At 51.9% G+C, this 51,285-nt stretch carries 38 protein-coding genes; 35 read left to right on the plus strand and 3 right to left on the minus strand.

Annotation, left to right across the window (positions count from 1 at the left end; all coding sequences use genetic code 11):
- Positions 1-43 precede the first annotated feature (43 nt).
- A complete protein-coding gene (locus PT964_RS21360; RefSeq protein ID WP_274365387.1) occupies positions 44-544 on the minus strand; it encodes a CBO0543 family protein in 501 nt (166 codons plus the stop codon).
- 389 nt (positions 545-933) lie between these two features.
- On the opposite strand from PT964_RS21360, the gene PT964_RS21365 reads away from it, so the two are divergent.
- The 17 genes from PT964_RS21365 (at position 934) to PT964_RS21445 (ending at position 20,873) form a co-directional block, all read left to right on the plus strand.
- On the plus strand, positions 934-1,902 hold the full coding sequence (locus tag PT964_RS21365; protein ID WP_274365388.1) for an ABC transporter permease: 969 nt from the start codon (positions 934-936) through the stop codon (positions 1,900-1,902).
- Between the two features lie 12 nt (positions 1,903-1,914).
- Entirely contained in the window at positions 1,915-2,832 is a 918-nt protein-coding gene (locus PT964_RS21370) for a carbohydrate ABC transporter permease (RefSeq protein WP_274365389.1), read from the plus strand.
- A 90-nt stretch (positions 2,833-2,922) separates the two neighbouring features.
- Positions 2,923-4,545 (plus strand): ABC transporter substrate-binding protein, encoded by a 1,623-nt coding sequence (locus PT964_RS21375; RefSeq protein ID WP_274365390.1) that lies wholly within the window; start codon positions 2,923-2,925, stop codon positions 4,543-4,545.
- Between the two features lie 223 nt (positions 4,546-4,768).
- Positions 4,769-5,755, plus strand: coding sequence for a glycoside hydrolase family 43 protein (locus PT964_RS21380; protein WP_274365391.1), 987 nt, complete (start codon positions 4,769-4,771; stop codon positions 5,753-5,755).
- A gap of 28 nt (positions 5,756-5,783) precedes the next feature.
- Positions 5,784-6,878, plus strand: coding sequence for a mannonate dehydratase (gene uxuA, locus PT964_RS21385; RefSeq protein ID WP_274365392.1), 1,095 nt, complete (start codon positions 5,784-5,786; stop codon positions 6,876-6,878).
- Positions 6,862-7,710, plus strand: coding sequence for an SDR family oxidoreductase (locus PT964_RS21390; RefSeq protein ID WP_274365393.1), 849 nt, complete (start codon positions 6,862-6,864; stop codon positions 7,708-7,710). The genes uxuA and PT964_RS21390 overlap by 17 nt, the downstream gene beginning before the upstream one ends.
- 4 nt (positions 7,711-7,714) lie before the next feature.
- Entirely contained in the window at positions 7,715-8,518 is an 804-nt protein-coding gene (locus PT964_RS21395) for a Nif3-like dinuclear metal center hexameric protein (protein ID WP_274365394.1), read from the plus strand.
- A gap of 129 nt (positions 8,519-8,647) precedes the next feature.
- Positions 8,648-10,429: a sensor histidine kinase gene (locus PT964_RS21400; protein ID WP_274365395.1), complete on the plus strand. Its 1,782-nt coding sequence runs from the start codon at positions 8,648-8,650 to the stop codon at positions 10,427-10,429.
- Positions 10,430-10,542: 113 nt separating this feature from the next.
- Entirely contained in the window at positions 10,543-12,264 is a 1,722-nt protein-coding gene (locus tag PT964_RS21405) for a type 2 periplasmic-binding domain-containing protein (RefSeq protein WP_274365396.1), read from the plus strand.
- A gap of 134 nt (positions 12,265-12,398) precedes the next feature.
- Positions 12,399-13,352, plus strand: a complete 954-nt coding sequence (locus tag PT964_RS21410) for an ABC transporter permease (protein ID WP_274365423.1) — start codon at positions 12,399-12,401, stop codon at positions 13,350-13,352.
- Between the two features lie 108 nt (positions 13,353-13,460).
- Positions 13,461-14,309 (plus strand): carbohydrate ABC transporter permease, encoded by an 849-nt coding sequence (locus tag PT964_RS21415; RefSeq protein WP_425262781.1) that lies wholly within the window; start codon positions 13,461-13,463, stop codon positions 14,307-14,309.
- 515 nt (positions 14,310-14,824) lie between these two features.
- Positions 14,825-15,868 carry a BMP family lipoprotein gene (locus PT964_RS21420; protein ID WP_274365398.1) on the plus strand — a complete coding sequence of 348 codons (1,044 nt, stop codon included), beginning with the start codon at positions 14,825-14,827 and terminating at the stop codon, positions 15,866-15,868.
- 107 nt (positions 15,869-15,975) lie between these two features.
- Positions 15,976-17,475 carry an ABC transporter ATP-binding protein gene (locus PT964_RS21425; RefSeq protein WP_274365399.1) on the plus strand — a complete coding sequence of 500 codons (1,500 nt, stop codon included), beginning with the start codon at positions 15,976-15,978 and terminating at the stop codon, positions 17,473-17,475.
- The gene (locus tag PT964_RS21430) at positions 17,472-18,542 is read left to right on the plus strand and encodes an ABC transporter permease (protein ID WP_274365400.1); all 1,071 of its coding nucleotides are present in this window, start codon (positions 17,472-17,474) and stop codon (positions 18,540-18,542) included. Before PT964_RS21425 ends, PT964_RS21430 begins: the two co-directional genes overlap by 4 nt.
- Positions 18,526-19,443, plus strand: coding sequence for an ABC transporter permease (locus PT964_RS21435; RefSeq protein WP_274365401.1), 918 nt, complete (start codon positions 18,526-18,528; stop codon positions 19,441-19,443). Before PT964_RS21430 ends, PT964_RS21435 begins: the two co-directional genes overlap by 17 nt.
- A gap of 18 nt (positions 19,444-19,461) precedes the next feature.
- Positions 19,462-20,139 carry a sulfite oxidase-like oxidoreductase gene (locus tag PT964_RS21440; RefSeq protein ID WP_274365402.1) on the plus strand — a complete coding sequence of 226 codons (678 nt, stop codon included), beginning with the start codon at positions 19,462-19,464 and terminating at the stop codon, positions 20,137-20,139.
- A 2-nt stretch (positions 20,140-20,141) separates the two neighbouring features.
- Positions 20,142-20,873 carry a nucleoside phosphorylase gene (locus PT964_RS21445; protein WP_274365403.1) on the plus strand — a complete coding sequence of 244 codons (732 nt, stop codon included), beginning with the start codon at positions 20,142-20,144 and terminating at the stop codon, positions 20,871-20,873.
- A gap of 75 nt (positions 20,874-20,948) precedes the next feature.
- Here the strand turns inward: PT964_RS21445 and PT964_RS21450 are convergent, their stop codons facing one another.
- On the minus strand, positions 20,949-22,229 hold the full coding sequence (locus PT964_RS21450) for a glycoside hydrolase family 27 protein (RefSeq protein ID WP_274365404.1): 1,281 nt from the start codon (positions 22,227-22,229) through the stop codon (positions 20,949-20,951).
- A 154-nt stretch (positions 22,230-22,383) separates the two neighbouring features.
- Positions 22,384-23,268 carry an AraC family transcriptional regulator gene (locus PT964_RS21455; protein ID WP_274365405.1) on the minus strand — a complete coding sequence of 295 codons (885 nt, stop codon included), beginning with the start codon at positions 23,266-23,268 and terminating at the stop codon, positions 22,384-22,386.
- 467 nt (positions 23,269-23,735) lie between these two features.
- Here PT964_RS21455 and PT964_RS21460 point away from each other — a divergent pair, with 467 nt between their 5' ends.
- The 18 genes from PT964_RS21460 (at position 23,736) to PT964_RS21545 (ending at position 51,202) form a co-directional block, all read left to right on the plus strand.
- Positions 23,736-26,279: a beta-galactosidase gene (locus PT964_RS21460; protein ID WP_274365406.1), complete on the plus strand. Its 2,544-nt coding sequence runs from the start codon at positions 23,736-23,738 to the stop codon at positions 26,277-26,279.
- Entirely contained in the window at positions 26,245-26,550 is a 306-nt protein-coding gene (locus PT964_RS21465) for a hypothetical protein (RefSeq protein WP_274365407.1), read from the plus strand. Before PT964_RS21460 ends, PT964_RS21465 begins: the two co-directional genes overlap by 35 nt.
- 57 nt (positions 26,551-26,607) lie before the next feature.
- Complete coding sequence (locus PT964_RS21470) at positions 26,608-28,068, plus strand: glycoside hydrolase family 30 protein (protein ID WP_274365408.1); 1,461 nt, start codon at positions 26,608-26,610, stop codon at positions 28,066-28,068.
- A gap of 36 nt (positions 28,069-28,104) precedes the next feature.
- Complete coding sequence (locus tag PT964_RS21475; protein WP_274365409.1) at positions 28,105-30,195, plus strand: hypothetical protein; 2,091 nt, start codon at positions 28,105-28,107, stop codon at positions 30,193-30,195.
- A 95-nt stretch (positions 30,196-30,290) separates the two neighbouring features.
- Positions 30,291-33,179, plus strand: coding sequence for an extracellular solute-binding protein (locus PT964_RS21480; RefSeq protein WP_274365410.1), 2,889 nt, complete (start codon positions 30,291-30,293; stop codon positions 33,177-33,179).
- 32 nt (positions 33,180-33,211) lie between these two features.
- The gene (locus PT964_RS21485) at positions 33,212-34,144 is read left to right on the plus strand and encodes a carbohydrate ABC transporter permease (protein ID WP_425262780.1); all 933 of its coding nucleotides are present in this window, start codon (positions 33,212-33,214) and stop codon (positions 34,142-34,144) included.
- Position 34,145: 1 nt separating this feature from the next.
- Positions 34,146-35,036: a carbohydrate ABC transporter permease gene (locus PT964_RS21490; protein WP_274365411.1), complete on the plus strand. Its 891-nt coding sequence runs from the start codon at positions 34,146-34,148 to the stop codon at positions 35,034-35,036.
- A gap of 29 nt (positions 35,037-35,065) precedes the next feature.
- Positions 35,066-36,529: an NHL repeat-containing protein gene (locus PT964_RS21495; RefSeq protein ID WP_274365412.1), complete on the plus strand. Its 1,464-nt coding sequence runs from the start codon at positions 35,066-35,068 to the stop codon at positions 36,527-36,529.
- 32 nt (positions 36,530-36,561) lie between these two features.
- Positions 36,562-37,218 (plus strand): YIP1 family protein, encoded by a 657-nt coding sequence (locus PT964_RS21500; protein ID WP_274365413.1) that lies wholly within the window; start codon positions 36,562-36,564, stop codon positions 37,216-37,218.
- Positions 37,219-37,222: 4 nt separating this feature from the next.
- Positions 37,223-39,847: a DUF5696 domain-containing protein gene (locus PT964_RS21505; protein WP_274365414.1), complete on the plus strand. Its 2,625-nt coding sequence runs from the start codon at positions 37,223-37,225 to the stop codon at positions 39,845-39,847.
- 13 nt (positions 39,848-39,860) lie between these two features.
- Positions 39,861-40,763, plus strand: a complete 903-nt coding sequence (locus PT964_RS21510) for a carbohydrate ABC transporter permease (RefSeq protein ID WP_274365415.1) — start codon at positions 39,861-39,863, stop codon at positions 40,761-40,763.
- Positions 40,750-41,745: a carbohydrate ABC transporter permease gene (locus PT964_RS21515; protein ID WP_274365416.1), complete on the plus strand. Its 996-nt coding sequence runs from the start codon at positions 40,750-40,752 to the stop codon at positions 41,743-41,745. Before PT964_RS21510 ends, PT964_RS21515 begins: the two co-directional genes overlap by 14 nt.
- A gap of 44 nt (positions 41,746-41,789) precedes the next feature.
- Complete coding sequence (locus tag PT964_RS21520; RefSeq protein WP_274365417.1) at positions 41,790-43,337, plus strand: glycoside hydrolase; 1,548 nt, start codon at positions 41,790-41,792, stop codon at positions 43,335-43,337.
- A gap of 69 nt (positions 43,338-43,406) precedes the next feature.
- Positions 43,407-44,441, plus strand: coding sequence for a LacI family DNA-binding transcriptional regulator (locus PT964_RS21525; protein WP_274365418.1), 1,035 nt, complete (start codon positions 43,407-43,409; stop codon positions 44,439-44,441).
- 113 nt (positions 44,442-44,554) lie between these two features.
- A complete protein-coding gene (locus PT964_RS21530; protein WP_274365419.1) occupies positions 44,555-47,323 on the plus strand; it encodes a beta-galactosidase in 2,769 nt (922 codons plus the stop codon).
- An 81-nt stretch (positions 47,324-47,404) separates the two neighbouring features.
- Positions 47,405-48,901 carry an alpha-N-arabinofuranosidase gene (locus PT964_RS21535; protein ID WP_274365420.1) on the plus strand — a complete coding sequence of 499 codons (1,497 nt, stop codon included), beginning with the start codon at positions 47,405-47,407 and terminating at the stop codon, positions 48,899-48,901.
- Between the two features lie 5 nt (positions 48,902-48,906).
- On the plus strand, positions 48,907-49,191 hold the full coding sequence (locus PT964_RS21540; protein ID WP_274365421.1) for a DUF6171 family protein: 285 nt from the start codon (positions 48,907-48,909) through the stop codon (positions 49,189-49,191).
- A 43-nt stretch (positions 49,192-49,234) separates the two neighbouring features.
- Entirely contained in the window at positions 49,235-51,202 is a 1,968-nt protein-coding gene (locus PT964_RS21545) for a glycoside hydrolase family 127 protein (RefSeq protein ID WP_274365422.1), read from the plus strand.
- Positions 51,203-51,285: the final 83 nt, after the last annotated feature.

Here is a 51,285-nt window from a genome sequence, read left to right on the forward strand (position 1 = left end):
TATGGAAATCCTTGTTAGTTAATTGGTCAGTCGTAGTTTTTTTTCACTCCCGAATCGGAACATCAAAGCGGATGATTAAAAAAACGATAACGGCAAGCGATAGAAACAAAGCCTTGCCGAGGTGCGTATAGTGCAGTCTGAGCGCAAGGAACATAACAAAGTAAAATCCGATGGACCAGATGAAACTCCAGCCATGCTGGTAAGTAATCCGTTTAAAAAGAAACCATAAGTACTCCAAGGCGGAAAAGCCGGCAACCCATGCCAGGTAATATGCGATTTTCTTCCCCTTCGTCATGGGAAAGAAATGCAAATAGAGCATGGCGGCCGACGGCAGCAGCACGAATGTATTCAAAAGATCCGATACTTTGTGACTCAATAGCCAGTCGGGGTGGAACTGCCAAGTCAGATGCTTTTTGGCTAAAAAGTTATACAAAAGATTGCATAAAGACAAGTATACGACGGTCGGATAGTAGTTCCTCCAATGCTTGATCGCCCCCGTAACAATAGCTGCCGTTAGGAAGGCCGCATTCGTCAACAAGATCATCCTGCCTATCCTCCCAATGCAAATTCGTAAGCTGCGGCGAATATATGCCAACAATGATTCCGCCATATTATTTGTATCGCCATCAAATTTCGCAGATATTCGGATATGGAAACGATCGTAAAAATTATTGAACCGGCTGTAAAAAAATTGAATGACAAGAAAGCTATTCCTTGCTATTCTATATGTAAGCGCTTCCTCTAATAGCAAATCTACACGGTGATTCTCTTCATAAGCTTTTAAAAACCCTTCCGAATCGTTTTCATCATGTCGAAATTCTACTGGTCTAAGTTGTGCGGCTCTGCAATATAAATATCCCGAATTATGAAGTGGATTTCATGAAACCCATTTCATTCATATTTTCGGGAATATAAAGAACAGGAGGGATGCTAATGAATTCGGCAGCCGAACCGACAGTGCTGCGAAGAGGACACTCGAAACGAACGAGCTCGGGTTTCAGAAAATTTTGGAATAATAGGACGCTGCTGTTGATGTGCTTGCCCGCCATCGCCTTTTTCATTGTATTCGCTTACTTGCCGATGCCCGGCTTGTACCTTGCTTTCATTAATTACAATTACTCGGACGGCATCTTCCGCAGCCCGTTCGTCGGCTTTAACAATTTTCGGTTTTTGGTCATCAACGGCGATTTGTGGCGTCTCACCTTCAACACCGTCGCTTATAATCTCGCATTCATTTTGCTGGGTAACGTGCTGCAAATCTTTGTCGCAGTGCTGCTCAACGAGCTAAGAAGGAAGTGGTTCAAAAAAATTTCGCAAACGCTCATGTTTCTCCCTCACTTTATTTCCGCCGTACTGATCGGCTTGATCGCCTACAACGTGCTTAGCTACGATTACGGTTATTTGAATGTCATGCTGCGGTCGTTCGGCATGGAGCCGATCAAGACGTATTCCAATCCGGATATTTGGCCGTTCATCATTATCCTTACATATCTTTGGCAGTCCACGGGGTACGGATCGATCGTTTATTTTGCGGCGATCATGGGGCTCGATAACGAAATCGTAGAAGCTTCGGAAATCGACGGAGCCAACGCGTTTCAGCGGATTTGGTATATCGTGCTGCCGTGGCTGAAGTCGACGTTCATCATCTTGCTGTTGTTCTCGTTAGGCGGGGTTCTCAAAGGGAACTTCGGACTGTTTTACAACTTGGTCGGGGCGAACAATACAAGCTTATATGCGACGACGGACATTATTGAAACCTATGTATTCCGTACCTTGATGAACAACTTCAATTTCTCGATCGGCAGCGCCGTCAGCTTGTATCAGTCGGTATTCGGATTTGTTGTAGTCATAACCGCGAACTGGCTTGTACGGAAGCTTTCGCCGGAAAATTCGCTGTTTTAAGGGGGGCGGCACATGGAACGCGAATCGGAGCATTCGACTAGCAGCATTCGCACGGATGTAAGCGGCACCGTCATTACAATTTTCGGCTACGCCTTTATTTCGTTCTTTGCGCTGTGCTGTCTTTTGCCTTTTTTGCTCGTGCTGGGAACGTCCTTCACGGCGGAAATGTCGATTAAGAAGTACGGGTTCAATTTTTGGCCGCGGGAGTTCAGCACGTTCGCTTACAAGATCGTTTTTGAGAATCCGGGTATGATCTTAGGTTCGTACCTGGTGACCATAGGAATCACGCTCGTCGGCACCGCGGTCGGGCTGTTTCTCGTCGCCATGACCGGCTACGCGCTGCAGCGTCCCGATTTTCAACTGCGCAACGGGATATCGTTCTTTATTTACTTCACGACGTTGTTCTCCGGCGGACTCGTTCCGTTCTACTTGCTGATGACGCAATATTTGAGCTTGAAGGATAACTACCTTGCGGTGCTGCTGCCGGGGCTCATGAGTCCGTTCCTCATTATCATGATGAGGGCGTTCGTCAAATCGATTCCGCATGCGATTACCGAATCGGCGAAGATGGACGGCGCAGGCGATTTCACGATTTTCACAAGGCTGATTTTGCCGATGACGACACCCGCGCTCGCTACGATCGGTTTGTTTATCGCTTTAGGCTATTGGAACGAATGGTACCATTCGATGCTGTTTCTTTCGTCGGATCTGAAATATCGGCCCATTCAATTGTTTCTTTACAACACAATCACCACCGCCGATTTTATCCGGAACTCTGCTGCGGCATCCAACGTAGAACTCCGGGACGTGCCGCTCGAATCGATGAAGATGGCGACGGCCGTTGTGGCGACGGGACCGGTCATTTTGTTTTATCCGTTCGTGCAGCGATATTTCATCAAGGGCATTACGGTCGGAGCGGTCAAAGGCTAACGGTGGGACGGGGTCTGCGCAATCGTTACGGACCTCTACACATACAACCATTCATGTTGTCGAAGATCCAAAATCGGGGAGGTAGAACAAATGTCGAAGGCAAGGAAATGGTTCACTCTGCTTATGGCGCTTGTACTCGCGGCAGGTATCGCGGCTTGCGGCAGCGGCGGCGGAAACGGCGGCGGTGATGGAAACGGCGGCAAGTCGGCCGGGGAAAGCACGGAAACCGGAAAATCGGTGGACACGCCTTCAAGCGGAGACACCGGCGATATCGACACCTCGAAATTCGTCAAAATCAGCCATGTCGTACTAGGAAATAAACCGACGAACGGGCAATTCGAAAAGGTGATGGAACAAGTCAATGCCAAGATGAAACAAAAAATTAACGCCGAGCTCGAATGGAAATGGGTCGAATGGGCGGATTGGCAGACGAAATACAATTTGCTGCTCGCTTCCGGAGAGCCGCTCGATCTGATTACGATCGGGACGGACTGGCTCGATACGTGGGGCAACGCACAGCGGGGCGCGTTCATGAATCTCGACGATTTGCTCCCGAAATACGCGCCGATAACGTGGAATGAAATTCCGGAGGAGCACTGGGCGGAGAGCAAATTCAACGGGAAAATCGTCTTAATTCCCGAGGACAGCTACACTCAATGGGTGAATCACGGATTTTTCTACCGCGGGGATTGGGCGAAGGAAGCGGGCATTACCGAGCCGATCAAAGATTTTGAAGGCATCGGGAAATATCTCCAATGGGTCAAGAATAACAAATCGGACGTCATTCCTTGGGACGCGACCGGGGCGGCCGGCGTTTGGGACGGCTGGGTCACATCGTACACCGACGCTCTCGGTTTGCCGATGTCGACGGGCTATATGCCGATTTTCTACACTAAATCTTACGACGAAAAATATACGGTTGTGAGCCCGGTATTCGACGAAACGTTCGTCAACTTTGCGAATACGATGAAGGAGTGGGGAGACAAGGGCTTTTGGCGCGAGGACGTGCTGAACAATAAAAACGACAACCGCGCGGCGCTGAAGGCGGGATTATCGGGTCTCGACCAGCATCATACGCAAACGTTCAGCGGTTTGCGCGTAGACATGGACAAACAGCAGCCGGGCTCCGAATTGCAGATGTTCCCGTTCGGCCGAACGAGAGGGAACCTGCTCGAGCTGTCGATTACGCACGGGGGCACATCGGTCGGCGCGCACAGCAAAAACCCGGAGCGGGCTTTAATGGCTTACGATTTGATCCGGAACGACGAGGAAATTTACCGCTTGATCAACTACGGCATCGAAGGCGTGCAATATGAAATCAAAGACGGCAAACGCGTTCGTCCGGAAGGGTACGACGATGCTAGGGACGGCTTCTACTCCGACTTCTGGGGAGGGCGCGTCGACAAGCTTGAAATTCCGAGCGTGACGACGTGGGATCAAATCGAGGAAACGCTGTACGCGGAATATGATCAGTATAAGAAGCCGTTCCCTTACGGTCAATTTGTGTTCGACAAGACGCCGGTCGAGGCTGAAATTACGGCGATCTCTCAAGTTACGGGGGAGATGGGGGCCGCCATTTCGTACGGAAAAGCGGGCGACCCGGTGCAGGCGGTGGAGCAATTCCGCCAAAAGCTGAAAACGGCCGGTTATGAGAAAGTGCTTGCGGAGCTTCAGCGTCAAATGGACGAATACAAAAAAATGATGGAGAAATAAGCGGTTGTATGCAGTTCAGTTCCTGCGGATATCCCCTATGCAGACGATGCATAGGGGGTATTTTCTTTTCCCGGCGGACATTTATTTTTATAGGGGAAATGCTTTAATTTTTCCGTTATGTAAACGCAATCATTGGATTATAATGGAGCTGACGGCAAGCTGGGTTATTGACATTATTTAATAGAAGTTAGGAAGTACATTACTAGAGCGAAGGAGATCCGATATGAAGAATGCACCGATCCCCAAACAGCCGCTGGTTACGCATATTTACACTGCCGATCCTTCCGCGCACGTATTCGAAGGGAAAATTTATATTTATCCTTCGCACGATCTGGATCACGACGGACCCGATAACGACAACGGCGATCAATATGCGATGCAGGATTATCATGTCTTGTCCTTGGACAATTTCGAATCGCCGATCGTCGATCACGGCGAGGTTCTTCACTTGAACGACATTCCTTGGGCTTCCAAACAGCTGTGGGCGCCGGACGCCGCTTATAAGAACGATACTTACTATTTGTTTTTCCCTGCGAAGGATCACGACGGAATTTTCCGGATCGGCGTCGCGACCGCTTCGTCGCCGGCAGGCCCTTTTACGCCTCAGCAGAGCTGCATCGAGGGCAGCTTCAGCATCGATCCGGCCGTGCTGGTCGATGACGACAACCGTGCGTATATGTATTTCGGCGGTTTATGGGGGGGCCAGTTGGAGAAATGGCAGACCGGATCGTACGAGCCGAACGCTTCCGGCCCGGCCGGTGATGAGCCTGCTCTAGGGCCGCGCGTTTCGCTGCTGAGCGAAGACATGCTGTCGTTTCAAGGCGAGCCGCAGGAAATTTCGATCGTCGACGAGTCCGGCACCCCGATAACGGCCGGCGACGAGGACCGGCGCTTTTTTGAAGGGCCGTGGGTGCACAAGTATAACGGCTGGTACTATTTGTCCTATTCGACGGGGACGACGCATAAGCTCGTCTATGCCGTCAGCCGCAATCCGATGGGCCCGTATACATTCAAAGGAACGATCCTCACTCCGGTCATCGGCTGGACGACCCACCATTCCATTGTGCAGTTTGAGGACAAATGGTATTTGTTCTATCACGACAGCTCCTTGTCGGGAGGCGTGAATCACAAGCGCTGCGTGAAGTATACGGAGCTGAGCTATAACGAGGACGGGACGATCCGGACGATCGATCCTTATAAAGAGTCTTAAGCCGGACAGCCTTGGGGGCGATGCTTCGATGAGAATGGTGTTTCGTTGGTTCGGCGAAGGCAACGACCGGGTGTCGCTTCGGCAGATCAAGCAAATTCCCGGCGTGGAAGGAATCGTGTGGGCGCTGCACGACGTTCCGGCGGGAGAGGAATGGCCGACGGAACGAATCGCAGCCGTCAAGCGCCAAGCGGAGGAGCACGGCTTTCATATCGATGTCGTGGAAAGCGTGAACGTCCATGAGGATATTAAGCTCGGTTTGCCCTCGCGGGATAAGTACATAGAAAACTATAAGCGAACGATCGAGAAGCTCGGCCAGGCCGGGGTGAAGGTAATTTGCTATAATTTCATGCCCGTATTCGATTGGATCCGCACCGATCTGTACCGGGAGCTGGAGGACGGTTCAACGGCGCTCTTTTACGAGAAGAGCATGCTGGAGCATATGGATCCGATGGAGCTTGTACGCAGCATCGCGGACAATCCCGATTTCACGATCCCGGGATGGGAGCCTCAGCGTCTTCAAGCGTTGTCCGAGTTATTCGCCGCTTACCGCCATGTAACCGAAGAACGCTTGTGGAGCAATCTGCAATATTTTTTGGAGGAAATCGTTCCGGTCGCCGAGCGGAGCGGGATCAAGATGGCGATTCATCCGGACGATCCGCCTTGGTCCGTCTTCGGTCTGCCGCGCATTATTGGCGGTCATGAGAGCATCCGGCGGCTGCTGAAGCTGGTGGACCGCCCGTCGAACGGAATCACGCTGTGCAGCGGCTCGCTCGGCGCCAATCCGTCCAACGACATTCCGGGGATGATCCGGGCGTTCGCAGACCGAATTCCGTTCGCCCATATTCGTAACGTGCGCGTATACGAGAACGGAGATTTTATCGAGACGTCCCACCGGACGACTGACGGAACGGTCGATATTGTCGGCATTGTACAGGCGTATCATGACATCGGCTTTACGGGGTACGCCCGGCCGGACCACGGCAGGCATCTGTGGGGCGAGCAGTGCCGCCCCGGCTACGGGCTGTACGATCGGGCCATGGGAATCATGTATTTGTGGGGCATCTGGGACACGCTGGAGCGACGGAAGGGAGGCGGGGTGACAGCGCATGCAGGGAATTCATAAGAGCTTAGCGGGCAAGGTAGCCGTCGTCACCGGCGGAAGCGGCGTCCTGTGCGGCGCGATGGCCGTTGAATTGGGCCGCCAAGGCGTAAAGGTAGCCATACTGAACCGCAGGGCGGAGAATGGGAAGGCAGTCGCGGACGCGATCCGAGCGGCGGGCGGAGAGGCCATCTCGATCGCATGCGACGTGCTGGATGCCGAGAGCGTGGCCGGAGCGGATGAGGAAGTGCACGAACGCTTAGGCCCGTGCGATATATTGATCAACGGCGCCGGGGGCAACCATCCGGATGGAACGACCGCGAAGGAAACGTTGAAGCTTGAGGATTTGGGCAAGCCCGGGCTGCGAAGCTTCTTTGATTTAACTCCCGAAGGCTTCAGCTTCGTCTTCAATCTGAATATTCTCGGCACGCTCATCCCTACGCAAATTTATACGAAACGGATGCTCGGCCGCGAAGGCTGCACGGTCATCAACATGTCCTCGATGAGCGCGCCGAGTCCGATGACGAAAGTGCCCGCCTATAGTGCAGCCAAGGCCGGAGTGGAAAACCTCACCAAGTGGCTGGCCGTCCACATGGCGGATGCCGGCATTCGGGTAAATGCGATTGCGCCGGGGTTTTTCCTTACGGAGCAAAACCGAAGTCTGTTAACCGAGCCGGACGGAAGCTTGACCGAACGCGCGCACAAGATCATTGAGCATACGCCGATGAAACGGTTCGGCAAGCCGGAAGACTTGCTCGGCGTCCTGTTGTGGCTGATCGATGCCGAGCAATCCGGCTTCGTAACAGGGGTCACGATCCCTGTGGACGGCGGCTTCATGGCGTATTCGGGAGTATAAGGATATGACGAAAAAGCAATGGAGCGCCGGACAAATTATCGAGCGATTGTTTCAGCCGGCCGCACGGCAGGGAGCGACGGTCGACGGAATCGTTGCGGGGTCGCCGGACACCGTCGTGACGGGAATCGTAACGACTTTCGTGGCATCCCAATACGTGCTGGAGCAAGCGGCCGCCCTTGGGGCCAATCTGGTCATTACGCATGAAGGGATATACTACAGCCATCATTCCAATACGAGTCCGTTAACGGGCGATCCCGTGTTTTTGACGAAGAAAGCATGGGTCGAAAGCTCCGGCATGGTCGTATATCGCAATCACGATCACATCCACCGCAGCTTGCCGGATCGGATTACGAGCGGACTCATAGAGGCTTTGGAATGGCAGGACGATGTTAAGGAGCAGCTACCTGAAGCTAGTATTGTACGGATTCCGGTCATGGAGCTTCGGGAGCTGATAGCGGCTTTGAAACAGAAGCTGAAGCTCCCTTACGTCCGATTCGTCGGCGATCTGACCGCGCCATGTTCTAGGGTAGGCGTCGCTGTCGGATATCGCGGCGTCGGGGCGGTCGCCGTTCCTTTATTCCAAGATTGGGAGCTTGACGTCTTGATTGCCGGAGAAGGCCCGGAATGGGAAACGCCGGAGTATGTGCGGGATGCGCTCCACCAAGGCCGAAAGAAGGCGCTTGTTTTGATCGGCCATGCGGCAAGCGAAGAGCCCGGCATGCGGCGGCTGGCGGCGCAGCTTCAAGAAGGTTGTCCGGACATACCGGTTTATTTTATATCCGATCCGCAAGGAATACGGATTTTGTAACGGCAGCCGGACGCCCGGCTGCCGTATTTTCTTCCCCCGCTCCCCACCCGTTCGCGAAAGCATAGGAATAAGAAAATTAACAACTTTCATTTTGTGCAAATCAAGTTATGATTAATGTAAGCACTTTCAATGGAAGGGGTTTATTTTCTCGTGAAGCTAACCCTCAATAACTTTCGTTTACGGAACAAAATGCTCATTGTATACTTTCTGTCCGTGTTCGTGCCGATCGTTTTTACCAACATTGTTTTTTATAATGTCACGATCGAAAATGTGAAGAAGCAGCGTATGCAGGACATCTCAAGGGCCGTCGAGCAAATCAAACAGGAATTCCGTTCCGAAATCGAGGATGCGGTCGGCATTTCGGGCGTGTTTTATACGGATCTTCTGCTTAACGAGATTATAGAAGCGGATTACGACAGCCCGATCGATTACCTCGAGGCGTACGATTCCTATTTGCGAAGAGTGCTCAACAGCTATGCGCCCGTATATCATTCGGTCCAGGCGATCACGGTATATGTGGACAACCCCACCATGCTGCATTCCGGAGGCATCGGGTATATTTCGGAGGAAGTAAAGAACAAAGAATGGTATCGGATCATTACCGGCATGAAATATTCCGCTCCGATTTTTTTGCGGACCGAATCGAACGGGGCGAAAGATACATTCAGTATCGTCCGTAAGATGGATTTCGTGAGCGGCCAAAATTCTCGGGAAAAAATATTGAAAATCGATTTGCGGACTTCGGCGATCAACCAAATTTTCTCCAATCTGAATTTGCAAGGCAACATCTATCTCGTTAACGAGAAAGGAGTAATCGATTATACGACGGATAAAAGCGTGGATTGGAGGAAGGAACACGTAGCCTTCGACAAGCTTTCGCTCTCCGAAGGCACGATTACGCTCGAGACCGATTACGCGTACGTCAATTATTTGGACGGCTGGCGCATTATCGGGACGATCTCGGAGAACGAAGTACTGAAGGAAGTGCGGAAATCGCGCGACTTTATCGTGTTGCTGGCAAGCGTCAATATGGTCATTCCGACGTTCATCATCATTTGGTTTACGAGATCGTTGAACAATCGATTGGCCCGGATTTTGAAGCATATGAAGAAGGTAAAAAACCAGCAATACGACACGATCGATCATGCGGAATCCCGCGATGAAATCGGGCAGCTGACCGGCGAATTCAACCGGATGACGCTGCGGGTCAAAAGTTTGATCCAAGACGTTTACATGGCGGACCTGCAAAAGAAGGATCTTGAACTGCAGAGCCGTTATGCGCAATTGAACGCCTTGCAGAGCCAAATCAATCCGCACTTTCTGTTTAACGCATTGGAGGCGATCCGGATGCGCAGCTTGATCAAGAACGAGCAGGAAACCGCGAAAATTATCCGGAATATGGCGAAAGTTTTGCGAAATTCGCTCGTTTGGCGAAAAGATATGGTCACCGTCAGGGAAGAAATGGAGTTCATCGATTGCTTCCTTGAGATTCAAAAATACCGGTTCGGAGACAAGCTCGTTTACCGGCTGGAAGTGGAAGAGTCGGCCTACGATTGCCAGGTGCCTAAGATGGCGTTCCTGCCTTTTGTGGAAAATGCGAGCATCCATGGCGTGGAACCGCTGAAGGGGAACGGTCTGATCGAATTGACGATCGGCGTTTCGCAGGACAAGCTCCTATTCGAGCTTAAGGATAACGGAGTCGGAATGGATGAAGAAAAGCTTCGGGAGCTGCGGGACTACCTGGGGAGGCCTGAGGAGATGGGCGACCGCATCGGCGTCCAAAATGTCGTCTATCGCTTAAAGCTGTATTACGGCGATCGTTTCCGCATTCAATTCGACAGCGAGCCGGGGAAAGGAACCGTCGTCCGGATCGCCATCCCGTTGGAAAACAATCGGTATTCCGTCGCTTGATATACTTTTCTAAATAGAAACTATAGATTATGCGGTTAACTGAAATTCAGCTAACTTCTATAATGAAAGTGCTTACATTTAACATCTTTATTTGAAAGGGGTTAGCTTTTGCTATGGCGAAAAAGAGGTTACTGCTCATCCTGCTGGCGGTCGTCATGACGGTTTCCATGCTTGCGGGCTGCGCCGGAAACGGCGATAAAGGCGGCAGCGGCGAAAACGGAAAATCGGCTGCGGAGTCGTCCGGCAATGAAGACGCCGGGACCGGGGAACAGTCCGAGAAACCGCTCGACAAAGTAACGTTCACTTACTTCAACGGTGTGGCCGGCAAGAAGGATATCAACTCCAACGAGACGACGATCGGCAAAGCGCTTGAAGATCAAACCGGCGTCAATTTCAAACTGGAATACCTCGTCGGCGACCTGAATACCAAAATCGGTACGATGATCGCTTCCAACGAGTATCCGGACGTGCTTGTTCCGGACGCCGCGATCGATAAAGTGATCGATGCCGGCGGCTTTATCGACCTGACCGAATACATTGAGAAATATCCGAACCTGAAGAGAGTATTCGGCCCTTATTTGAATCAAATGAAAGCTCCCGACGGGAAAATTTATATTTTGCCTTTTTCAACGGTCGTAGGGGAGTACGTTCCGGACCCGAACATCAACCAAGGCGCATACTGGGTACAGCGCCGGGTGCTGAAGGAAGCGGGTTATCCGAAAATCCGGACTTTGGACGAGTACTTCAAGCTGGTTGAAGATTTCGTGGCGAAGCACAAAGACGAAAATTTGACGGGCTTTCTTACCTTGACGCACGACTGGAGATTTTTCGCGACCTCCAACCAGCCGATGCATCTGCTCGGTTACCCGAACGACGGCAACGTGATCGTCGACATGAACACGTTCGAAGCGAAAACGTACGCAGCCTCCGAGGCAACCAAACGCTGGGCGCAGAAGATGAACGAAGTGAACGCGAAAGGCTTGTTCGACAAAACTTCTTTCGTCGATAACTACGATCAATATATTGCGAAGCTGGCATCTCATAAAGTCGTCGGATTTTTCGATTACGGCTGGCAGATCAACAATGCGCAGCTCAACTTGAAGGACGCCGCGAAGAAGGATCCTTCGCAGGACGATTTCGTGTATTTCCCGCTCCCGGTTACGTTTGACGGAGGCAAAGAGCAATATCTCGATCCTCCGGGCTTCGTGAAAAACCGCGGCGCAGGCGTTACGGTCAGCGCCAAGGATCCGGACCGCATCATGGCGTTCTTCGATACGCTGCTTAAAGAGGAAAACCAAGTGCTCCGAAGCTGGGGTATTAAAGGCGAAACGTACGAAGTCGACGGGAACGGCCGCTTCTACCGCACGGCGGAACAAATCGCCAAAATCGACGAACCGTTCAGAGAACAATTCGGCTTCAAATATTTCGATTGGGATTGGCCGCAATACAATACGAACTCCACGCTGTCGGACGGCAACGCGCTGTCGCCGGGCTTGCAGCCGGAAGTGTTCCAGATGGGACTTACGGCGGAAGACAAAGCGATTCTCGAGAAATACGGCGTAAAGACGTATTCCGAAATGTTCGCCGCACCGGATAACCGTCCTTGGTTCCCCGCGTGGGGCATTCCGAAGGAGCAAGGGTCGCCGCAGCAAATTTGGGAAACGAAGAAAGACGAGCTCACGAAAAAATATATCCCGAAATTGATTTTAGCGAAACCGGCAGATTTCGAATCGGTATGGCAAGAGTATATCGGCGAGTTCGGCAAGCTCGATACCGCCGGTTACGAAAGCTGGTATACGGAGCAAATCAAGAACGTGCTTGATTCTCTGAAATAATAGCCATGAGTGAAGCGAAAGGCCGGCTTACTGCATCGCACATTATGCAGTGCGCCTCCAGCCGGCCTTTCCTCTTGCTCTGCCCCCGATGCGGTTCCGAAAAGGAGAGAGAGAAATTGGAGAACGATACAACACTGCCGACTTCCGCCAGGGCGAACCCGAACCATTCGACGGGAATCAAGTTGTTTATTAAGAAGCTGTTCCAGCAGCGGGCTCTTGTTCTCATGTCCGTTCCGTTCCTGATCTGGCTGTTTATTTTTAAATATGTTCCTTTATGGGGATGGACGATCGCGTTTCAGGACTTTAAACCGGCCAAAAAAATGTTCGAACAGAAATGGGTAGGCTTCAAGCATTTCGAATTTTTGTTTCAGGACGAAGCTTTTCTCCGCGTGCTGCGCAATACGCTCGCTATGAGCGTCATTAACCTCGTATTGGGATTCGTCACGGCGATCACGCTTGCCATTCTATTAAACGAGCTGCGCCAAGTCGTATTTAAACGCGTCGTACAAACGATCAGCTATTTGCCTCATTTTATCTCATGGGTAGTCGCCGCAAGCATTATTTCCACCGCTTTGTCCGCGGACGGCGGCATTGTCAACGAATTGCTGATTTGGCTCGGACTCATTAAGGAGCCGATTTTATGGTTGGGAGTCGGAGAATACTTCTGGGGCATTCTCGGCGCATCCGAAGTATGGAAGAACGTCGGTTGGAATACAATCGTTTATTTAGCGGCAATGACGATGATCGATCCGGCGCAGTATGAAGCGGCGGAAATCGACGGAGCGGGGCGCTTTCAGCGCATTCGGCACATTACGCTTCCGGGGTTGAAGCCGGTCATCGTTATTCTCCTTATTATGAACGTTGGAAATATATTGGAGACGGGCTTTGAGCCTCAGTATTTGCTCGGCAACGGAATGAACGTGGATTTTTCGGAAAATCTGGAAATCTTCGTACTAAGATACGGCATTTCGATGGGGAACTTCTCGCTGGCGACCGCCGCGGGCATTTTTAAGACCGTCGTAAGCTTCATACTGTTGTTCTCGGCGAATTCCATCGCCAAGAGACTGGGAGAAGCCAGGCTGTTTTAGCGCATTTAACGAGCAAGGAGGGGCTGCAACGTGGAACATGACAAAAAGCTTTACGGCCGATACCATTCTCCGGCTGACCGCATATTTGATTTTTGCAACATCGTCTTTATGTTTCTGCTGATGACGGTCACCTTGTATCCTTTCATAAACATGCTGGCGGTTTCGCTCAACGATGCCAACGATTCGATTAAAGGCGGCATCTATTTGTGGCCGAGGGTGTTTACTTGGGACAATTACGAATATGTGTTTAAGGAAGCGACCATTTTTCATGCCACGTTAATTTCCATTCTGCGAACGGCGGTCGGCACGTTGGTAACCGTATTTTGCTCGGCGATGGTCGCGTACACGATCAGCCGGCCGGAATTCGTGCTTCGGAAATTCGTTACGATCGCTTTCGTGCTTACAATGTATTTCAACGGAGGGCTCATTCCGAACTTTTTGCTGATCCGGGAATTGGAGCTGCTGAACAGCTTCTGGGTATACATCGTTCCCGGCATAATCGGAGTGTTCAACCTCATTATTATTCGTTCCTTTATTGAAGGGCTGCCCGAGGGCATTATGGAATCGGCCCGGATCGACGGGGCGGGCGAATTCGCAACCTTCATCAAGATCGTTCTCCCGCTTTCGGTGCCGGTGCTCGCAACGGTAGCCTTGTTTACGGCGGTGTGGCAATGGAACTCCTGGTTTGACGTCTTTCTGTATAACTCATCCACGATCGATCTCAGCACGCTGCAGTATGAGCTTATGAAAATATTGCAAAACTCGAACGCTTCCATGTCGGCGAGAACGGCGAGCGACGCCTTTGCCAATTCGCAAAATGCGAGCGCCAACTTCGTTACGCCTACTTCCGTACGCGCTACCATGACGATCGTTGCGAGCCTGCCGATTATTATGGTTTACCCATTTCTGCAAAAATATTTCGTGAAAGGGATGACGCTGGGCGGAGTGAAAGGGTAACGGGTGAGCCTTCGGCTGCTATGCCGAAGGTTTTTTTATGGGAATATTGTATAACAAGGTCGTTTATCCTTGAAGTGTTGCTCCTCTCGTTACCCCTGCGGTCTAACGGACATCACAGACGTTATTACGCCAATTTACCCGCCATTGCACCGCTAACGGACACCACAGACGCTAAACCCCGATTTTTGGCGATGATCCCTGCTTTTTCGAGGCAATAACTGCAATGGTGTCCGTTACAACTGCAAACGCGATTCAATACGCCGAATAACTACATCTCTGTCCGTTAGAAAGAACCGCAAACCATCCGAATAGGATTGCCCCGATACCTGGATTGCCGCTCCTAACAGTGAGCAGTCGGGAATGAACATAGATGTCGAACATTTTACAGCCAACTTTATCGCTTTGTACGGAAATTTGTCGAAATGAGTCAAAATATATTGACATGGGAGCGCTATCACAACTAAATTTATAGAGTATCAAGGTTAGTAGATTATCGACAGGAGCGATTACATTACATGAAGAGACGTTTAATGCTTACGGTAGTATGCTTGCTGACAGCTTCCATGATCGCCGCTTGCGGCGGCAATACGAACAATAATGCCGACAACAACGGCGCCGGCGACGATACGGGCAATGGCGGAGCGAAGAAACGCGTCGTCCTCGTCACGCCGGAGAAGATCGGCGTCAATCAGTTTTTCACACAGATGGAAGACGGACTTGAACAAGCGGGGAAAGATTTCGACCTCGAAACGAAAGTGATCGAATCGACGGATCCGACGCAGGTGGAGCAAAATCTTCGCGCGGCGGTTGCCGAGGGCTATGACTTGGTCATTACGGCGGCGTTCAGCGCTGCGGATGCGCTGACGAAGGTTGCGGCGGAAAATCCGAATCAAGCGTTCGCGATTATCGATACCGTCGTCGACGCGCCGAACGTGCGCAGCATCGAGTTCCGCGAACACGAAGCGGCTTATTTGATGGGTGCTGCCGCAGGCCTTTCGACGAAGACGAATACGGTCGGCGCAATCGTTGCGATGGATGTGCCGCTGCTGTCCAAATACACGTCCGGCTTCGAGCAAGGGCTGAAATCCGTCAATCCCGATGCGAAGCTGCTCGTGAATTATGTCGGCAGCTTTACGGACCCGGCCAAAGCGAAGGAATTGGCGCTTCTGCAAAATCAGCAAGGGGCGGATTTCATCGCGGGCATGTCTGCCGTAGGCGATACCGGCGTATTCGAAGCCGCGAAGGAGAAGGGCTTCTATACGGCCGGCCAAGATACGGACAGAACCGTAGAGGACCCGGAGCATATCGTGCTGTCGCAGCTGAAAGAGACCGACACCGTCACGTATGAGACGGCGAAAGACTTCGCGGAAGGCAAGTTTACGTACGGCTCGGTCAGCTACGGCTTGAAAGAGAACGGAGTCGGCCTCACATTCGTAACCGCCGATTCGCCGTCCGGCTTGAGCCCGTTCATCGGGCAAGAGAACGTGGACAAGCTGAAGGCCATTCGCGAAGACATCGTATCGGGCAAGATTGAAGTGAAAAACCCATTGGCTCAATAATAGAAGAATAACGAGCGAACCGGTTGCATGGGGCAGCCGGTTCTATTGTTAGAGAGCATGAAGTGGGAAAGGCATCCAATCCCAGTTGAAGGAGGCACGGCTGAGTTATGCTGCTCCAACTTGAGAAAATTACAAAGCGTTACGGAGATCTTACGGCGAACGATGAGGTCGATTTCACGCTTGCCGAAGGCGAAGTGCATGCGATCGTAGGCGAGAACGGCGCCGGGAAATCGACGTTGATGAAGATTCTGTATGGCGAAGAGCAGCCGACGTCCGGCCGGATCGTTCTCGGCGGCAAGGAGATGGCGTTCGGATCGCCTGCCGACGCGATTGCGGCCGGGATCGGGATGGTGCACCAGCATTTTATGCTGTTCCCTTCTTTTACCGTTGCGGAAAATATCGTCATCGGCCGGGAGCCGCGCAAGGGCGTCGCATTTAACCGTGCGGATGCGAACGAACAGGTGCGCGCGTTATCCGAGCGATACGGCATGCCCGTCGACCCGAAACAGCCGATCGGGGACTGCCCCGTCGGCATCCAGCAGCGGGTAGAAATTCTGAAGGTGTTGAATCAGGGCGCCCGCATCGTCATTTTGGACGAGCCGACCGGCGCCTTGACGCCGCTTGAGGTCGAGGAGCTGCTCAAGTCCATCCGGCAGCTGGCCGGGCAAGGGATCAGCTTCATTCTGATCAGCCACAAGCTGCAAGAGGTCATGAGCGCGGCGGACCGCATTACCGTCCTTAAGGACGGGCGCGTAACCGGTGTCATGAACGCCAAGGATACCGACGCGGACGAAGTGTCCCGGCTGATGGTAGGCCGGGAGCTCGTCCGGCGGGAGAAACGCCGGATCGAACCGGGAGAAGAGATTTTGTCCGTGCACAATGTGACGATCGCAGGCAGCAAGGGGGCGAGACCGGTCCTTAACGGCGTCGATTTGCAAGTGAGGGCGGGGGAGATCGTCGGCATCGCGGGCGTTTCCGGCAACGGGCAGTCCGAGCTGATTCAAGCGATAGCGGGTCTTTGCCGCGTCGATCGCGGAAAAATTATGCTCAGCGGCAAAGACGTTACGAATCAATCTCCGCTGTCCATCCGCAGTGCCGGTCTGGCGCATATCCCGGAAGACCGATATATGTGGGGCGGAGCGAAGGAAGAAAGCATCGCGGATAACGCCGTCATGGGGCATATCGGCGATCACAGCGCGAATGGTATTTTGCATCAAGGCCGCATCCGGGAGACGGTTCGCCGTTTCGTCAATACGTTCAAGATCAAGGCCGGTTCGCCTGAGACGAAAGCGAAGCACTTGTCCGGGGGCAACATGCAGAAGCTGATCGTCGCGAGGGAGATGGCGCACGGCACACCGTTCGTCATTGCCGCGGAGCCGACCCGCGGCGTAGACATCGGCGCTATGGAGACCATCCATGAGGCGCTGCTGAAGCGCCGAGAGGAGCTCGGCGCCGTCTTGCTCGTCTCTTCCGAGTTGACCGAAATTTTGCAGCTGTCCGACCGGATTCTCATCATGTTCGAAGGCCGGATTACCGGCGAGCTGACAGCGGATGAGGCAACGGAGGAACGAATCAGTCTATTGATGGCGGGAGGTATGGACCGGTGAAGCTTTTGAAACGATTGGCATTCCTTCGGGGGGTGGCCGGCTCGCTGACGGCGATTGCGCTCGGCCTGCTCGTCGGCGCGTTATTGATCGTGCTGGTCGGCGGATCCATACTGGATACGTATGCAGAAATGTGGAAGGGCGCATTCGGCAGCTTGTATTTCACGGCAAGCACGCTGGCGAGAGCGACACCGATCATGCTCGTAGCGCTCGGGGCGTCGCTTGCCTTCCGCGCCGGCTTCTTCAACCTAGGCGCCGAAGGCCAGATGATTCTCGGCGCGTTGTCGGCCGCATGCGCGGCGCTGTACATTCCCGGTCCCGCCGCCGCCAAGCTGATTTATGCCTTGCTGTGCGGCATGCTGGCCGGCGGTCTATATTCCGTGCTGGCCGGTTGGCTCGATACGCGGTTCCGTATGAACCTGCTGATTACAACTCTTCTTTTTAACTATATTGCGTCGTTGTTTGCCGGTTATGTCGTTTCCTTCCCGCTGAAGGACCCTGCCAGCACCGGGGCGTCGCAAACGGCGATGCTGGATCGAAGTCTCTGGCTTCCGAAGCTGATGCAAGGCTCGCAATTTCATATCGGCTTTATCGCAGCCGTTGCCGCCGCCGTGCTTCTTGCGTTGTTTCTGCGATATGCGGTGAAGGGCTACGAAATTCGGATGCTTGGCAGCAACCCGCTGTTTGCGGTGTACGGAGGCATCAAGAGAGGCCGGGTCATGTTGCTGGGCATGCTTGCGAGCGGGGCTCTTGCCGGACTTGCCGGCACGTTCGAGGTGCTCGGGACGCAGTACCGCTACACCGACAATATGCTAACGACGCCGGGATATGCTTGGTCCGGCATTATGGCAGCCCTGCTGGCGAATTCCAACCCGATCGGCGCAGCGTTCGCTTCCGTGCTTTTAGCCGCGCTGCAAACCGGCGGTATGGGCGTTGAGCGCAATACGGACATTCCGCTCGAGATTTCCAGCATCATTCAAGCGGCGCTAATCTTGTTCGTGTCGGCGCGAGTGAGCGTCTCGTTCTTCCGCCGCAGAAAGGAGAGAGTGGGCAATGGAAATGCTGCTTGACTGGTCGCTGCTCTCTACGACGATTCGCGTCGTCGCTCCGATCATGCTGGCTGCGCTCGGCGGGGCGCTGTGCGCGAGAGTCGGTCTGTTTAACGTAGCGCTCGAAGGAATGATGCTGACGGGAGCTTTCACGGCGGTGCTAGGCAACTATTTGTTCGAGAACGTGCTGCTTGCCATTCTGTTCGCGTGCTTGTGCGTCGGATTGGTGTCTCTCGTGTTCGCTTACTTAAGCATTCAGCTGCAGGCGAACGCGATTATCGTGGGGGTCGCGATCAATTTTTTGGCGACAGGCGCTACGGCGTTTCTCTTGTTCGCCGTATTCGGCGTGAAAGGGCAATACTATGACAGTGCGATGAAAGGGTTGCCGAAATGGCAAATCCCGATCCTTAAGGATATTCCGGTCGTCGGAGACGTGCTGTCCGGTCATTCTCCACTCGTCTATCTTGCATTTCTGCTGGCCGGTTTGCTGCAATACGTATTGTACAAGACAGTGCTCGGTTTCCGATTGTCGGCGTCCGGCGACAATCCGGCGGCAGCGCAAAGCTTGGGCCTTCCCGTTAAACGGTACCAATACGGCGCCGTCATTGCGAGCGGCGTTCTGTGCGCATTAGCGGGAGCGCAGCTGTCGCTCGGCCAGGTTACGCTGTTTGCCGAGAACATGACGTCGGGCCGCGGCTTCATTGCGCTCGTCGCGACGATGCTAGGCCAGAACAATCCGCTAGGCGTCGCCGCTTCGAGTTTGCTGTTCGGCTTCATGGATGCCGTCAGCACCCGTTTGCAAGGGTTAGCGCTTCCGACGCATTTTACGATGATGCTGCCATATGTGATGACGATCGTTGTCATGTTCTTGTTCAAGGATAAAAGCTATTTGCGTCAATCCGGACGCATGGACGGCAAATAAGAGAGGAGAGCGGATTCGATGCACGATAAAGCCGAACGATTGAAGAAAGCGAAGGTGCCTGCGGCGCAAACGGCAATTCCGGAAGAGCTGAAGCTTAGGCTGCCGCCCGGCCAGACGCTCACCGACCGGTTTCCGATTTTGCACGAGGGCGATGTGCCGGTATATGATCTGCAATCCTGGCGGTTATCTGTCTTCGGCGAGGTCGGCACCCCGCGGTCCTTCACGCTGGATGAGCTGCAGTCGCTGCCGCAGACGCGGGTCACATGCGATATTCATTGCGTGACGCGTTGGTCGAAGTTCGATACCGCATGGGAAGGCGTTCGGTTTCGGGATTTCCTTGCCTTGCTGGATGTGAAGCCGGAAGCGAAGTATGTGATGTTCCATGCGGACGAGGATTATGAGACGAACGTGCCGCTTGCGGACTTGCTCGGCGATGACGTGCTGATGGCGTTCCGATACGACGGCAAGCCGCTGACCGATAAGCACGGCTTCCCGCTGCGGATGGTCGTGCCGCATCTTTACTTCTGGAAAAGCGCCAAATGGGTGCGCGGCATTGAATTTATGAAGGAGGACCGGCCGGGCTTCTGGGAGCGGAACGGCTTTCATAATACGGCCGATCCGTTCCGCGAACAGCGGTTCTCCGGAGACGCGCTGCCGATTCCGGAAGACGAATGGACGAAGAAGGAGTTCGATTAACGATGACATTGCTGCCGATTTTGCGGGTCGATCCCGCCGATATGCCGGAGTTTGCCGTAGTGTGCGGCGATCCGTTCCGGGCGGAGAAAATCGCTCAGCGCTTGGGCGATGCGAAGGAGCTTGCATTTGCGCGCGAATACCGGACGTTCACGGGAACGCACAACGGGGTAACGCTGGCCGTCGTCAGCCACGGCGTCGGTTCGCCGGGGGCGGCCGTCTGCTTCGAGGAGCTGGCGAAGGCCGGGGTGAAAACGGTCATTCGAGTCGGGACGGCCGGATCTTTATCTCCCGCATACAAGACAGGGGACCTGATCGTCAGTACGGCGGCGGTTCGCGAGGAAGGTCTCACGCGCCAGCTCGTGCCGCACGGCTTCCCGGCGGTTGCGGACAGCGCGGTGACGGAAGCGCTGCACGAAGCGGCGCTTGCGAGCGGCGCACCGGGCAAGGTCGGCAAAGGCGTCACGCTGACGATGGACGCGTTCTTCAGCGGCGTGGTGGAATTGCCGCACGATACGTACCGGAAGGCGGGCGTTCTTGCCGTTGAGATGGAAATTGCGGCGCTATACGTCGTCTCGATGCTGCGCGGCATGAGAGCCGGTGCGATCTTGGCGCTCGACGGCGACTCGACCGCGGTCGACGAAGGGTACAACCCGCATCGCGACATCGTATCCGAGGCCGTCGAAGCGGAAATTACCGCCGCGCTGAACGCGATCGCGAAGCTGGCGGGTAAGTAACTGCAAAAGGGATGGATTCCGTGAGCTGATTTTTCAGGCTTCAACGGAAGCATCCCTTTTCTTTTTACAGGCAAGTTATTCCACCGGGTCTAAACGGAATAATGCGGCACCGTGGGGTGCAACCCGAGCGGTTATATCTTTATCGAGCCGCCCGGCTTGAAGGTTTGTCCACAGCTCGGCAGCCGTAACCGAACCCTGAACGTCAAAGAGCGAAAGCGGGACGGTAATATATGTCTCGTTCTCGCCCGTATTAAACATCGCAACATACCGGACGCCGGCCGGACCGTTCGCCGACCAAACAATGCGGTTTCCTTCGCGGAAAACTCGTTTCGCGCCGTAACTGTTCCGGTGCATCTCAAGCACGCTGCGGTTCGTTAAGAGCGACAACGTCCAGTCGTCATTATCGCGCAGCTCCCCGCCGAAAAATAACGGCGAACGGAATATCGTCCACAACGTCATCATCGTAAGCTGCTCTTCGCGCGTAAACCGAGTCCGGCGATCTTCTCCGGGACCGGTTCGAATACAAATATGTCCCAAGGGCAGCATGTCGCAATCCGGCCATCCGCCGTCGCCGGACCGGCCTTGCCAGCTTTCGCAGCGATCGAACATGTCGAGCAGGAAATCCCACCGATCCCAGAAATCATCGGTCATTCTCCACATATTGGCGTGATTTGCGAAAAACTCCGAGAATTCAACCGGCGCAGGTCCGGGGGACAAGCTCAAAACGATCGGACGGCCGCAATTGTCGATCGCGCGGCGGATAAGCTCGATCTCCGGCAGGTGCGACTTGTACAGCCTGGATGCGGCAATATCGTCCACCTTCACGAAGTCGACGCCCCAGGACGCATACAGCTTGAACAAGGAATCATAGTACGCTTGAGCGCCTTCCTTGGAGGCATCGACCCCGTACATATCCGTGTTCCAAGGGCAAATCGAGTTCGCCGCAATGTCGCGGGCGGTGGCGGAGGAATGTTTAATCGGCGTGTTCTTGTGAACGGCTTGGCGCGGAATGCCCCGCATCATGTGGATTCCGAATTTTAGCCCTAAGGCGTGAATCTCATCTGCAAGCGGTTGAAAGCCTCTTCCGCCCGCAGCGGATGGAAACCGGTTCGTTGCCGGCAGCAGCCTGCTGTATTCATCCATCTCAAGCGGGACGAACGGCCGGTAGTATGCCGAGTTTGCACCGGGCTCGTACCATTGAATGTCCACAACGACCGTGTCCCATCCGTATTCTTTCAAATGATTCGCCATATATTCGGCATTGCCGCGAACTTCGGCTTCCGTTACCGCCGCACCGTAACAATCCCAACTGTTCCAGCCCATCGGCGGGGTGGGGGCAGCTTGTCGATGATTCACTTCCTTCGCTCCTTTTCGCTCAACATGATCGCTTTATCTAGAATACGAGAATCAGCATGACGAAATTGCTGTTCGATAAAGCTATGATAGGTGAAGGAAGGCTTCATTTTCTATAACAAAAATGAATAGCGATAGCACAAAATTGCTCTTTTAGTTAATCGAAAAACAGTTTATTGAAATGCAAATTGTTGTTGGCGGCGCGAAACGTTCCCGGCGTGCGGCCTGTCAGTTTTTGAAATACTTTGATGTAGTAGCTTCCTGTCGAATAACCGATTTCCGCCGCGATTTTTTCAATGCTCCAGTCGGTTGCCCGCAGAAGCTCGATGGACTTCTCGATCCGCTTTCGATTGACATATTCGTTAGGGGTAACTCCAGTGTATTTGGTGAAGGTTCTTAAAAAATGGAATTTCGATACTCCTAATTGCGCGGCGAGCTGCTCTTGTCCGACCATCCGGCTGAAATGCGTATCAAGAAATCGAGCGGCCTCCTGTACCATTGCGGGCCACTGCTTCTGATCTTGGACGCTTGAGGATGAGGCTCTCCGTAATTCCATGATAAATTGGTAAACGTAGGAGGATGCTATATAAGGGTCGGTGATTCTTCCGTAATGAGCCGCGTTGCATAAGTCTTTCAGCACCTGGATGGGGGGACTGCCCGGGTCGAGGCATGGAGCCGGGCCGATCGTGGATACGATCTCCTCCCACAGCGGCGCGATCATCGCTGGGCGAATCAATACAAAATAAAACTCCCACGGCACGGAGTTCCCAGGGTGGTAATAGCGGTGATTGCCGGGGATTTCCGCCAGGAAGGCGCGTCCGGAATGCACCCGAAAGGAGGAATCTCCCTTCTCGTACACCCCTTCGCCTTGCATCGTGTACTGAAACAGAAATAAAGGCCCGTCCGTGCGGGTCAAACCGTTCCAATGATAAGAAGAATGACGGATCGTTTCATGTCCCGTCGCGTATAAGCCGCACAGCGGCTGATGCGGCACCTCGTTGAAGCGAAAGCCGTAAATGCCGTACTGATTGTCGGGTTTCATAATGTCCCTCGTTTGAATGAAATATTCCATTCGAAAAACCATTAACATAGTAACATACGTTTGATAGGCAGAGGAGGGGGACAATTGTAAAATTAATCCTCAAAAGTGATTGACAAAATCCCAAATGCAGGAATAGAATTAAAAACAACAAATATTTGAAACCCCTTTCAAGCAAAAGTAGAGTGTGCGTACGAGCCTGTTTATGTACCGTTTGCACCCAAAAGTGGTACCCAAAACAGCCTCGGCAACCACCGTTAACATTAAATTTTTTTTGCTTCACAATGAAACCCGTTTCATGTAACGGGTTCCACAACACTTTTGAGAACTTCAGTTCATTAGCGGGAAACCGGTAGTAGATGTAGACCAAGTGATCGGATAGACCGAAAACGGCGGGGTCTTTGCACCTCATTATGAAACGGGTTTCAGAAAACTCGGATATCACTTTCAAAAATGGGAGGTTTTCGCATATGGAAACGACCGCTTCGGCGCTGCAGCCTGTTCGGCTTTCATCCAATGAGTTCCGCATTCAAGGCAAATCCGAAATTTTGCTTTGCGCATCGCTCTTTTACTTCCGGATTCCAAGAGCTCATTGGCGCGAGAGAATGGTTCAGTTGAAAGCTTTCGGCTATAACAGCATCGATGTTTACTTTCCGTGGAATTATCACGAGCTGGAAGAAGGCGTCTGGGATTTCAGCGGGGAGAAGGATGTGACAGCCTTTCTGCAGACGGCAAAAGAAGTCGGACTGTGGGTCGTCGCTAGACCCGGACCATACATCTGCTCGGAATGGGACGGCGGGGCGCTGCCCGCCTATCTCTACAATGTAGACGGAATGAAGCTTCGCGACAACAATCCGGCGTTTTTGAACGCGGTGTCCAAATGGTTCGGCCGTATTCTCCCCTTGCTCAAGAAGTTTCAAATCGACGAGGACGGAACGGTGATCTGCGTACAGCTTGATAATGAGCTCGACTTCTACGGATGCGCCGACCCGAAAGGGTATATTTCAGCTTTAAAAGATATGGCGACCGGAAACGGCATAACGGTACCGCTGATTGCGTGCGCCGGACAAGGCGGACTAATGGAGGCGTCGGGGCTTGCGGAAGGAGTCGTGCCGACTTGCAACTTTTATCCGAATGACCGCGACCCCGTTTTTGAGGAAAAGGTGCTCCAATACAAAGAGCTGCTTGCCGACATGGGGCTTCCGCTTTTGGTTACGGAGACGAACCGATCCCACTTTTTGCTTAGAAGGCTGCTGTCCTGCGGAGTAAAGCTGCTGGGACCTTACCTGCAAGTATCGGGAACGGATTTCGGATTTACGAACGCAACGAATAATTGGGGCTCGCCGCTAGCATTTTTAACTTCGGATTACGATTTCGGCGGGATGATTTCCCCTGAAGGGCATATTCGTCCGGAGGCATATGAGGGCAGAATGCTTGCGCGAATGATCGAGACGTACGGCGAGTCGCTAACGGAAGCTGACACCGCACCGAACATTCGGGCGGCGGCAGCTCCGAAGGGTGCTGTAGCAGGACCGTATGCATTAAAGCTGCGGAATGGCGGTTATCTTGTATTCGTTTCCAACGTAGGTGAACGGGCGGCGGAAGTGTCCCTTGAATGGGGGAATACCAAGGCGCCCGTTGAATCGAAGCTTGTTATAGAGCGAGGGCGCTCCCTAGCCTTGCCGTTCGGCGTGCCGATGCAAACCTGGGGAGTCGACGGAACGCTTTTGTACTCGACTGCGGAACTGTTCCTGCACAAAAGATGCGGATCGAAAACCGTTCTCGTGTTTCATACGGAGTGCGAAGGGGAAATCGCCCTTCGATTGGATAACCCGACACTGCTCGAGGCAACAAATGTATCCGTAAAACAAACCGAAGGGGTTATCACGGTGACATTCGGTTCGGGCGAGACTTCGGTATGCAGGCTTGAGACCGCCGACGGGCACGGCCATGCAATCGAGCTGGTCGCAATGGACCGGACTAAAGCTTTACTCATCGATGATATCGGCGAGGACGGAAGCGTCCGTTTCGGCGAACCGATCGAATATCGTAAAGAACCCGCCGATGTCCCCGTATCTTGGTCGCTTCATCCTGTTCCGGCGGATCAACCGATGTCTGACGGCTACGCGGCAGCTGGCGTCGACACCGCCGATTACTTGGAAACTTACGGCATTTATCGGGGATACGCGTGGTATGAAGCTGAAGCTAGGGTGAATTCAGACGACAGAACAGCGGGCCGCAAAGGGATTCTCGTGCAAAAGGGCAGCGACATTATCTCTCTCTATTTGGAGAAGGAATATGTAACTACGGTTGTACCGGGCGGCACCGGCCGATATATCGCGATAGGAGAGGAGAGAAACGGCGGCAGCGGCCGCATAGCGGCAAGAGTCGAGATTTGGGGACATACCAATTTCCACGACATTAGGCTTCCGGGACTTCATCTGAACGCCATGAAAGGGTTAAAAGGTCTCGTATCGGTAACGGACGTGATCGATCTCTCCCGAAACTGGAAAGTAAAGTCCGCAGACGACCGGGACGTCCGGGACGACCTGACGTCTCCGGCGGCGGACGACAGAATGTGGCCGATTGTAGGCTTCGGCGGCTGGCTTTCGTCCGATCGTCCGGCTCTCGAATATTACCGCAACAGCTTTGACGCTTCAAGCGCGGCCGATTCGTGGACGATCCATTTCGAGGGGACTCAAGCGCTGGCTCATGTGTTCGTGAACGGGCAAGCTGCGGGAGCGAGCGGTGAATGCGTCGGATCCTTACGTCGATATCAGCTCGTTCGTCAAGCCCGGCACGCGCGCGCAGGTAACGGTGTTTATCGAAAGGCTGCCGGGCTTGCCGGCCGGCAAGCCCGTCGTATACGAAGGGACGGCGGCCAAGGATTGGCGCATCACACCGTGTCAAGAGGAACAGCTGTGGGCGCATGCGGAATCGGCAGCAGCACAGGCGTCGGGCACCGAGCTTCCCTTTTCGATGAACGCGGGAGAAATGGCTTGGCTGTTCGGTGAGGTCGGAGACTCGAACGATGGGAAGGGATGGAGAGTGAGAGCGAAGGGGTCGAATATGAAAATGACCGTGTTTTTCAACGAACGCTTAGTAGGCCGATTATGGTTGCCGGGCAGCCGTTCCCGCCCGACCTTTACCGGCGGAAGTCCGGAAACGTTCTATCTTCCGGGTCCTTGGTTCCGGGACGGAGCGAACCGCTTGGCCGTTCTTCTGGAAGCCTTCGAAGGGGAAGCGGTTTCTCGGTTGGATGGTTTAACGTTTGTACCCGTGTAAATGATTGAAAGTGCGGATTTGGCAGCCTCGCAGAATAGGTGAGAAAGAGGTGACCAAGTGAAATTTTTAAAGAACAAATTTATTTGGGTAACGATCTTGGCGATCGGTTGCGGAGTCATTTACCTGCTGAATATGAAACCGGTTTCTAAGCTTGCTTCCGGACAACGAAACTATGAGAGTCATGCTGCGGGAGCAACGATTAAGCTTGACTATGATGCCGTGCATCAAAGGATTGAAGGATTCGGGGCTTCCGGCGCGTGGTGGGCTCAGGATGTCGGCGGATGGGACAATCTGGGCGACATCATGGATTTGCTGTATGACGACAAGAAGGGCATCGGGCTCAATATATACAGATACAATATCGGGGCCGGCAAGCCTATTATCGCAAGCGACCCGTGGCGCAGCGCGGAAACGCTTGAAGTATCGCCTGGCGTATATGACCTTGATCGGGATCGAAATGCGATCAACGCCATGAAAGAAGCGGCAAAGCGCGGAGCGACCATTGAATTGTTTGCAAACAGTCCCCCGGCAAGGCTTACGAAATCCGGCTACTCTTCAGGCGAAACAACCGGCAAATCGAATCTTCCGCCTGAGAACGAGGAACAGTTCGCGAAATATTTGGTAGACATCACGGAGCTGTTTTTAAAGGAAGGCATTCCGGTTACATATATAAGTCCGATCAATGAACCGCAATGGGATTGGAAGAGCGGACAGGAAGGCTGTCATTATGAGCCGGAGCAAGTAATTAGCCTGTCCAGAAAAGTGGCGTTGGAGCTTGAAAGAAGGAAGCTTCCGGTAAAGCTGTTAATAGCCGAATCGGGCGCATGGAACGATCCGAATTATACATTGACAATGTACAAGCGGATTATGAATGACGACGTGCTCTCGAAAGCTATTGATGCTTATGCCGTGCATTCTTATTGGTCAAGCGAGAAGGATAAGAAGATTGCCGCATCCTATTTTTCACAGTTTGAAAATATGCTTCCGCTGTATCAAACCGAATGGTGCGAAATGAAGAACGGCAACGCCGCGAGTATGGACGCCGCGTTGGTGCTGGCGAGAACGATCCATGAGGACATGACCATATTATCGGTTTCGGTATGGGAACAATGGCTTGCCGTTGCGAAGGGCGATTACCGGGACGGTCTTGTATATGTTGACGAGGCGACCAGAAAGTTCGGCGCCGTGAAACGGATGTGGAGCTTCGGAAATTACTCCAAATTTATTAAGCCGGGATACCGCCGGATCGAAGCCGAAAGCCAAGACAGCGATGTGCTCGTATCGGCATATGTCAGTCCTCAAAAGGATAAAACCGTGATCGTAGCCATCAATCCTACCAAACATGAGAAGGCAGTGTCATTCGAGAACGTGAAGGGTAAAAAGACAAAAATATACGAGACATCGGAGAAATCCAATCTTGCCCTTATTAAGGAGGTGAGTGGGCTGGGGAATGTTGTTCTGCCAGCAGAGTCCGTTACAACTTTTGTTATTCAGGCAGGCATTTTTGGATTCCTGTAAGTTTCAAGAAGAAAAACATTAGGGGAGGATCAAAAGATGGCAGGCAAGCTGAAAAGATTTCTTTCAATGTTTCTTGTACTTGCATTAACTGCTGCATTATTTAGCGCGTGCGAAGGTTCCGGAGCTTCTGAAAAAAACAAAGATTCCGGAAAAGCCGCCGAACAAAACAACGATTCGGACAAAGATGCCGCAAACGTTGGCGGAGGCGGGAATACGGGGGCGCCGACCGAAATTGTTTTCGGTACGCACTGGGCGCAGGGCGACGATCCCAATTGGAGAGACCCTGTCACCGGCGAGCCGGGGATGCCGCCGGATCAATTGCTGGCCAGACAGAAAGCTGAGCAAGCCGTTCTAAAAGAGTTGAATGTCCAGATTAAATGGGTGCAGTATCCGAGCGATGTGAGAGAAGCGCTCTTAAAGTCGGTACTCGCTAACGATCCGATCGTTGATGTCGCACTGTTATGGGGCGGCTCGCAAGGGACATTGCTCGGGCAAAACATTTTCCAGCCTTTGGACGAATATCAGAGCATCTTCAGCGACCCTGACGATTCCTGGATGATGGGCGACAAGATGTTCGGCCATAATTATTTCTTAAACTACATCCTGGACTTTGTGAACCAATGGCCGCTGGTTTACAACATTTCGTACCTTGATAAGGTAGACGCTCTGAAGGAAAACGGCCAAACCGTGTATCCTCATGATTTGTGGAAACAAGGGAAATGGACATGGTCTGCATTCCAAGATTATTTGACGAAGGTAAATGAATATTATGCCAACAAAATGGCGCCTGTAAGAACGGATGTACCGATCAAGGCGTTCCAAACGGACTACAGATATACTGCGCTGCAGGCGATTCACGCAAACGGCGGAGCGGTGTTCGGAGCTAACGGCTTGACGGCCGACGCTCCGGAGGCGAAGAAGGCCGTAGAATACATTGACGGATTGATGTCGAAAGGCTTAATGATGTCCGTAAGATACGGCGACGATACTCCCGTTCCGGGATGGACATGGAACGGCGGCGACTTCGGAAACGGCGAAACCGTATTTACGAACATGGTACCGTGGCTATCCAACGGCGCAGGCCAATCTCTTGCCGGACGCGGCGAATCCATGGGCGTAGTGCCGTTCCCAAGGCCGGACGACATTGCGGCTGATGATCCGAAGTATGAACAGCTGGTTTTCCCCGGCAACCAGATGGCTGTTTTGAAAGGGTTGTCAAAGGAAAAAACGGAGCTTGCATTGAAAGCCTACAGGCTGTATTGGTCTACCGTATATAAAACATTGGCAAGCAGCGACAAGGCACTGGATTTCTTTGAGAAGCAAGCGAAAAATACGGCCATCAATTATGGATTCGACGTAACGAATGAAAAGTTCGGCAATGACATCATGGAAGCTTTCACGGGTATTGCGGGAAGCAGGCCGAACGAGTACCAGACCATCATGGCGTGGGCAAACCTGTGGAGCGATACGATCTTGGGCAATTCGCTGTACGGGTTGAACGGTTCGCCGAAGTATGCCGCAGCAATCGATGCCCAAAAGAATCAAATCATTGAATCGATGAGTTCCATTGAAACGGCTCTAAGCTCCGGCAAATCCATCGATAATATGCCGCCGAGCTTCGCGACGACGGGCAAACCGATCGCCGTAGCGGCAGGCGCGAATCCGTCTTCGATCAACTGGGAGGAATTCGTTAAGGCACAAGACGGCGTTGACGGGGACATTCCTTTCGCCAATGTCACGGTCGATACCGCCGCCGTTACGTTCGATAAGGTCGGCAAATACGACAAGGGCCTTGCGTTGTCCGTAAAAGACGCAGCAGGCAATGAGAAGAAGGGCTCCTTCGATGTGATCGTCTACGATCCGAATAACAAGACGGCTCCGACGATTACGGCAAAGGAAAATTATAGAGCCGTTAAAGTGGACGAAGACGCGTCTGCGATTAACTGGGCGAACGATTTCGTTGAGCAGGCCGTCGACAAGGATGGCTTCGACTTGAAGAGCAATATTACGGCGGATATCGGAAACCTTGACGTTACAACCGTCGGCGCCTATGACGTTACTCTTACCGTTAAGGATTTCGCCGGAAATGAGGCGAATCTCGCGATTAAAGTAAACGTCGAACAGTAAGCTTCGAGTTTCAATAGTAAATCGTTACGGGGCTGCAGGTGCTATGAAGCAAGCGTTTCATAGCACCTAGCCTATTAACACGGAGGTTTAGGGGCATGAGCATGATGAAGAAAATGTTAGCTTTCAGCAGTTTGATAATTTTTGCTTTGGTCATGTTCATACCTGCACTAAAGGCAGACGGTGTACATGCTTCAACCGAAAGCAAGCCGGAGCCTGGTCAGGAGTATTACGAAGAATCGTACGGCAATTACCTTGCCGGTCAAGAGTATTCCGGGAAGATGGCTTCATCGGAAATCAAGGTTGATGTTACGGCTTACAAAACATCGGCCGATATGGAAGCAAGCGTTAAGAACGGAACGGTAATTACCGGCGACAGCGGCACAATCACATGGAAAGTGTCTGTGAAGGAAGCGGGCTTTTATAATATTGCGGTGACTTATCTGCCTGTGAAAGGCACAAACTCAAAAATCGAGCGAAAACTATTCATAGACGAGACGAGTTATTTTACCGGAATGAATCAGTTGATTTTCAACAGAATTTGGGACAATAACGGCGGGAAGCCGATCCTTGAGAGGGACGGGAACGAGATCCGTCCTGTAGCTGAGGAAAAATCCGAGCCCGCGACCGTTTATATACATGATTCGCAAAGAAGAAGCTTGGAGCCGTATAAGTTTTATCTGACCGCAGGTACGCACACCTTGACCTTGGAATCCGTTAAGGAACCGTTAGGGATCAGCGGCATTACATTGAAAGCGGCGCCCGAAATAATGCCGTACGCGGATGTTATCAAGCAATGGGAGTCCAGGTACAACGTATACGACGGAATCAATCTCGTATATCAAGCGGAAAGAACGGATGAACATACGATCGGTATCGAGAAATCATCCGTGGATATTATTATGTCCACCGACTACAGCAATCCCAATACAGTCCCCTATCATCCTTACAAAATAAAACTGAATACGATCGGCGGATCGAACTGGAGAACTCCCGGCGACTTTATCGCATGGCACATTCAAGTGCCCGAAGAGGGGTTATACCGAATTTCCTTCAGAGGAGTGCAGAACACGAACCGGGGCGTCATGTCGTACAGGCAGTTGAAAGTAAACGGCGAAGTTCCGTTCCGCGAAGCGATGGCCGTACCTTTCGGATTTCATTCGGGGTTTGTCAATTACGTGCCGGGCGGCAGCGAAGGTGATTATCTCATTCACCTGAACGAAGGACAAAATACGATTTCGCTTGAAGTTGTCCTGGGCAGCTTCGCCGCGCCGCTTTCGGAAGTTGAGAAAAGCGTATTCGTACTGAATGATCTGTACCGAAAAACCGTTCAAATTACCGGACTTGTGCCGGACAAATATATCGACTACGAAATTACGGCAAAAATACCGAATTACGCGGAAACTCTTCAAGCGGAAAGCGAACGGTTGAAAAAAGTCGTGGCACGATTGGTGGAAATCACCGGCGAGAAGGGCGAAAAGACGGCCATTATCGAAAAGATGCAGGTGCAAGCGGAACGATTAAGCCGAAAGCCGGAAAATGTCATTAATGAGTTAGCCACGCTGGAAAACAATATTTCGTCCATGGGCGCATGGATCACATCCATATCGGAAATGCCGCTGCAGCTCGATAGCTTTACGTTATCCGCTCCGGGAGCGAAGCTGCCCGATCCGGCGCCGAATGTATTGGTTCGAGCTTACTACGGTGCGGTAAGGTTTTTGTCCACATTTTTCGTTGACGAAACGAGAATTGAAGGTACTTCCGGTGAAGATGCCGTCAAAGTGTGGATATCGGCCGGACGCGACCAGGCGCAGTTAATCAAAAATTTGATCGATCAAAGCTTTACTCCGAATTCGAATATTCCGGTAGATCTGCAGCTCATACCGGAGGATGTCATTCTTCCGGCTACGCTGGCCGGCAACGGTCCGGATGTAGCTCTAGCCATACCGCAGGCGACGGTCATTAACTTCGCCATGAGAAACGCCCTTGTGGATTTGTCGAAGCTGGACGGCTTTGATGAAATTAAAAAGCAGTTTCATGACAGCGGCTTGAGAACGGTGTCCTATCAGGGCGGCATATACGGTCTGCCGGAGCAGCAATCGTTCGTGATGATGTTTTACCGGGAAGATATACTGCATCAACTTGGTTTGGAGCCCCCCGAGACATGGGACGATGTCGAGAATATGATATCGATCCTGCATACGAACAATTACGACTTTTATATGCCCGGCCAGGAATTGTACCCTTCGCTTATATACCAGTATGGCGGAGACTTATACAAAGGAACCGGCAGCGATTACGGAATCCGCAGCGGCTTGATCGATGACAGCGCGATGAATGCATTTCACCGAATTACGAGATTTTTCACGAGCTACAGATTGCCCGTATCCGCCGATTTTTCCAATCGATTCAGAACCGGCGAGATGCCGGTCGGGATCGCGCCATATACAACCTACAATCAGCTGGCGGTATTTGCGCCGGAAATTAGAGGCTTATGGTCGTTCGCTCCGCTGCCGGGAATTCGCAACGCGGACGGAAGCATTACCAATACGGCAGTTTCCAGCACGATGGACAGCATTATGATGAGCTCTTCAACAAATAAAGAAGCGGCTTGGGAGTTTATGAAGTGGTGGCTGGATGCTAAGACGCAGACGGAGTACGCCAACGCTCTTGAAGCAGTAATGGGGGCCGCCGCGCGATATCCGACGGCGAATATCGAGGTTTTAAAGCAGCTGCCGTGGTCGTTGAAAGATTCGCGGGAATTGGAAAAGCAGTTTCAAGCTACCGTCGGAATTCCAGAGGTGCCCGGCGGATATATGACCGCAAGGGCGATCGACTATGCATTCCGTTCCGTCGTAACGAGCGGCGCAAACCCTCGCGAGGCGCTGTATATGAATATAAAGCAAATCAACAAGGAGCTTACTAAAAAACGCAAAGAGTTTCATCTGTCCTTCAATGACGGCAATGGAAATGCGCATGGCGAGTAAGAACCAAACTGTAAGAGGAGAAGTAGGTGAGTATGCTGACGAATCGGAAAACAACTGCAAGAAACTTGGCCGAAATGACGCGTGCGCAGATCTGGAAGGAACATAGAGAAAAATATTTGCTGATCCTGCCGTTCGGAATCATATTCATATTGTTCACCGTCATTCCTGTATTTTCTTCTATCGTGATTAGCTTCACATCGTTTGACATGCTGGAGGTCCCCAAGTTTGTCGGATTCGGCAATTATATTAATCTGTTCACCAACGACGAAGTATTTCTGATTGCGGTGAAAAATACGCTTTTCTTCGCTCTGATTACCGGGCCGATCAGTTATCTCATGTGTTTCGTATTTTCGTGGCTGATCAATGAGCTTCCGCCGAAGGTTCGCGCGATCATGACGCTCGTATTTTATGCGCCGTCGATTTCGGGCAACGCCTATTTGATCTGGAAGCTGATTTTCTCCTCCGATATGTACGGATATGCCAATGCATGGCTGCTGAAGCTCGGATTCGCGAGCGAGCCGATACTTTGGTTCGATACGAAAAACTACGTATTTCCGATTCTTATATTGGTCCAGCTGTGGCTGAGCCTTGGGGTAAGCTTCCTGGCGTTCATAGCGGGCTTGCAAAATGTGGATAAAACATTGTATGAAGCCGGTCAGATCGACGGGATCAGAAACCGCTGGCAGGAGCTTTGGTATATTACGCTTCCGTCTATGAAGCCGCAGCTGCTGTTCGGGGCGGTGATGCAGATCACCAGCTCTCTCTCGGTATCGCAAATATCGATCGAGCTGGCCGGGTTCCCTTCGGTCGAATATGCCGGCCATACGATACTTACCCATCTGCACGATTACGGCTTCATCAGATATGAGATGGGGTACGCGTCGGCGATCGCGACGATATTGTTTTTCATCATGGTATTTACCAATATCATTGTCCAGAAAGCATTAAGAAGGGTAGGTGTCTAGCGTGAACGGTGTTGCCGTAGCCATCAGGAAGGCTTACATATCGAGGAAGTTCAAGCGGAGGAACAGAAGCATCGCAGGAGACTTCACTCTTACATTTTTCCTCGGCATATTCGGACTGTTCAGTGTTTGGCCGCTCATTTTCATCATTAATAACGCCTTTAAGCCGCTGAACGAAATTTTTATTTTTCCGCCCAAATTGTTCGTGCAAAGTCCGACGGTGACCAACTTCGCGGATCTTGCCATTATTATCGGAAACTCCTGGATCCCGATGTCGAGGTACATATTCAATACCGTGTTCCTTACCGCATTGGGAACGGCGGGAACCGTAATCATCGGCTCCATGGCCGCCTTTCCGCTCGCTAAATACATATTCCCGGGTTCGAAGCTGATGTCCAAATTGATCGTTTACTCCTTAATGTTTAACGGGACCGTCACGGCGCTGCCGAATTATGTCATCATGTCCAAGCTGGGGATGATCGACAGCTACTGGGCGGTTATACTTCCTTCGGTCGGATCGACGCTCGGGCTGTTCCTGATGCAAAACTTTATGGTTCAAGTTCCCGATGCGCTCATTGAGGCCGCAAAAATCGACGGGGCGAGCGAGTTCACCATCTTTTGGAGAGTGATGATGCCTCTTTCAAAATCGGCATGGATTACGCTGATCATATTATCCTTCCAATATTTATGGGGAACGACGGGAGGAGGCTTTATTTTCAGCGAAAAGCTGAAACCGGTAAGCTACGCGTTATCGCAAATCGTGAACGCAGGCGTAGCCAGGACCGGGGTAGCCTCGGCCGTTACTCTCATCATGCTGACGGTGCCGATCGTCGTATTTGTCGTATCGCAGAGCAATGTCATTCAAACGATGGCCACGACAGGCATAAAAGAATAATTAACAATCGGAAAGGAAGGCCCAACCGAATGAGACATCATTATTATTGGGCTGTTGTTTTCGCCTGCATACTCGGTTTGTTGCTGCCCTCCGCAAGTGCGTACGCCTCCAATACGTTTGAAAGCAATTATACGTATGATTTTTGGGGGAATGTCAAAAAGAGCCTTCCGGCCTTCGAGCTGGTAAACACGCTGGACGCCAGCAGTATGGAAAATATAAAGCTGGGAAGCGTTGACGACGTGTTCGTAAGCAAAGACAGAATCTTTCTCGTGGATGGGGCGGAAAGCCGCGTGAACGTATTTGATGCGGATTTCAAGCTTCTCGCTTCTATTAAATTAATACGAGATGAAAACGGAAAAATTATGGTCAACAAAGATACGAACAAGCAGCTGATGCTGAACAAACCGGAGGGCGTGTTTTATAGCGAAGCTTCCGATGAGCTTTATATAGCCGATACGGAGGCGGAAAGAATTATCGTTCTTGATGGGAAATCGTACGCTTACAAGAGAACGGTGGAAAGACCCCGAAATATGGTGGGAGCGACCCTGTTTAAGCCTTCCAAGCTGATTGTCGATAAGGACGGAAAAATGAGTGTCGTTGTTCAAGGCAGCTATGAAGGAATTATCGAAATCAACAGCGACGGCTCGTTCTCCCGTTATTTCGGCCTTAACAAGCCTAGAGTCAACCTGGTGGATCACTTCTGGAAATCGATCGCCTCCAACCAGCAAAAGCAAAAGATGAAAAAAGTGTTTGCGCCGTCGTTCAACAATTTGACGATCGACTCGGAAGGGCTCATTTACGCAACGACCTTCGACCCTTCCGCTCAGGACATGGTATTCCGGTTCAATTCCAAGGGCGAAAATGTGCTCGTGCAAGGCGGTTATTTCCCGGTCATCGGCGACCTGCGCAGCCGCGGTTCGGCGGATTTGAAAAGCCAGTTCGTGGATATCGCGGTTTCCGATTACGGAGTGTATGCCTTACTGGATAAAACGCAAGGCAGAGTCTTTCTTTATAATTTCGAAGGGGATTTGATGAACATATTCAATTCCTCGGGGAATTTGAAAGGCAATGTCAAGGACCCGACGGCCATTGCATGGTTCGGGGATCGGTTGATCGTAACGGATAAGCAATTCGCAAGCGCTTATCTATTTCAGCCTACCGAATTCGGCCAAGCGGCTCTTAATGCCGAAAAACAATATTTTAACGGGAATTGGGAGGCTGCCGGCCAATATTTCGAAGATACGCTCAAGCTGAATGCAAATTACGACATTGCCTATACGGGAGTAGGCAGAAATTATCTCATGCAGGATCTGTTTGACAAAGCGATGTATTACCTCAAGCTCGGCAATAACCGGAATTATTATTCGAAAGCTTACGCCGAGCATCGCAATAGGTTTGTTCAACTGAATTTCATATGGTTCGTCATCCCGTTTCTGCTCCTGGCGGCCGCCTTATTCTATTCGGAATACAAGTACAGCAAGAAAAACAATTAGACTCCGCCGCGCATCGCAATCAGGTGAACGAAATGCTCCAAAGAAAGGGTATGATTCGATTTATGGCCGGAATGATTGATGATGGAAAATATTTGTTTTACGTACTCTTTCATCCGTTTGACGGATTTTACGATATTAAATTTCTAAGGAAGAAAAATTACGCGATCCCGGCGATCATCATGCTGGTCTGCGGCATTACGGGTATTATGAGCTATCAATACACCGGGTATATTTTGAACTATAATCCTTTGTTTGCGATGAACAGCATCACGATATTTCTCACCACTTTGTTCCCTTATTTATTGTTTCTGATCAGCAATTGGAGCATAACGACGCTGTTCGACGGGAACGGCTCCATGGGCGACATTTTTATCGTCTTGAGTTATGCGCTGGTGCCGAAGCTGCTATTCGATATCGCGGGAATCGTTTTGAGCAATGTCATTATTCAGGAAGAAGCGGGGCTTCTGTATGCATTTATGGCCATCGGAACGGTGTGGTTCATCTTCTTGCTGTTCTGCGGACTGTGCGTCATTCATGAATATACGGTGGTAACGAACGTTGTCACGCTGCTCGTCTCGTTCTGTTCCGCGATCATTATTGTGTTTCTATCCATGTTGTATTTCACGCTGCTGGGAAAAGTAATCGGATTCGTTTACGCACTATTCAGCGAATTGACAAAAAGGTGGTGACAGCATGATAAAAAATGTGAGCGGAGCGGCGGTCATACGAATCAAGAGAATAGGGAAGAAAGAACTCCTATATGCCCTGCTGGCAGTGTTAATCATCGCGGCAGCTTGTTTTACGCCTACCGTCATCAAGCATTTGAACATAAAGCGGCAAGCGCTCCCTGAGTATCATAAAGCGGGCTTGTCGGCTTCTCTAGGCGAGATAGAAAAAAACGCAGGCACCGTTCTTTTGGCGAGCGGGGAAGGAAAAGAGCTTTATATCGATACCGCTACCTTGAATGTGAAAGTAGCCGATACGAAAACCGGCGCCGAATGGAACAGCATATATACGGATGAAAAAAGCGGCGATGCGGAGAAATCGCCGATCGTGATCAAGTTTCTGGGCAATGACAGCGCAATGTACGAATGGGACGCGTACAAGTACGCCATTCAAAGCGGCAACTACAAGCTGAATAAAATCGATAACGGCGTTCAGATCGTATTTGATTTTTTTGAAACGGAATCGTACCGACTGAATGAATATATGCCTCAAAAAATATCGGTCGAACATTACCAAACCGAGTTTCTGGACCAGCTGGACCGGAAGTTTAATGAAGGAAAAATTACAGCGGCGGAAGTCGTTAAGTATCAAGATGCTTTGAATCTAACGTATCAGCTGGATGAAGATAACGGTCTCTATTTCTCCAAGTTCTCGGGGCTTCCGCCGCTTTCGCTTGTGAAAGATCTGATCAATTTCTCGAAAGCGGTTGAATATACGACGGAAATGCTGGTCGCGGACAGTCAACAGTTCGGAATCAATGTAACGATTACGAAGCCCGCAAAATTCGTAATTACGATGGAAGCGACTCTGGATCAAGGGGATTTGGTAGTACATATACCGACCTATGAAATTGAGAACGGAAACGAATTTTATACGATACAGAACATATCCGTATTCCCATCCTTCGGACTCGCATCCGCGGAGAAGGCGGACAACGGGTACATAGTTGTACCGGACGGTTCCGGAGCTTTATTCGAGCTCAATACGTTCAACGGCAAATATCCGGAATACGAAAGGCCGGTGTACAACAACAATTATTACGGCACGCTGTATGAAATGCCCGAATTTCCCGAAAATCTCACAATGCCCGTGTTCGGCATGTACCATACCGATCTTGAAGGAAAATCCCAAGGATTTATGGGGATTATTGAATCCGGGGCGGAGCTCGGATCGATCAAGGTTCAACTGGGCACAAAGGACACTTCGGCCGGCGGGACCTTCTATAACAAAGTGTACAGCACTTTCGATTCCATGCAGTATTCGCGCGTCAAGGTGTTTGGGCCCTACAGCGACAATGAAGCGCGGTTTCTGTCGTCCACCGGCTTGATTCCCGTCGATTATTCCGTAAGATACAAGCTGTTCCCCGATCAGGTAACCTATTACGACATGGCGAAGACGTACCGGGAATACCTGATGGAAAAATACGACATAACGGCATCGTATAATGCTATGCCAAAGCTTTTCCTCGATGTGATCGGAACCGTCACGCTGGAAAAGAGATTTCTAGGAATCCCGTATAAAGAGCCTTATTCCATGACGAAATATAGTCAGCTGCTTGCGATCATGAACGATTTAAAGGGTGTAAACAAAATCGTCAACTATAAGGGCGTATTTAACAACGGGCTGAATAATTCGATCTCAAACAAAGCGGTTTTGGCGGGTTCGAATGGAAGCAAAGACGATTTTGAAGCCTTAATGAAAGTTTTCGACGGTGAAAACAATAGGCTGTTCCTCAATGCCGATTTGATGAGAGTATCGGACACGAGCGGAGGCTTCTGGCCGAAAACGAATGCGCTGCACGGATATGACGGGAAGCCGGTTGAATTGATGAAGTACAACTATTCCGACGGCTGGTTCAATCCGCGCAGCACGAAGCAATACTTGCTGCATCCTTTGTATTTGAGCGATACGGTGGATAAATTTATAAGAAGCTCTAAGGATTACCCCACTATTTTTGTGAATGATATGGGGTCCGCTTATTATGCCAATTACAATCCGCGCGATATCGTCGATCCCGTCATTGCCGATTCGATCGTGCAGGATAACTTGAACAAACTATCGGAAAGCAAAACAATCGCACTGGAAAATCCGAATGTCGATAACATCAGGTTTGCGGCATATGCGGCCGATATATCGCGGGAGAGCAGCAATTACGGAACGATGTACGTCTCCATTCCGTTCCGGCAGCTGGTCATGAACGGGCTGACGGAATATACAACCTTGAATGTGAATATGTCTGCGGACCGAAGCGATTACTTTATATTGCAAGCGTTGGAGCTCGGCAGCATTCCGAAGTTTACGATCAGCGCCGAAAATGTCGATGTCCTTAAAAATACCGAATATAGCGATTATTTTTCGATCCAGTACTCCGTTCTTAAGGAAAAAATAAAGTCCGTTTATGACGAGTACAGCAAAGGGCTTTCAGAAATAGGCACGAAGGAAATTGTCGACCACCGGATGCTCGCGAAGAACGTGTTTGAAACGACCTATGCGTCAGGGGTATCGGTTATTGTGAATTACAATAAATTTCCGGTATCCGTAGCTGGAGCTCGTCTGGATGCACTCGGCTATATCATCGAGTCAAAATCGTAAGGAGCCATTCGACATGCGAATTTCATATAAAAATATGAGAAAAATAAACGGCATCGTGTTTGTACTGCCGTGGCTGATCGGTTTCATATTGTTCTTTTTGACGCCGCTGGCGAGCACGATCAAATACTCCTTTCATGAAGTAGGCGTGGCAGACTCGGGAGGGATGGTGCTTCATTATGTCGGCTTTCAAAATTACACGAATCTTTTTAACGTTGAAGTATCGAGCCAGAGCCGACAGTTTTTAAGAGTATTTTCGGATGAAAATCTCAATATTTTTATCAATACTCCTGTCATCGTCATCTTCAGTCTGTTCTGCGCGATCCTGATCAACGTGAAATTCAAGGGGCAGGGGCTTGCCAGGGTCGTCTTCTTTCTGCCCATCGTATTGGGATTGAAGGTAGTCGTCGATTTAATTTTGGTGACTACGGGCGGGGATGTGGCTGATGCAGCGGTAGCGAACCGGTTCGATAACGGTATGCTGATGGAATTTCTGCGCACGTACACGTTTCTTCCCAGGCAGGTTACGGTTTTTATATCCGATTTAGCCAACGACATTTTCATGCTTATATCGCAGACCGGGGTTCAGACTCTCATTTTTTTGGCGGGGTTGCAGTCTATTAACAGATCGCTTTACGAGGTGGCCAAAATAGAAGGCGCCAACGGCTACGAAATTTTTTGGAAAATTACGCTGCCCTTGCTGTCGAATATTTCGCTGTTTGCATTGATCTACACGTTTGTCGATATGTTCCTCAAGTCCACGATCTCAACGGAGATATACTACTTCGCATTCAATAAGAACAATATCGGTGTCGGTTCCGCGCTGTCGGTCGTTTATTTGGTCAATGTATTAGTCGATTTGCTCATATTGATGCTAGTACTTAGCAGGGTGGTGAAGTGGAACAATGCTGCAAAGTGATGTGCGGGCCGGAAAACCAATAAACGCGTATGCAGTGAAAGAGAAGCTTCGGAGAGTCATATTCGGTTATTTCTTCTTGTCATTAGTGATCGGACTCGGTTTCGCCATATTATATCCTTTAATAAAGCTGCTTCCGGTCGTATTTAACAATTTGGAGGATTTGGGAAATCCCGACGTCATTTGGGTCCCGATCGAGTTTTCGACGGTCAGCTTTCAGGCGGCCATGCGGCTCGTGTTCGGCAACGGCGTGCCTATGCTGCAATCCGTAGCATATGCCGCCGTGATCGCCTTCATCCAAATATTTGTGAGTGCCATCGCGGGGTATTCGCTCGGACGGGTCGACTTCTGGGGGAAAAACGCCGTCATGTTTCTCGTCATCCTTACCTTCGTCGTACCTCCGCAGTCGCTGTTGATCTCTCAATATTTAAGCTTCAAGGACTTTGATATTTTCGGCATCATTTCGGCGGTTAACGGCGAACCGATCGACTTGATCAACAAGCCTTACTCGCTATATTTATTGGCGCTATTCGGCTTTGGGGTAAAGCAAAGCATGTTCGTATTCATATTCCGCCAATTTTTCAGGGGGCTGCCTAAAGAGCTGGAGGAAGCCGCTTATATTGACGGCTGCGGCTTTTATAAGACATATTTCAGAATCGGTCTTCCGAACGCCGTACCGGCTATTATGACGGTTGCCATTCTAGCCTTCGTCTGGAATTACGGGGACACTTACTATACGGGTTATTTCCATGCCGACGGACCGTATGTAAGTATGAGGCTTGCATCGACATTTGCGCCGGCCAACGTGAATAACATTTTATACGCGATAAGAACATGGTATGACGCGCCGGGGGCTACAACGTTTGCCTTCGATGCCGTAAAGCAAGCGGCCGCCATCATCTATCTCCTGCCGCTGCTGGTTATATACTTCGTTGTACAGAAACGGATCGTCGAGAACTTTGAACAGTCGGGTATCGTGGGTTGAGATCTGCATTTAGCAAAACTACTTTAATTTAAAGGAAGAGGCGGATGAAAACGAAATTGACGGACAAATTATCTTTCGACGCTCAAGTGTTAATCGACGCGGACGTAACCTATCAAAAGATCGATAACTTCGGCGCATCCGACGCGTGGTCGATGGAGCCGCTCGGGAAATATTGGACCGAAGAAAATAAAGCGCGCGTGGCGGATTTGCTCTTCTCCAGGGAGAAGGGAATCGGCCTGTCCGCTTGGCGGTTCAACATCGGTGCGGGCTCTACGGAGACGGACCAAGCGATTATCGGGAATCCGTGGCGCCGGGCGGATGCGTTCAAATCGTCCGGGGACGGCGAATACGATTGGAGCAAACAGGCGGGTCAGGTGTGGTTTTTGAGGGCGGCCAAAGAACGGGGCGTGGATACGCTGATCGCTTTCGTAAACAGCCCGCCGGTTTGGATGACAAAGAACGGTCACGCCCAGCCGGATCCGGCGGTGGGCTCCACCAATTTAAAGGAAGGCTTTGAAGGCGAGTTTGCGGCATACTTAATCGATGTGCTGAAGCATTTTCAAGAGGAAGGCATCGAGTTTCAGTATATTAGTCCCATTAACGAGCCGACATGGGATTGGAACAAAGCGGGGCAGGAAGGGAACCGCTATAATAATGACGATTTGAAGCGTGTCATTCTCGAGCTGCACAGGCAGCTGAAGGAGAAGGGCCTTACGGCGCAAATCAGCGCTCCGGACGGCGTTGAAATTACATCGCTGCTGGATGACGAATACTTCAACATGTTTACGAACAACGAACGGTATACGGGCGGCGCCAACAGTCTGGGAACGGGCAAATACCGGGAATACATTAAGGATTTGCTCGGGGACCCGGAAATGAGGGAAGCGGTCGGCAATAAAATCGCATCGCATTCGTATTGGTCCGATTACAGCAAACCCGGCGACGACCGTCTCGGCAAACTCAGAGAATTGCTCGCCGCCAATATGAAAAAATACGACCCGGACTCCAAGTATTGGATGACGGAATATTGTATTCTCGGCCCGGGCGGCCCCGGCCGCGACTTGGGAATCGATGCGGCGCTGCACGTCGCCCGCACGATTCATTTCGATTTGACGAAGGCGAATGCGGCGGCATGGCAATGGTGGACGGCGGTCTCCAAAGAAGATTATAAGGACGGCTTGATTTACACCGATTTCCATAATGAGGGGGATGAGCAAACCGTTCTCCCTTCGAAAATATTGTGGGCGCTCGGCAACTACAGCAAATTTATACGTCCCGGCGCCGTGCGCGTCGCGTTAACGGGGCTTGACGAGGAAGCGCGAAGCGGGCTGTTCGGCTCCGCTTACGTCCATGAAGGGGAACAGACGGTCACGGCCGTCTTCGTCAACGACAGCTGCGAGGATCGGCGCATTTCGATTTCTTTACAAGTACTTCGTCCGGAAGCTGCAGCCGCCGTCATGCAATACTACGTCACTTCAGCCGAAAGCGATCTGAAGCGGGGCGAGGACGTTCCGGTTCGGGCGGACGGTACGCTGGCAGCCGTCGTTCCTGCACGCTCCGTAGTGACGTTGTACGGGGGATTTATGGGATAGATTTCTGTTTCAATTTTTTAAGGTATTTGTTACCTTTAGTGTAATACCTTGCTGAAAGGATTATCCAATATGAAAAGTATTACGGTCTATGATATTGCAAGGGAAGCGAACGTTTCGGTAGCGACGGTATCGCGCGTTCTTAACGATACGGCTCCCGTCAAGGCAAGCACGCGGGAGAAGGTCAATGCCATCATCAAGAAGCACCAGTTTCAACCCAATGCGCTTGCGAGAAGCTTGATCAGCAAAGTAACGGGGATGATCGGCATGATTCTCCCGGATATTACAAATCCTTTCTTCCCGGAAGTAATCAGCGGGGCCGAAGCGGAAGCGCGTACTAAGGGATATACGTTCTTTTTGTGCGACACGGGAGGAGACTATCAGCGGGAATCGGAATACCTCACGATATTAAAGGAAAAGAGAGTAGACGGGATTATTTTCCTCGGGGGAAGAATCAATCTGGCTCGCTGCAATCCGGAGCTTGCAGAGGAGGTTGTCGAGCTTTCGAAGCAAATTCCGATCGTTCTGGTCAACGGAAATCTTCCGAAGAGCAATCTGTATCGGGTGATGACGGATGAAGCGGCCGGGGCGGAACTGGCTGCCCAGCATCTGATCGATCTCGGGCATAAAGATATAGCGTTTATCGGCGGCTGGAGCCACATGAGCACGACGACTCAGAAGGTGAAAGCTTTTAAAAGAAAAATGGAAGAAAACGGCTTGCCGGTAAGGCCGGAATGGATTTTACCCGGCGATTTCAGCGTCGAAAGCGGGAAAGAGCTGATGGGCAAGCTGATCGGCATGAAAGAAAGGCCGACGGCGGTAATGTGCGTGAACGACTTTACCGCCGTCGGAGCCGTTAAGACGGCAATCGAGAGCGGGCTGCGAATACCCGACGACATATCGGTCGCCGGCTACGATGACACCCAGTTATCCACCGTCCTGATCCCGGAATTGACAACCGTTACCCAGCAAACCTATGAGTTGGGGAAACAATCCGTACAAATCCTTCATCAGCTCATTAGCCGGGAAAAGGCGAGAAGGCTGACGGTACTTCGCCCGCAGCTGGTCGTTCGGCAAAGCACCGGCCCGAATAAGCTTACAAGATAAGTTCTAAGATCAAGAACTTATCTCTTTTTCGAAATTAGTGAAACCCATTTCATGAAACGAATTTCAATGAGAAAAACGGTTTGAAAACATTACGAAACAGGAAGGTGAATCCGGTGAACACCGTTTATGCAAGCAAGACAAAAACCGAGATCACATACGATAGCAAAAGCTTCTATATAAACGGCAAGCGCATGTTTCTAAGCAGCGCCTCTATTCATTATTTTCGGATGCCGAAGGAGGAGTGGAGGGAGGTTCTCGTCAAGGCGAAGCTGGCCGGCATGAATTGCGTCGACACTTATTTTGCGTGGAACGTGCATGAGCCGAATGAAGGGGAATGGCATTTCGAAGGCGATGCGGACTGCGGGGCGTTCCTCGACCTTTGCGCCGAGCTGGGGTTGTGGGTGATTGCGCGCCCGGGTCCGTACATATGCGCGGAATGGGACTTCGGCGGTTTTCCGTGGTGGCTGGGCCGAAAGGCGGGAGTGAAGCTTCGGGAGCACAACGACGTGTATTTGAAGTATGCGGATTTGTATTTCGACCGCATTGCGGAGGTCATTCGCCGCCGCCAAATTACGCAGAGCGGATCGGTCATTCTGGTTCAGGTGGAAAACGAATACGGGTATTTGGCGGACGACGAGACGGGCCGCGAGTATTTGTGCCACTTGCGGGACGGACTGCTCCGAAGAGGGATCGATGTGCCTTTGATCACCTGCGTCGGCGGCGTGGAGGGCGCGATCGAGGGAGCCAACTTTTGGAGCGGCGCCGATCATCACTATGCGAGCTTGGCCGAGAAACAACCGGACGCGCCGAAAGTGGTTACGGAATTTTGGAGCGGCTGGTTTGAACACTGGGGCGCGTCCGCCGCAACCCAAAAGACGCCCGAGCTGTACGAGAAAAGAATGTTCGAAGCCGTTCAAGCGGGCTTTGACGGAATCAGTCATTACATGTTTTTCGGCGGAACGAATTTTGGCGGGTATGGAGGAAGAACGGTAGGCGGCAGCGACATTTTCATGGTAACGTCCTATGACTACGACGCTCCGCTTAACGAATACGGGAGAACGACCGCGAAATATTTTGCCGCGAAACGGTTTACATACTTTATACGGACGATCGAATCGTTCCTGCTCGAGTCGGAACCGTTCGATGCGGCCGGCATCAAAGCTTCGCAGGGGATTAAGGTTCGCGGCAGAACGCTTCGGGATCAAAGGCTATTGTTTATCGAAAGCGTCAAGGCGGAAAGAGAAACGTTCCATGTGACGCTGGAGGACGGCAAAACGCTGCCCGTCACGGTAAATCCCGGAGAAATCGTGCCTGTGCTTGACCGGTACCGGATTTGCGATGGGGTCCGTCTGACCTGCAATACGCCGATTGCGTGCAACGAACCTGTTGACGGGATCCAAACCTTGATCGTATATGCAAAAAACGGGCAAAGATCCTGGGTCGAATTGAATGCCGAGCAGGAAATACGCTATTCGGACGGTCAGCCGACGCTTTATGTGTTGAGTCCGGATCGGAGAACGATCTCCTTTGACTTTTACCATTATAGCGAGCCGCAGACCGTTTGGCTGACCGTCGGAGGCAAGTCCCTTCGGTTGATCGTTATGAATGCGAGCGAGATGGACAAAACGTGGCGCTTGGGCGACGGACAGTGGGTTAGCGGGTGCAGCGACCTGCATGCCGGTCCGAACGGGGAAATTCTTGCATGTATTAGCGAAAAGGGCGAAGCTTCCGACGATCTGTTTCGCGGGCTAAGTTTTTTGCCGAAGCCGGACGATGTCGGCCGCTTCGCGACGGAAAATGTTCGGGTGCCGGTCTTGGACGAATGGGAGAGCAGAACGTTGGATGTTACCTCAGTAGAAGGGGTTTCCATAGAGGGACCGAAGGATTTTTCAAGCTTCTCTCAACCGTTCGGGTATTTATTGTATACGTGCCAAGTCGAGAGCGAGGCCGACCGGTCGACGGTGCTGATATTGCCGAAGCTTCAAGATACCGCAAGGGTGTACGTCAACGGAACGGAAACCGGCTTGATTCGCGAGGTCGGATCCGCATCCGTCGAGGTGCATTTGCGCAAAGGCAGCAACAAGCTGCAGCTTTTGGTTCAGCATATGGGCAGATTGAATTTTTCGCCGTATCTCGGAGAGCCCAAAGGCTTGTTCGAAACGGGATATTTGAACGGATCCGTGCACGATTTGCGCAAAGGGTGGATTTGTGATGACGAAACGGTGCATCTCGATCAGGTGAACAAGCCGGACGGGCAGCCGATACTATCGCGTACGTTCCGGACGGAGGGGCATGACCGGGCTGCTTTGGTCGGTGCTCTGAGCGCCCCGCTGCGCATCAACGGCAAGGAAGTGCCGATGGAAGGGTATCATAATTGGTTTGCGCACGGGACGGTCGACATCTCGGAGTTTATCAGACAAGGCGATAATGTTATAGAGATGCCGTATTTCAAGGCGCCGATCAACCGGCTTGAGCTGTTAACCTATCATTCTTCCGAGGAAGTCAAAAACTGGAGCATGGCCGTCGTAGAAGACTGGAGGCCGGCTGCGTCTTCGGCGGCGAAGCCGGGAACGAGAGCTCCGGCTTGGCATCGCTGCGAATTCGGCAAGCCCGTCCTTCCGGAAACGATTCATGCGAAGCTGAAGCTGCGGCTTACGGGCATGAGCAAGGGATCGATCTGGCTGAACGGAATCAACCTGGGCAGATACTGGCAAATCGGCCCGCAGGAGGATTACAAAGTGCCGTTGGCGTGGCTGAAAGAAAACAATGAGCTTGTCCTATTCGACGAAGAAGGGCGTTCCCCCGAGAAAGTACGGCTGCTGTTCGACGACCAGTCGTTTCGCCCATGGAAAAAAATAATAAAAACGGTTGCCAATTATTGAATACGCTTTTAATATAGTAATTGGATTAGTAAATATAGAATGTGATTAATAAAAACATTAATTGAAAGGATGAACACACGCATGACCACCAACCGAGTCGTCATTCAGGCGGACCGCACGCTGGGCACGATCAACCGAAATATTTACGGGCATTTCTCCGAACACCTCGGGCGATGCATTTACGAAGGACTATGGGTCGGAGAAGATTCGCCCATCCCGAACACGAACGGCATCCGCAACGACGTGCTGCAGGCGCTGAAACGGATGAAAATTCCCGTATTGAGATGGCCTGGCGGCTGCTTCGCGGACGAATACCATTGGAAGGACGGAGTCGGCCCGCGGGAAAGCCGCAAGCGTATGATCAATACGCACTGGGGCGGCGTTGTGGAAAATAACCACTTCGGAACGCACGAGTTTATGATGCTGTGCGAGCTGCTGGAATGCGAGCCGTACATTAACGGCAACGTCGGCAGCGGAACGGTTCAGGAAATGTCCGAATGGGTTGAGTACCTAACGTTCGACGGCGTGTCTCCGATGGCGGAATGGCGCAAAGCGAACGGCAGGGAGCAGCCGTGGAAGCTGAAATATTTCGGCGTCGGCAACGAGAATTGGGGCTGCGGCGGCAATATGCGTCCGGAATATTACGCGGATTTGTACCGCCAGTTCCAGACGTACGTCCGCAATTACGGCGACAACCGCATACATAAAATCGCATGCGGACCGAACGTGAGCGATTATCACTGGATGGAAACGTTGATGAAGCAGGCGCATCGGTTCATGGATTCGATCACGCTGCATTATTACACGCTCCCGACCGGAGATTGGTGGAACAAGGGGGCGGCCACCGGATTCCCCGAATCCGAATGGGGCGCCACGCTTAACAAAGCGCTGCATATGGAAGAGCTGATTACAAGGCATTCCGCCATTATGGATCAATACGATCCGAGCAAGCGGATCGGCCTCATCGTCGACGAGTGGGGAACTTGGTACGATGTGGAGCCGGGTACGAATCCGGGCTTCCTGTATCAGCAAAATACGATTCGCGACGCGCTCGTGGCCGGGATTACGCTGCACATTTTCCACAAACATTGCGATCGCGTACGTATGGCGAACATCGCGCAGCTGGTCAACGTGCTTCAATCCGTCATTCTTACGGAAGGCGAGAACATGGTGCTCACGCCGACCTATCACGTATTCGACATGTTCAAGGTGCACCAAGACGCCGAATTGCTCGATACGCATGAGACCGTCGCACAGATCGGCAGCGAGAACGCAGCGATGCCGCAAATTTCCGCTTCCGCCTCCCGCGATGCGGACGGCCGCATTCATGTGAGCTTGTGCAACTTGGACCATCAGTCCATTGCCGGCGTTAAGCTTGAGCTGCGCGGCTTGGCGGACGGCGGAGTGAACGTCGTCGCGACGACGCTAACTTCCGGGCGGATCGACGGACACAACACCTTCGATCGCCCCGATCAGGTCAAGCCCGCCGCGTTCACGGAATACACGATCGATGGGCATACGCTTCAAGCGAATTTGCCTCCGATGTCCGTTACGGTGCTTGAATTGACCTCGCGGTGATGCGTATGGAGGCAGCCGCGGATCGTTCGTGCAAAGGGTGCCGCAGCGATGTTCGGGTTACCGAGGAGCAGATCGGCCGGATTCTTGCCGCGCCGATGTTTCAGCCCGGCAGCGGCCACTGCGTGCCGGATGCCGTATATGAAGAGCGGCTGCGGCTTTGCGGCGCTTGCCCCAAGCTGCTTGACGGCCATACCTGCGCCTTGTGCGGCTGCTTCGTTAAAATCGCGGCCAAACTGAAGGATAAAAGCTGCCCCGCGCCAGGGGGGGCGGGATGGCAGCGTTACAGTTGAAGTGCGAGGGTAACACATTGTCGAAAAAAGGAGCGTGTTTCCGGTGGTTTCAACGGTTTCGCCAGCAATCCCTCTGAGTCAAGTTCGCATAACCGATTCATTCTGGTCTTCGTATATGGAATTGGTGCGAACTACGGTCATTCCTTATCAATATGAAGCGCTGCACGACCGGATCCCGGATACGGCGCCGAGCTACGCGATCCGAAACTTTCGGATTGCGGCCGGCTTGGAGGACGGAACATTCGGAGGCATGGTGTTTCAAGACAGCGATGTGGCGAAATGGCTGGAAGCGGTCGGCTATTCGTTGGCGTCGTACCCCGATGCGAATCTGGAGCGGCTGGCGGACGAAATCATCGATCTCATCTGTCAGGCACAGGCGGAAGACGGGTACATCAACACGTACTACACGATTAAGGAACCGGGCAGCCGATGGACGAATCTGCACGAATGCCACGAGCTTTACTGCGCCGGACATATGATCGAAGCGGCCGTCGCTTATTATCAAGGCACGGGCAAAAGAAAGCTGCTGGATGCGATGTGCCGGTTCGCCGATCATATCGATACGGTTTTCGGTCCCGAAGAGGGGAAAATCCGCGGCTATGACGGCCATCAAGAAATCGAGCTCGCGCTCGTAAAGCTGTATCAAGCGACCGGCAACGAAACCTATTTGCGGTTGAGCCAATATTTTATCGATGAACGCGGAAAGAGCCCCAGCTTCTTCGTCGAAGAGTGGGAGAAGCGGGGGCGGACGTCGCACTGGACCGGAGGCAAGGGCGGGAGGCCGCATCTGGAATACAATCAAGCCCATGTGCCGGTTCGGGAACAACAGGTGGCGGTCGGCCACGCGGTAAGAGCCGTATATATGTATACGGCAATGGCGGATCTTGCCCGCCTGTCGCAGGATCAAGGCCTCCTGGACGCTTGCCGCAGGCTTTGGGCGAATATTGCGTCAAAGCAAATGTATATTACCGGAGGAATCGGGTCGACGCACCACGGCGAAGCGTTCACGTTCGATTACGACTTGCCGAACGACACGGTATATGCGGAAACGTGCGCCTCGATCGGCCTCGTATTTTTTGCGCAGCGGATGCTTCAAATCGAAGCCAAGAGCGAATATGCGGACGTTATGGAACGGGCGTTATACAATTTGATCATCGGAAGCATGCAGCAGGACGGAAAGCATTATTTTTACGTCAATCCGCTCGAAGTATGGCCGGAAGCAAGCGCCAAAAATCCCGGCAAGCATCATGTGAAGGCGCAGCGGCAAGGGTGGTTCGGGTGCGCATGCTGTCCCCCGAACTTGGCGCGCTTGCTGACCTCTTTGGGGCAATACGTGTATACGGCAGACGAAGATACGATTTATGCTCATCTGTATATCGGCAGTGAGTTAAGCGTCCGGTTGGGAGGCGATTCCGTATTGGTCCGGCAGCATTCGGAGCTTCCTTGGCAAGGAAACGTGACGCTGCAAATTTCTTTATCCGGGGCGAAGCGCTTCACGCTTGCTCTGAGGGTGCCCGATTGGTGCGCGAAAGGGGCAAGTTTGGTTATAAACGGGGAAGCGTTCCCGCTTGACGGAAGGCTGAAGGACGGCTATGTCCGAATTGAAAGGATATGGTCCGATTCGGATACCGTGGAGTGGACGCTTCCCATGAAGCCGGTATGGATGAGAGCGAATCCCGAAATTCGCGCCAATGCGGGCAGGGCGGCGATCCAGCGCGGACCGCTCGTCTATTGCTTGGAGGAAGCGGATCACGGGAAGCCGCTTGCCGCATTATCCGTTTCTATGAGCTCTGAGCTGATTGAGCGGCACATACCCGATTTATTCGGCGGCATCGTCGCCATAGAGACGGAGGGCTGGAAGGATGCTGCGGACGGGTGGGCCGATCAAGCGTATCGTCCGGCGGAATCCGTCTCCTCCCGGGAGCAGGTTCGCATTCGCGCGGTCCCATATTATTTATGGGGCAACCGGGGCGCGGGAGAAATGAGCGTTTGGGTGCGTGCGAAGGAGTAAAGGCACTGTTTCTCGACGCTGCTCGCTACCCGCTGCGATGCTAAACATTCCTGTAAGGACTAAGATTTCGTCTTGGACAAAAA

The sequence above is a fragment of the Paenibacillus thermotolerans genome (assembly GCF_028745515.1).
Taxonomy (GTDB): Bacteria; Bacillota; Bacilli; order Paenibacillales; family YIM-B00363; genus Paenibacillus_AE; species Paenibacillus_AE thermotolerans.

Coding starts and splice junctions, on each gene's coding strand:
- PT964_RS21420 (WP_274365398.1), top strand. CDS start 14,825: ATGAAGAGACGTTTAATGCTTACGGTAGTATGCTTGCTGACAGCTTCC.
- PT964_RS21380 (WP_274365391.1), top strand. CDS start 4,769: ATGAAGAATGCACCGATCCCCAAACAGCCGCTGGTTACGCATATTTAC.
- PT964_RS21440 (WP_274365402.1), top strand. CDS start 19,462: ATGCACGATAAAGCCGAACGATTGAAGAAAGCGAAGGTGCCTGCGGCG.
- PT964_RS21460 (WP_274365406.1), top strand. CDS start 23,736: ATGGAAACGACCGCTTCGGCGCTGCAGCCTGTTCGGCTTTCATCCAAT.
- PT964_RS21475 (WP_274365409.1), top strand. CDS start 28,105: ATGGCAGGCAAGCTGAAAAGATTTCTTTCAATGTTTCTTGTACTTGCA.
- PT964_RS21535 (WP_274365420.1), top strand. CDS start 47,405: ATGACCACCAACCGAGTCGTCATTCAGGCGGACCGCACGCTGGGCACG.
- PT964_RS21510 (WP_274365415.1), top strand. CDS start 39,861: ATGCGAATTTCATATAAAAATATGAGAAAAATAAACGGCATCGTGTTT.
- PT964_RS21365 (WP_274365388.1), top strand. CDS start 934: ATGAATTCGGCAGCCGAACCGACAGTGCTGCGAAGAGGACACTCGAAA.
- PT964_RS21445 (WP_274365403.1), top strand. CDS start 20,142: ATGACATTGCTGCCGATTTTGCGGGTCGATCCCGCCGATATGCCGGAG.
- PT964_RS21505 (WP_274365414.1), top strand. CDS start 37,223: ATGATAAAAAATGTGAGCGGAGCGGCGGTCATACGAATCAAGAGAATA.
- PT964_RS21370 (WP_274365389.1), top strand. CDS start 1,915: ATGGAACGCGAATCGGAGCATTCGACTAGCAGCATTCGCACGGATGTA.
- PT964_RS21360 (WP_274365387.1), bottom strand. CDS start 544: ATGATCTTGTTGACGAATGCGGCCTTCCTAACGGCAGCTATTGTTACG.
- PT964_RS21415 (WP_425262781.1), top strand. CDS start 13,461: ATGTTTCTGCTGATGACGGTCACCTTGTATCCTTTCATAAACATGCTG.
- PT964_RS21425 (WP_274365399.1), top strand. CDS start 15,976: ATGCTGCTCCAACTTGAGAAAATTACAAAGCGTTACGGAGATCTTACG.
- PT964_RS21500 (WP_274365413.1), top strand. CDS start 36,562: ATGCTCCAAAGAAAGGGTATGATTCGATTTATGGCCGGAATGATTGAT.
- PT964_RS21485 (WP_425262780.1), top strand. CDS start 33,212: ATGCTGACGAATCGGAAAACAACTGCAAGAAACTTGGCCGAAATGACG.
- PT964_RS21520 (WP_274365417.1), top strand. CDS start 41,790: ATGAAAACGAAATTGACGGACAAATTATCTTTCGACGCTCAAGTGTTA.
- PT964_RS21375 (WP_274365390.1), top strand. CDS start 2,923: ATGTCGAAGGCAAGGAAATGGTTCACTCTGCTTATGGCGCTTGTACTC.
- PT964_RS21465 (WP_274365407.1), top strand. CDS start 26,245: ATGAACGCGGGAGAAATGGCTTGGCTGTTCGGTGAGGTCGGAGACTCG.
- PT964_RS21390 (WP_274365393.1), top strand. CDS start 6,862: ATGCAGGGAATTCATAAGAGCTTAGCGGGCAAGGTAGCCGTCGTCACC.
- PT964_RS21525 (WP_274365418.1), top strand. CDS start 43,407: ATGAAAAGTATTACGGTCTATGATATTGCAAGGGAAGCGAACGTTTCG.
- PT964_RS21400 (WP_274365395.1), top strand. CDS start 8,648: ATGGAAGGGGTTTATTTTCTCGTGAAGCTAACCCTCAATAACTTTCGT.
- uxuA (WP_274365392.1), top strand. CDS start 5,784: ATGAGAATGGTGTTTCGTTGGTTCGGCGAAGGCAACGACCGGGTGTCG.
- PT964_RS21540 (WP_274365421.1), top strand. CDS start 48,907: ATGGAGGCAGCCGCGGATCGTTCGTGCAAAGGGTGCCGCAGCGATGTT.
- PT964_RS21455 (WP_274365405.1), bottom strand. CDS start 23,268: ATGAAACCCGACAATCAGTACGGCATTTACGGCTTTCGCTTCAACGAG.
- PT964_RS21515 (WP_274365416.1), top strand. CDS start 40,750: ATGCTGCAAAGTGATGTGCGGGCCGGAAAACCAATAAACGCGTATGCA.
- PT964_RS21495 (WP_274365412.1), top strand. CDS start 35,066: ATGAGACATCATTATTATTGGGCTGTTGTTTTCGCCTGCATACTCGGT.
- PT964_RS21405 (WP_274365396.1), top strand. CDS start 10,543: ATGGCGAAAAAGAGGTTACTGCTCATCCTGCTGGCGGTCGTCATGACG.
- PT964_RS21480 (WP_274365410.1), top strand. CDS start 30,291: ATGAGCATGATGAAGAAAATGTTAGCTTTCAGCAGTTTGATAATTTTT.
- PT964_RS21395 (WP_274365394.1), top strand. CDS start 7,715: ATGACGAAAAAGCAATGGAGCGCCGGACAAATTATCGAGCGATTGTTT.
- PT964_RS21435 (WP_274365401.1), top strand. CDS start 18,526: ATGGAAATGCTGCTTGACTGGTCGCTGCTCTCTACGACGATTCGCGTC.